General features: G+C 51.9%; 36 protein-coding genes. 25 read left to right on the forward strand and 11 right to left on the reverse strand.

Annotated features, from left to right (window positions below):
• Positions 1-658: pyridoxamine 5'-phosphate oxidase family protein (locus tag ABYT30_RS03210; protein WP_373095213.1), on the forward strand; the 658-nt coding region annotated here is incomplete at its 5' end.
• A gap of 83 nt (positions 659-741) precedes the next feature.
• Here ABYT30_RS03210 and ABYT30_RS03215 read toward each other — a convergent pair.
• The 4 genes from ABYT30_RS03215 to ABYT30_RS03230 all read right to left on the reverse strand — a co-directional run bounded on the left by ABYT30_RS03215 (position 742) and on the right by ABYT30_RS03230 (position 6,883).
• The gene (locus ABYT30_RS03215; RefSeq protein WP_373077637.1) at positions 742-1,686 is read right to left on the reverse strand and encodes an aldo/keto reductase; all 945 of its coding nucleotides are present in this window, start codon (positions 1,684-1,686) and stop codon (positions 742-744) included.
• 78 nt (positions 1,687-1,764) lie between these two features.
• Entirely contained in the window at positions 1,765-2,742 is a 978-nt protein-coding gene (locus ABYT30_RS03220; protein ID WP_373077635.1) for an NAD(P)H-dependent flavin oxidoreductase, read from the reverse strand.
• A gap of 42 nt (positions 2,743-2,784) precedes the next feature.
• Positions 2,785-6,279 carry an indolepyruvate ferredoxin oxidoreductase family protein gene (locus tag ABYT30_RS03225; protein ID WP_373077633.1) on the reverse strand — a complete coding sequence of 1,165 codons (3,495 nt, stop codon included), beginning with the start codon at positions 6,277-6,279 and terminating at the stop codon, positions 2,785-2,787.
• A 127-nt stretch (positions 6,280-6,406) separates the two neighbouring features.
• Positions 6,407-6,883 (reverse strand): VOC family protein, encoded by a 477-nt coding sequence (locus ABYT30_RS03230; RefSeq protein WP_373077631.1) that lies wholly within the window; start codon positions 6,881-6,883, stop codon positions 6,407-6,409.
• Between the two features lie 214 nt (positions 6,884-7,097).
• Between ABYT30_RS03230 and ABYT30_RS03235 the strand changes: the two genes are divergently transcribed.
• The 15 genes from ABYT30_RS03235 (at position 7,098) to ABYT30_RS03305 (ending at position 24,154) form a co-directional block, all read left to right on the forward strand.
• On the forward strand, positions 7,098-8,348 hold the full coding sequence (locus ABYT30_RS03235; RefSeq protein WP_373077630.1) for an amidohydrolase family protein: 1,251 nt from the start codon (positions 7,098-7,100) through the stop codon (positions 8,346-8,348).
• Between the two features lie 36 nt (positions 8,349-8,384).
• A complete protein-coding gene (locus ABYT30_RS03240) occupies positions 8,385-9,773 on the forward strand; it encodes an SRPBCC family protein (RefSeq protein ID WP_373077627.1) in 1,389 nt (462 codons plus the stop codon).
• Positions 9,774-9,939: 166 nt separating this feature from the next.
• The gene (locus tag ABYT30_RS03245) at positions 9,940-10,248 is read left to right on the forward strand and encodes a Rieske (2Fe-2S) protein (protein ID WP_373077625.1); all 309 of its coding nucleotides are present in this window, start codon (positions 9,940-9,942) and stop codon (positions 10,246-10,248) included.
• Complete coding sequence (locus ABYT30_RS03250; protein ID WP_373077623.1) at positions 10,245-11,351, forward strand: phosphotransferase; 1,107 nt, start codon at positions 10,245-10,247, stop codon at positions 11,349-11,351. The genes ABYT30_RS03245 and ABYT30_RS03250 overlap by 4 nt, the downstream gene beginning before the upstream one ends.
• A gap of 36 nt (positions 11,352-11,387) precedes the next feature.
• Entirely contained in the window at positions 11,388-12,590 is a 1,203-nt protein-coding gene (locus tag ABYT30_RS03255) for an acyl-CoA dehydrogenase family protein (protein ID WP_373077621.1), read from the forward strand.
• Entirely contained in the window at positions 12,587-13,630 is a 1,044-nt protein-coding gene (locus tag ABYT30_RS03260) for an acyl-CoA dehydrogenase family protein (protein WP_373077619.1), read from the forward strand. The genes ABYT30_RS03255 and ABYT30_RS03260 overlap by 4 nt, the downstream gene beginning before the upstream one ends.
• A 253-nt stretch (positions 13,631-13,883) precedes the next feature.
• Positions 13,884-14,867, forward strand: coding sequence for an MDR family oxidoreductase (locus ABYT30_RS03265; protein ID WP_373077616.1), 984 nt, complete (start codon positions 13,884-13,886; stop codon positions 14,865-14,867).
• A 31-nt stretch (positions 14,868-14,898) separates the two neighbouring features.
• Positions 14,899-16,089 (forward strand): MaoC family dehydratase N-terminal domain-containing protein, encoded by a 1,191-nt coding sequence (locus ABYT30_RS03270; protein WP_373077613.1) that lies wholly within the window; start codon positions 14,899-14,901, stop codon positions 16,087-16,089.
• Positions 16,090-16,141: 52 nt separating this feature from the next.
• Positions 16,142-17,881 carry a class I adenylate-forming enzyme family protein gene (locus ABYT30_RS03275; protein ID WP_373077612.1) on the forward strand — a complete coding sequence of 580 codons (1,740 nt, stop codon included), beginning with the start codon at positions 16,142-16,144 and terminating at the stop codon, positions 17,879-17,881.
• Positions 17,882-18,091: 210 nt separating this feature from the next.
• Positions 18,092-19,120 carry an NAD-dependent epimerase/dehydratase family protein gene (locus tag ABYT30_RS03280; RefSeq protein ID WP_373077609.1) on the forward strand — a complete coding sequence of 343 codons (1,029 nt, stop codon included), beginning with the start codon at positions 18,092-18,094 and terminating at the stop codon, positions 19,118-19,120.
• A 185-nt stretch (positions 19,121-19,305) separates the two neighbouring features.
• Positions 19,306-20,424, forward strand: a complete 1,119-nt coding sequence (locus tag ABYT30_RS03285) for an LLM class flavin-dependent oxidoreductase (RefSeq protein WP_373077607.1) — start codon at positions 19,306-19,308, stop codon at positions 20,422-20,424.
• A 6-nt stretch (positions 20,425-20,430) separates the two neighbouring features.
• Positions 20,431-21,594, forward strand: a complete 1,164-nt coding sequence (locus tag ABYT30_RS03290; RefSeq protein WP_373077605.1) for a sulfotransferase — start codon at positions 20,431-20,433, stop codon at positions 21,592-21,594.
• Between the two features lie 20 nt (positions 21,595-21,614).
• The gene (locus ABYT30_RS03295) at positions 21,615-22,430 is read left to right on the forward strand and encodes a sugar phosphate isomerase/epimerase family protein (RefSeq protein ID WP_373077603.1); all 816 of its coding nucleotides are present in this window, start codon (positions 21,615-21,617) and stop codon (positions 22,428-22,430) included.
• Positions 22,431-22,465: 35 nt separating this feature from the next.
• Entirely contained in the window at positions 22,466-23,701 is a 1,236-nt protein-coding gene (locus ABYT30_RS03300; protein WP_373077601.1) for a hypothetical protein, read from the forward strand.
• Positions 23,702-23,746: 45 nt separating this feature from the next.
• Positions 23,747-24,154, forward strand: a complete 408-nt coding sequence (locus ABYT30_RS03305) for a nuclear transport factor 2 family protein (protein ID WP_373077599.1) — start codon at positions 23,747-23,749, stop codon at positions 24,152-24,154.
• Between the two features lie 25 nt (positions 24,155-24,179).
• Here ABYT30_RS03305 and ABYT30_RS03310 read toward each other — a convergent pair whose 3' ends face one another.
• Positions 24,180-25,784: an AMP-binding protein gene (locus ABYT30_RS03310; protein ID WP_373077597.1), complete on the reverse strand. Its 1,605-nt coding sequence runs from the start codon at positions 25,782-25,784 to the stop codon at positions 24,180-24,182.
• Positions 25,785-25,938: 154 nt separating this feature from the next.
• On the opposite strand from ABYT30_RS03310, the gene ABYT30_RS03315 reads away from it, so the two are divergent.
• The gene (locus tag ABYT30_RS03315; RefSeq protein WP_373077595.1) at positions 25,939-26,721 is read left to right on the forward strand and encodes an SDR family NAD(P)-dependent oxidoreductase; all 783 of its coding nucleotides are present in this window, start codon (positions 25,939-25,941) and stop codon (positions 26,719-26,721) included.
• Positions 26,722-26,786: 65 nt separating this feature from the next.
• On the forward strand, positions 26,787-27,626 hold the full coding sequence (locus tag ABYT30_RS03320) for an SDR family NAD(P)-dependent oxidoreductase (RefSeq protein WP_373077592.1): 840 nt from the start codon (positions 26,787-26,789) through the stop codon (positions 27,624-27,626).
• 1 nt (position 27,627) lies between these two features.
• On the opposite strand, the gene ABYT30_RS03325 is transcribed toward ABYT30_RS03320, so the two are convergent.
• The 3 genes from ABYT30_RS03325 to ABYT30_RS03335 form a co-directional block, all read right to left on the reverse strand.
• Positions 27,628-28,245 (reverse strand): YqiA/YcfP family alpha/beta fold hydrolase, encoded by a 618-nt coding sequence (locus ABYT30_RS03325; RefSeq protein WP_373077589.1) that lies wholly within the window; start codon positions 28,243-28,245, stop codon positions 27,628-27,630.
• A gap of 532 nt (positions 28,246-28,777) precedes the next feature.
• A complete protein-coding gene (locus tag ABYT30_RS03330; RefSeq protein WP_373077588.1) occupies positions 28,778-29,611 on the reverse strand; it encodes a TauD/TfdA dioxygenase family protein in 834 nt (277 codons plus the stop codon).
• An 81-nt stretch (positions 29,612-29,692) separates the two neighbouring features.
• Entirely contained in the window at positions 29,693-31,078 is a 1,386-nt protein-coding gene (locus ABYT30_RS03335; RefSeq protein ID WP_373077587.1) for an SRPBCC family protein, read from the reverse strand.
• A gap of 458 nt (positions 31,079-31,536) precedes the next feature.
• Between ABYT30_RS03335 and ABYT30_RS03340 the strand changes: the two genes are divergently transcribed.
• The 3 genes from ABYT30_RS03340 to ABYT30_RS03350 all read left to right on the forward strand — a co-directional run bounded on the left by ABYT30_RS03340 (position 31,537) and on the right by ABYT30_RS03350 (position 35,411).
• The gene (locus ABYT30_RS03340) at positions 31,537-33,138 is read left to right on the forward strand and encodes a hypothetical protein (protein ID WP_373077585.1); all 1,602 of its coding nucleotides are present in this window, start codon (positions 31,537-31,539) and stop codon (positions 33,136-33,138) included.
• A gap of 47 nt (positions 33,139-33,185) precedes the next feature.
• On the forward strand, positions 33,186-34,352 hold the full coding sequence (locus ABYT30_RS03345; protein ID WP_373077584.1) for a MaoC family dehydratase N-terminal domain-containing protein: 1,167 nt from the start codon (positions 33,186-33,188) through the stop codon (positions 34,350-34,352).
• Between the two features lie 132 nt (positions 34,353-34,484).
• Positions 34,485-35,411 carry an SDR family NAD(P)-dependent oxidoreductase gene (locus ABYT30_RS03350; RefSeq protein WP_373077581.1) on the forward strand — a complete coding sequence of 309 codons (927 nt, stop codon included), beginning with the start codon at positions 34,485-34,487 and terminating at the stop codon, positions 35,409-35,411.
• A 4-nt stretch (positions 35,412-35,415) separates the two neighbouring features.
• Here ABYT30_RS03350 and ABYT30_RS03355 read toward each other — a convergent pair whose 3' ends face one another.
• The 3 genes from ABYT30_RS03355 to ABYT30_RS03365 form a co-directional block, all read right to left on the reverse strand.
• Entirely contained in the window at positions 35,416-36,666 is a 1,251-nt protein-coding gene (locus ABYT30_RS03355; RefSeq protein WP_373077580.1) for an MFS transporter, read from the reverse strand.
• Between the two features lie 65 nt (positions 36,667-36,731).
• Positions 36,732-37,034: a DUF1330 domain-containing protein gene (locus tag ABYT30_RS03360; RefSeq protein ID WP_373077578.1), complete on the reverse strand. Its 303-nt coding sequence runs from the start codon at positions 37,032-37,034 to the stop codon at positions 36,732-36,734.
• Between the two features lie 49 nt (positions 37,035-37,083).
• Positions 37,084-37,890, reverse strand: a complete 807-nt coding sequence (locus ABYT30_RS03365; protein ID WP_373077577.1) for an IclR family transcriptional regulator — start codon at positions 37,888-37,890, stop codon at positions 37,084-37,086.
• A 563-nt stretch (positions 37,891-38,453) separates the two neighbouring features.
• Here ABYT30_RS03365 and ABYT30_RS03370 point away from each other — a divergent pair.
• The 4 genes from ABYT30_RS03370 (at position 38,454) to ABYT30_RS03385 (ending at position 44,790) form a co-directional block, all read left to right on the forward strand.
• Complete coding sequence (locus ABYT30_RS03370; protein ID WP_373077574.1) at positions 38,454-40,421, forward strand: pyrroloquinoline quinone-dependent dehydrogenase; 1,968 nt, start codon at positions 38,454-38,456, stop codon at positions 40,419-40,421.
• A 270-nt stretch (positions 40,422-40,691) separates the two neighbouring features.
• The gene (locus ABYT30_RS03375; protein WP_373077571.1) at positions 40,692-42,257 is read left to right on the forward strand and encodes an acyl-CoA synthetase; all 1,566 of its coding nucleotides are present in this window, start codon (positions 40,692-40,694) and stop codon (positions 42,255-42,257) included.
• 14 nt (positions 42,258-42,271) lie between these two features.
• Positions 42,272-43,399, forward strand: a complete 1,128-nt coding sequence (locus ABYT30_RS03380) for a MaoC family dehydratase N-terminal domain-containing protein (protein WP_373077568.1) — start codon at positions 42,272-42,274, stop codon at positions 43,397-43,399.
• Positions 43,400-43,575: 176 nt separating this feature from the next.
• Positions 43,576-44,790 carry a CaiB/BaiF CoA transferase family protein gene (locus ABYT30_RS03385; RefSeq protein ID WP_373095216.1) on the forward strand — a complete coding sequence of 405 codons (1,215 nt, stop codon included), beginning with the start codon at positions 43,576-43,578 and terminating at the stop codon, positions 44,788-44,790.
• Positions 44,791-45,026 lie beyond the last annotated feature (236 nt).

Genomic DNA, 45,026 nt, shown 5'->3' on the forward strand with positions numbered 1-45,026 from the left:
CGGGCGGCTAAGCTTAAAAGTTGATGAGTGTTATCTGCATTGTGCCAAGGCGTTCCGCCGCGCGAATTTTTGGTTGCCCTGCTCGCCTGACCAATCTAACGACGACCTATCGAAATATGTACAGCAATCGACATTTTTAGCATTGGCGACCATCAATAGTAACGGAGAAGCGGATATCAGCCCTAAGGGCGATCCGGAAAACTTCCTAATCCAAGAGCACGAAGGCTTTATTTTATTAGCGGATCGACCCGGTAATCGGCGAATTGATAGTTTTCGCAATATTATTGAACAGCCAGAAGTGGCCATTATAGCCATGGTGCCCGGCGCTAAGAGCATACTCACGTTACAAGGCACTGCAGAGCTTTGGGTTGACCAAGATCTCCTGCAACGATTCAGCGTCCAAGGTAAGGAGCCAATGATCGTTACAAAAATCAAACCTAGTACAATGCAAATAAAGTCGAGCATGGCGCTTGCTAAGTCTCCATTGTGGCCGCCAAAGCAAACGCCTAAGGATTTGATTCCTTCCGAAATATTTAAGTCCCATATAAAACTAAGTAAAGAGAGTTCCATACAAGCAAAAATTGCTCGGGCAGCGGTGTCATTGCCCGGCGCAATGGCGAAAGGTTTGGACGCGGACTATAAAAACAACATGTATTGAGGTGCTAGTGTCGCGCAGTCCCAATGCCGCCTATTAACTTGGCCTTGGGCCGATAAAACAAGCTACGCACTAAATTTACCAAATTAATCTTGGCTACAAAGCGCTGCAATCTCCTGCATTTGCTCGCCACTCAATTGCCACTCCCCAGCCTCTGCGTTGGCGTTGAGTTGTTCTATGCTCCGTGCCCCAGCGATAACGCTGCATACCAAGGGCTCGCTTAACAGCCACGATACCGCCATTTCTAAGAGGCTGTGGTCGTGTTGTTGGGCATACTCGGTTAAGCGCTCAGTAAGGGCTAGATTGTTTGAGGTGAGGTAGCGATCTCCGGTATTCCACAAATTGGTCGCGAGGCGGGTGTCAGTGGGTGCCTTGCCAGCATCACTATATTTGCCAGTGAGTAGGCCGTTGGCCAGTGGCGAATAGGGCATTAAGCCCATGCCGTAATGTTGCAGAGCAGGGAATAAATTAGTCTCCGCCTTGCGCTGTACTAGAGAGTACTCATCTTGGCATACGATAAAGTCATGAAGCAGTTCTGATTTAGCAATCCATTGGGCATCGGCTATTTGCCATGCGGGTAAGTTGCAGCAGCCAATATAGCGGGTCTTGCCTGAACGAATGATGTCGTCGAGGGCGCGCAGAGTTTCTTGCATAGGTGTGTTTTTATCTGGCCAGTGCAGCATAAATACGTCGAGGTAATCGGTGCCTAGGCGCCGCAGGCTGTCTTCTAAGCCGCGAATAATGCCCGAACGCGAGGAGTCGCGCTGGCCGGGTGTGGTGGTCATGCCAAACTTGCTGACAATCGTCACGTCTTGGCGGTGTTTGCCAAGGGATGCGCCCAAGATATTTTCTGAGGCGCCGAATTCAGTGCCGTAGACTGGCGCGGTGTCAAACAGCGTGACGCCAAGATCCAGAGCGCGGTGGATAATTTTTTTTGATTCTTGGGCTTCTATGGTGAGACCAAAATTATTACAACCTAAGCCAATGCTCGATACTCGTAGTCCGGATTTGCCAATATGTCTAATGTGCATGCGCGTCCTCGCTGGAGTGATTTTATTTTAGGATCGAATCGGGTGTGGCAGCTCGGGAGAGCTGCCTAGTGCTGTGGCTTAGTCTACGCAAGCTTGTAAGCGACCTTTAATGATATCGACGGCATCTTTAACAATGCGCTGTATCAATACTTCGCAGGTTGGGATGTCGTTAATAATGCCCTGCACCTGTCCTGCCCAGACCAAGCCGGCATCAACATCGCCAGTTTCCAGTGCAACGCGGCCATCGGCACCTTTAACTAAGTGGGCAACGTCTTGGAACAGCGCATCAGGGTTGCGAAGAATATCGACCACTTTGTCGGACACGCTGTTTTTGCTAACGCGGCCAGTATTGCGCAATGAGCGGAAAATCAGATTGGTGTCGCGCTCGGTATTTTTAACCAGCAGCTGTTTGATATTGTCGTGGATGGGCGCTTCGACGGTGGCGCAGAAACGGGTGCCCATATTGATACCTTCGGCGCCCAGCGCCAGCGCCGCAGCAAGGCCGCGGCCATCGCCGAACCCGCCAGAGGCGATCATTGGGATTTTTACTTTGTCGGCGGCAGCGGGAATTAAAACCAAGCCTGGAATATCGTCTTCACCGGGGTGGCCGGCGCATTCAAAACCATCGATAGAAATAGCGTCAACCCCTAGGCGCTCCGCCGACAGTGCGTGACGCACTGCCGTGCATTTGTGAACCACAATAATGCCGTGTTCCTTGAAATGGTCGATGTGCTCTTTGGGGTTGTGGCCAGCAGTTTCAACAATTTTTACGCCGCAATCGATAATCGCCTGACGATATTCAGCGTATGGCGGTGGATTGACCGAGGGCAGAATAGTGAGGTTTACGCCAAAGGGCTTGTCGGTCATTGCGCGGCAGCGCACGATTTCGGCGCGCAGGGCATCCGGCGTTGGCTGGGTAAGGGCGGTGATAATCCCCAAGCCGCCAGCATTGGATACCGCAGCCGCTAGCTCGGCGCGGCCAACCCACATCATGCCACCTTGAACGATGGGGTATTCAATGCCTAGTAATTCGCTAAAACGTGTTTTCAGTTTCATCGCTTTCTCATTCTCCAGTATGCATCGGCTTTTTGCGCCAGTTTACAGTTGTGTGACCTTTAGCTTGACTGCCTCGGTAAATAAGTCCGGGTTGGCAATTTTGGCGAGCAGGGCTGTTTTGCGTTTTTCATATTGTACAACACTGTTGTCTTTAACGGGACCGTAGCCCGCAATTTCAAATGCCGCGCCAGCCAATTCCGTGGCGGTGGCGAGGTTTTCCTGCTTAAGCTGAGGCAGTAGCGACTCGATAAGTTCGCGGTATTCAATAATCAAGCGGCGCTCCATGCGGCGTTCCGGAAAATAGCCAATGGGATCGAAGGGTGTGCCGCGTAGCCCTTTGAGTTTGCAGAGTAGTTTAAAACCGAACAACATCCACGGGCCGAAGTTGCGCTTTTTCGGGCGGCCAGAGGGGTCTTTACCAGGCAGCATCGGAGGTGCCAGATTAAAGCTTATTTTAAAGTTACCGCTGAATTGTTCGCGGAGCCGGGCCATAAACTTGGGGTCGGTATATAGGCGGGCAACCTCGTACTCGTCTTTGTAGGTCATTAAGCGCGCAAGGCTTAAGGCGACCTGCCGGACAAATTCGTCACCGCCGTCGAGTTTTAAGGCGGCGACCCGCAGCTGGATACCGATAATGAATTCCCGATAGCCTTCGGCGTATTTGGCGTTTTGGTAATCGGTGAGGAGCCGCGTGCGGCTGGCAAGTACATCGGCAACGGTGTCTAGGGGCACCACTTCTGGCTGCTCGTCTAACTCTTCGGCCAGCGCCTTGGGGGCATGGGCGGCTAAACGACCCAGTGCGAAGGTGCGCAAATTGCCTTTGACGAAGGTGCCGTTGAGCTTAATGGCTTCTTCGATGGACGCCACCGACAGCGGCAGCAAGCCTTTTTGCACGGCGTAGCCCAGCATCAACATATTGGTGCCAATGCTGTCACCGGTGAGATCTGTGGCAAGCTTGCTGGCGTGGAGATCAAATACCGGGCCATCGCCAATGGCGTCGACAATGGCGCTGCGCAGACGCGCTTCGCCAAGGTCGAGGTGTTTATTGCTTTGAAAATCGCCGGTGGGCGCTACGTCGGTATTCAGGATTGCGGCGGTATGACCGGGGCGAACGGTTTTTAATACCGCTGGGGCGGAGCCAACAATCATGTCGCAAGCCATGAGCATATCGGTCATGCCTTCGCTCAGACGCGAGCTGTAAATGCCTTTTGGATCAGGCCCGATGCGGATATGGCTGGTAACGGCGCCGCCTTTTTGGGCCATTCCGGTTAGGTCGAGGATGGTGCAGCCCTTGTTGTCGAGGTGGGCGGCCATGCCGAGCAGGGCGCCAATGGTCAGTACGCCGGTGCCGCCAATGCCGCCGACCAAAATGTTATAGCCGCGCTCGTCCATGGGCGCTAGCGCAGGCGCCGGTAGCTCGGCGATGAGTTGGTCTAGGCGCTCGGGTTTGCCACTTGAGCGCACGGCTATTTTGGCGCCGGTGACGGTGACAAATGACGGACAAAAGCCATTTACGCAGCTGAAGTCTTTGTTGCAGGTAGACTGGTCGATTTTGCGCTTGCGGCCAAATTCGGTTTCCAGCGGCAGCACACTGATACAGTTCGATTGCACCGAACAGTCGCCACAGCCTTCGCACACGGCGGGGTTGATAAAAGTGCGTTTGTCTGGGTCCACCATTAAGCCGCGTTTGCGACGACGGCGTTTTTCAGTGGCGCAGGTCTGTTCGTAAACAATGCCAGACACGCCTTTCATCTCGCGTAAGCCGCGCTGTAAATTGTCCAGCTCGTCGCGGTGATAGAGGCTGGCGTTGTCGGGGAGCTTGAGGTCTTTGTACTGATCCGGCTCATCAGACACCAAGTAGACTGGCCGAACCCCTTCGGCGAGCAGTTGGTTGACCATGTCGATTGGTGTGATCTGTTGTTCTACCGGTTGGCCGCCGGTCATGGCGACGGCGTCGTTGTATAAGACTTTGTAGGTGATGTTGGACTTGGCGGCAACTGCCGCGCGAATCGCCAAAATACCGGAGTGGGAGTAAGTGCCGTCGCCCATGTTTTGGAATACATGGGGGGTGTCGACAAATTGGCTAACCGAATTCCATGGTGAGCCTTCGTGGCCCATGGGCATAAACTGCATGGTATTGCGATCCATGACCACCGCAACTAAGCCGTGGCAGCCGATGCCGCCGAGGGCCAGTGAACCATCCGGAATCTTGGTGCTGGTGTTGTGGGGGCAGCCAGAGCAGAAGAAGGCGGGGCGGGCAACGTCGCTGCCTACCGTCATGGCTTTGGCTTCGAGTTCGCAATAGGCGGCCGAGCAGCTGTCGATGGCAGGGCTGCGTACATTGAGCTGATCCAGCAAAACTTTAAGGGCTTTGCGAATATGGCCAACGGTGAGTTCGCCCACCTGCGGCAATAGGTTTTCACCATTTAAATCGAGTTTACCGGCCAGCGCTGGGCGCTTGTCTGCGCTTAGGCCGTAAAGGTGACGGGCGATTTGGTCTTCCATCACCGCGCGTTTTTCTTCTACCACAAAGACCGCTTTGCTGCCTTGGGCAAAGGCATTGAGGCCAGTCTTGTCCATTGGCCAAACGAGGCCGGGCTTATAGAGGCGAATGCCCAATTGCTGGCAGGCGTTTTCGTCTAGACCAAGATCGGCAAGCGCTTGGCGAACATCGAGGTAGGCTTTGCCGGCGGTGACAATAGAGAGTGTGCGTTGCTCGCCGTCGATGATGACTTTGTCGATGCCATTGGCGCGGGCGAAGGCGGTGGCGGCGGGTAGGCGGTGATTCACCAAGGAGGCTTCTTCGACTAGTGGCGGCAGGTTCTGGTGCAGGTTTAAGCCTTCCGGCGGAATCACAATATCGCTAGGCGTGATGTATCCGCGGTGCGGGTCCGGCAGCTCGACACAGGCGGTGAGGTCTAAGGTGTCGGTAATGCACTTGAGGCCCACATAGCAGCCGCTATAGCGCGACATCGCCCAACCAAACAGACCGTATTCAATAATTTCGCCGATGGTCGCGGGGTAGAGAATGGGCACCATCGCCGCCATCAGGGTTTGCTCAGACTGGTGGGCGCTGTCGGAGGATTTACCGCCGTGGTCGTCGCCCGCCACAATGAGGAAACCGCCTTTAGCCGCGCTACCTTCAAAATTGCCCAGCTTCATCGACTCGCAGGCGCGGTCTACGCCAATGCCTTTGCCGTACCACAGGCCAAATATGCCCTCAAAGTCGCTGTTGCCAAACCACGCAAGCTGCTGGGTGCCGCGTATGGCGCTAACAGCGAGTTCTTCGTTTAGCCCGGGTTTGAACACAATATTGTGTTCGTCGAGTATGTTTTGAGCGGCCCACAGAGCGGAGTCGTATACGCCGAGTGGCGAGCCGCGATAGCCGGAAATATAACCCGCGGTTTTGAGTCCCTGGGCGCGGTCGCGGCGGGCCTGATCCAGTGGTAAACGCACCAGCGCTTGATTAGACGTGATAAAAACGCGACCTTCGGTCTGGGTGTATTTATCGTCGAGTGTTATTGCAGATTTTGTCATCAAGGTTTCACTGATTTGTTGTGCGGTCGCGTAAAAATACGCTGCGTTCTTTGTCGCAGCCTGCTGTATGTTTTGCTAATGCGAATGCGCGCTTGAGGGCAGCGAGCACTCGCTTTAGGTTGCCTGTTTACTTGGCGACGGGCGGCAGTGCAGACAGCGGAAAGTCACATTCGCTGGCGGTTTGCTGGATTTCAATCAAATTCCCTTCAGGGTCGCGACCGTAAATAGATTTAACATGGCCCATATCGATGGGGCCTGGCTCGGTAAAGGTCATGCCGAGGCCCTTTAGGCGCTCGAATTCATATTCTATTTCGGTGACATCCACGCAGAAATGGGTGTAACCCTTATCGAAGGGGTCGAGGCCCTTGGTGTTGTTTGGCGCGGGGGCGCTGAACTGGAACATTTCCATATAACAAGTGCCAGCGCGGAGCATGGCGCCTTTGGCTGCGGAGTTTTTAACAGCCACGATGCGGTCAACAAACTCATCGTCGGCCCAGCTAAAGGGTTCGCCTACCACTTCAAAGCCGAAGGCTTCTTTGTAAAAACGAATCATGCGGTCCATGTCATGGACGTGTACAGCAACGTGATGTATGCCTCTTATCATTGGGTTATCCTCGGCCGGTGTACTAGTGTTGTTTTGATGAGATCGAACTTGTGTTGGGAAGGAGTTTACTGATTAACACCTTGGCCGATAAGTAGGCTGGCAGGGCTAGGCAAGTCGCTGTGCACCCACGGTCATTTTTACTCTATAGAAGCAGAGGCATAATGGGCGGCAAAGCATCGCCCTGAATGGGGCGGCGACGAGATAAGGATTAATAATGAAAACACTTATACGCCGAGCAAAAATTTGGGACGCCAGTGGCGCAGAGCCCTTTGAGGGCGACCTGCTAGTGGTTGATGAGCGCATTCAAGCTGTATCTCGTACTGTTGGTCAAATTTCCGAAGAAGGCTGTCAAGTCATTGATGCGGCGGGAAAGTTTCTAATGCCGGGGATGACTGAAGGCCACGGCCATTTGTCTTTTGACAATGTCACTACAACTGAGGACTTAATTACACCGCCGCCGGAAGAGCATACCTTGCTTACCGCGCGTGTTGCTAAGCGTCTTTTAGATCAGGGTTTTACCAGTGTGTGGGGCGCCTCCGAGGCCAAATTACGCCTTGGTGTGGCGGTGCGCAATGAAGTCGATGCCGGGAACTTGCCCGGACCACGGATTCGCGCAGGCTCATTGGAAATTACCGTCACCGGCGGCATGGGTGACGAGAGCAAATTACACAACCCCCGCAACGGCCCATCGATTGTGGTGGACGGCCCAGAAGAAATGCGCAAAGCGGTGCGGATGTGCTGCCGCGAAGGTTGCGACAATATCAAGCTAGATGTCTCGGGCGACCCCTTCTACCCAAATACCCCGGCTCATGCGACACCAATGTCTTATGAGGAAGTGCGCATGGCGGTTGAGACAGCGCATAGTTTTGGTCGCAGGGTAAATGCCCATGTGCGTTCAATTGGCGGCATTCAAACCTGCGTGCGGGCTGGCGTGGATGTTTTATTCCACTGCGAATTCACCGATCCAGAAACATTAGACATGCTCGAAGAGGCCAAGGATCGCATTTTCGTCGTGCCAACTGTCAGTCTATTTCATACCTTATTGTTCGAAGCTGAGCAGTATATGCCTGCAGAAGTTGCCAAGGCCATGGGCATTGATGCCTTACTAGAAGCGTCGTCTAAAACCCACACCGAATTGCGCAAGCGCGGTATTCGTCACGCCATTGGCGGTGATTACGGTTTTGCTTGGAGTCATAACGGCACTAACGCGCGGGATATTGGCTTCTTCGTGAAGTACTTTGGTTACAGCACTTCAGAAGCGCTGCGTTGCGCGACCAGTGTTGGTGGCGCAATGATGACCATGGGCAGCGATGAGAAGCTGGGTGAATTGAAAGAAGGTTATTTAGCCGACATGATCTTAGTCGACGGTGACCCGCTGCAAGATCCCGATGTATTGGTAAATGCCGAGAATTTGCATGTAATCATAAAAAATGGCGCTGTGTACAAAAATATCCTAACAGCCTAATTGTGTCGATAAATCAGAAAGTATTGGAGAACACCAATGTCCGTTGAAATGAAATTAGCAAAGGGTGAAGCCCGTTGCCCCAATGCGCCGAGCACCCAGGAAATCATTGCCTCTGACAAGGTCGCGGCGCCGAGCTGGGTGCGATCAGAGTCGTATCAGTTTTTAGGTGATGAAGACATTTCAACCGAACGTTATTACGAAGAAGATTTCGCGCGTAGGGAGTATCAAAACCTGTGGACGCGCACCTGGCAATTTGCCTGTCGAGAAGAGCATGTTCCGGAGGTGGGTGATTACTATGTTTACGATATCGGTCGCAAGTCCTTCATCATAACCCGCGTCGCAGAAAATGAAGTGCGCGCCTATTACAACGCCTGCTTGCATCGCGGCACAAAATTGCGCGCATCAGGTACCGATGGCTGCGCCAGTGAGTTTAAGTGTGTATTCCATGGTTGGACTTGGAATCTCGATGGCAGCTTGCAAAAAGCCCAGTGCGATTGGGATTTTCCCCATGTGAAGGCTGAAGAGTTTTCGCTGCCGCAAGCCAAGGTTCAGGTTTTAGCGGGATTTGTATTTATTAATATGGATCACAATGCGCAGCCACTAGAGTCGTATCTGGGTGACGAATTTATGTCACACCTGAACGCTTGGAAGCTGGAAGATCGCTACGTTCATTGCCATGTTTCCAAAATTATTCCGGCTAACTGGAAGCTTACCATGGAGGCCTTTATGGAGGCTTACCATGTTATTGAAACGCATCCGCAAGTGGCGGTATCTAACGCCGATGCTAACTCCCAATACGACTTTTATGGCGAGCATGTCGATCGCTTTATTTCTCCCCTCGGGGTTATTAGCCCGCATTTGGCGGGTCAGTACACTGAGCAGGAAATTTTCGATCAATTTACCATCGGCGATTCAGGTGGCGTGAATACGTCCCAACAGTTGGGCGAAAATGATACTGCGCGTGCCGCGATGGCTGTCATGTTCCGCAATATGTTTGAGGAGGCTTCAGGCAGTGACTTGAGTCACGTTTCAGATTCTGAATTGCTGGATTGTTTTTCCTACACCGTATTCCCTAATATGTTTGTATTTGCGGGGATCTCGCTGCCGATGGTGTACCGATTCCGCCCCGTCGCTGACGATCATCGCAAAACCTTGTTCGAAGTCTTTTTCCTGCGTCCGCTGCCGAAATCCGGCGAGCGGCCATATCCTGCGGAGCAGCAGCATATGGCGGACGATCAGTCCTTTGTTGATGCGGAAGATATGGACGATGGCTTCGGTGTGATCTTAGACCAAGACACCGAAAACCTAACGCTGCAACAACAGGGCGTCGAGGCGAGTGCGAAAAAAGGCCTAACGCTTGGAAATTATCAAGAAATTCGCATTCGTCACTTTGAGCGCGCCGTTGAAAAGTACGTCGCCGAATAAGTCTTAGGCTTTCGCTCGGGCGACGCTGAAGACCTCAGGTGCCCACCGGAAGTATGTGTATTTCCGGTGGGTTTTTTTATGCCCGCATTTTGGCGGGGCGATTTATGGTACGTTTGTTTTCGAGGCCCAGCGCACGATAATAAACTCAACAAAAAGGTATTGACCATTGTCTGAATTTACACGCTTTTGTCCCGTTGCTGATGTTCCGCCAGAAGGTAAAAAGGCAGCGAAAATTAATGATACCTGGGTGCTGGTCTGCAATAGCAAGGGCCGCCTGTATGCGGTGTCGAATATATGCTCTCATGCGACTAGGCCGCTGCTTATGGGGCGGATGCGCAATTGCGCAATCACCTGCCCAGTACATGGCGCCAAGTTTAATCTGGAAACCGGCGAGGCCTTAAATCTGCCCGCCACCAAGCCGATACCCACGTATGAAATACGGGTGGTGGATGACTGGATCGAGGTCAAGGTATGAGCCTGCTGAGCAAGTTGTTCGGCGGTAAATCTTTAAAACCCAATCGTATTCCCCTGCAATGGGATGATGTCACTGCCGAATGGATGACGGCCGCCATTGCTAGCAAACACCCTGATGCCAAGGTCGGCGAAGTAAAAATTGTCACTCGCGACGACGGCACCAATCGTCGCGCTCGGTTTGCGCTGAGCTACGCCGAGGGTGATGGTCCTAAGTCGGTATTCCTGAAGGCCCACGCTGCTAGTCATCGCATTGTGCATTTGCGAAACGGCAATCTCTTTAACGAGGCGCGTTTGTTTGCCTCTGGAGTGTCGCTCCCTGTTGATCATCCCGTGGTGTACAAGTCTGTTATCGATTACCTGCGGCTCGATTTTCTCCTGGTAATGGAAGACCTGATGGAGCGCGATGCTGATCCCCGGGATGCGCTTCGGCCCTTGACGGTCGAGCAAGTAGCGGATGGCTTGCGGGGACTGGCGAAGCTACACAGCCAGTTTTGGAATTTTTCCAATAAGACTCATCCGACCTTGAAATGGGTGAAAACCTGGAAACCCAGCGCCGGTTGGCAGACTGGGCTTAAAAAATGGGTGCCCCGGGGTTTGGAGCGCGCAAAAGGGCAGATTTCTGTGCCAGTACTGGCGCTCAGCGGTGATGAGGTCGTGCAAATATGGGCCCGCTACGTTGGTACTTTGGCCAAGGGAGCGTCAACTTTGTTGCATGGTGATGCCCATATCGGCAATACTTACGTAATGAACAACAGTGTTGTGGGTTTTTTGGACTGGCAAGTGGCTCGTCGCGGCAATTGGTCGCAGGATGTAGGTTACTTTTTAGTCAGTGCGCTTACTGAAGAAGACCGTCGTGAACATGAGAAATGGCTGATAGAAGAATATTGGCGAGCACTTACTGTTCCCGAGGCTCAGCGACCAACGGCTGAGCAGGTGTGGTTGTGGTATAGGGCGACTCCGGCCTATGGTCTGGCAATTTGGTTGTCGACCTTGGGCACTGACGGTTACCAATCCCAAGAAATTTCGCTGACATTGGCTCAGCGCTTTGCGTCAGCATTTGTTGAGTTAGACACCTTATCGGCACTCGACGAACTCGGTGCTTGATTGGCGCGATTAATAGCAACAAAGGTTATTTGAATAATGTCGACTACAAATCTCGAGGTTTTGCGGGCTGAGGTCAGGGCATGGCTGGCAGCGAATGTCTCTAAAGATTGGCGCACGGCGATGACTGGCAGCAGCCAGGAATCCTTTGTCGCCCTGCAGCGGGATTGGTTTGCCAAAATGGTCGCGGCGGGCTACGCCACACCCCACTGGCCAGAGGGTTGGCCCGGTGGTGGGCGCTCTTTGGCGGAGCAAAAAATCATCTTTGAAGAGGTGGCCCGCGCTGACGCGCCGCGTTTAATTCTTTATTTTGTTGCGCTGTATCATGCGGCCTGTACTTTGTTTGAATGCGGTACGGATGCCCAGCGCGAAAAATATTTGCCCGGTTTACTCAAGGGCGAAATCTGGTGTCAGGGCTTTTCTGAGCCGAATGCCGGCTCTGATCTTGCCTCGCTAAAAACCCGCGCTGAGCGCAAGGGTGACCACTATGTCATCAATGGCCAAAAAACCTGGTCAACCATGGCCCAGTATGCAGATCGCTGTTTATTGCTCGCCCGCACCGATAAATCCGGGCCGCCACAGGCTGGGTTAACTTATCTATTATTGGATATGAAGGCCGAGGGTGTTTCAGTTCGGCCGATATCGCAGATCACTGGTGACGATGAGTTTGCCGAGATTTTCTTCGATGACGTAAAAGTCCCAGTGGAAGATTTGGTTGGCGAAGAAGGCGGTGGCTGGGCGGTGGCGCAGGCAACCTTGGCGTCGGAGCGCGGCCTAACCTTGGTCGAGCTGACTCAGCGCATGCGTTATTCCCTGCCGATGATTGCGCAAACCATAAAAGATAGCGGTCGCAGCGGCGACGCGGCACTGCGTCGGGATTTGGGGCAAGTCGTTGCTAAAGTCGATGCCGCTTGCGCGCTCGCTGACCAATATCTTGAAAAGCGTATTTCGGGCACTGAGCAAGTCGGCGATGCTTCAATTGTTAAACTGTACTTTGCCCGCACCCTGCGGGAATTTACGTCCTTAGGACTGCGTGCTAGCGGTCTACAGGGTCAGTACCACGCTGGCTTTATGCGCGGTGCTACCCAAGAAACGGGCAACTGGACTGTCGATTTTATGAACTCCTACAACTGGTCGATTGCCGGTGGTAGCGACGAGATACAGCGCAATATTATTTCTGAGCGCCTTTTGGGTATGCCGCGAGAGCCGAAGACCTGGAAGCTGGCGGAGGACAAGTCGTGAGTGTTGAATTTTCTGAATTAAAAGAATCGGCCCGCCAAGTTGTCGCCGGCGCTGAGCTGCCACTAGATGAAAAAGCCACTTGGGCACAAATTGTCGAGTTGGGTTGGCTGCTCGTTGGTATTCCTGAAGACATGGGTGGCCTTGGCATGGGCGTACAAGGTACCTGCGTTATTCATACCGAACTAGGTCGCGGCCTATCAGCGGCACCCTATTTGCCAGTAATGTTGGCTATTGGCGCCTTGTGTGAGGCCGAGTTTGGCGACCGAGATACTTGGCTAGAGCGCATTCTTGGTGGGGAGTTAGTGACTGCCTCGCTGGCAGCCTCCCATGTGGAATTGCAGACTAATGCATCAGGCGATGAAGTACTTAACGGTCTGCTTAGTGCGGTGCAATCCGCCGACGATGCAAGCCATGTTTTGGTATGGACCGCCAAGAGTGATGCGCTGGCGCTGGTCGCCTTGGATCAGGCCGGTGTGGAGTTGGTGTCACGGCCGACTTGGGATGTGACACGGCGTTTGTTCGATATTCATCTCAGTGGTGTGGCGCTCGCCAATCAGACTATTCTTGCTAAAGGCAGTGCTGCGCAAAATATTGTTAATAGTTTGCTCAGTCAGCGCGATTTCGCGCTCGGCGCAGACGCGGTTGGTGGTGCGGCTGCGCTGTTGGCAACGACGGTTGAGCACCTGCAAACCCGTCGCCAATTCGGTCGGCCGCTGGCGCTGTTTCAGGCGCTGAAACACCGTTGCGCAGACATTAAGGCTATTAGTGCTGGTGCTGAGGCGATGTTATTTGATGCCTTGGCGCGTATTGCGGACGATAGTGCAAGTGCGGAAGCCGAGCATCGCGGTAAAGCCGCAAAGTATTTGGCGACCTCGACATTTGCGCGCGTCGGCGAGGAAGCGCTGCAATTGCACGGCGGTATTGGTATGGCTGAAGAGCATCCCTGTCATCTGTATTTGAAGCGTGCTTTGCTAAGCGATAATTTAGGTCGCGATGCCGCCAGTTATGACTATGATATAGCGGCAAGTTTACTTGACTAAGACGGCGTCGTTATCGGCTGGTGCGCTGTAAGGCGCTAATCTGCTGGCTTTAAGAGAATTACTGCTAAAAAACATGCGCGGAATGTATATGTCGTCGCATATGGTGTGGAGATGCTAAAAGGGGTGCCCGTTAGCATACCAACCATATAAAGAAGTGCGCGATGTTGCGGTGTTATTAGGCGGTATAAATAAAAAACTGACTGGCTACGCTAGTTGTTTCAACACGCATTAACCAACATCGAGAGAGGGTATTATGTTTTCAGGAATTTTGATTAACAAAGGCGACGACGGCCAGAGCGTTGAAGTAGCGCAAATTGATGAGTCGCAGCTGCCCGAGGGTAACGTCACTATTGACGTTGAATACTCGACCATGAACTTTAAAGACGGTTTGGCGATCACTGGTAGCTCACCGGTTGTGCGTAAATTTCCGATGGTGCCCGGTATTGATCTCGCTGGCGTGGTTTCAGAAAGCAGCCATGCAGATTATAAAGCTGGCGACAAAGTCGTCTTGAATGGCTGGGGTGTTGGTGAAGCACACTGGGGCGGCTTGGCGCAAAAAGCTCGCTTGAATGGCGATTGGTTGGTGGCATTGCCATCGGCATTTACGACTCGTCAGGCCATGGCTATTGGTACTGCCGGTTATACCGCAAGCCTGTGTGTAGAGGCCTTGATCAAGCACGGCGTTAAGCCAGAGCAGGGCGAAGTGTTGGTTACGGCTGCAACTGGCGGCGTGGGTAGCGTGGCGATTGCCTTGCTTGCAAAAGCGGGTTTTAACGTTGTTGCGGCAACCGGTAAAGAGAGCGAAGCCGATTACCTGAAAAAATTGGGCGCTACTTCCGTAATTCCGCGCAGCGACTTAAGTGAGCGCGGCAAGCCATTGCAAAAAGAACGTTGGGCGGGTGTGGTAGATGCCGCTGGTAGCCAAACGCTGGTTAATGCCTGCGCGCAAACGCGCTACGGTGGTGCTGTTGCCGCTTGTGGTCTCGCCCAGGGTGCAGATCTCCCCGGTACAGTAATGCCCTTTATTTTACGTGGTGTTTCGCTGTTGGGTATCGACAGTGTTATGGCGCCTAAAGCGACCCGTATGGTGGCTTGGGAGCGCTTGGCTCGGGATTTAGATGTAGAAGTATTGGAGTTGATCGTTAAAGATATCAGTTTGTCAGATGCTGTTGGTGTTGCAACACAAATGATGGAAGGTACTTTACGCGGTCGCGTAGTAGTAGACGTTAATAAATAACGTCGCATAACGAATAGTGAGGAATTGAGTAATGTCTGCAGACCAAGATAATAAGACTGTCGAGCTCGACCTGAGTGATTTAGATCGTCTGGTTGGCAAGGAGGTCGTGTTTGCAGAGTTGTGGGACCCCTGTAACGCAACTGATATCCGTCGCTGGGCAATGGCGATGGATAACCCAAACCCCATTCACTGGGATGAGGAATTTGCCAATTCTTCACAATTCGGTGGCATTGTTGCGCCACAGTCCTTCGCCGTCGCGATGGACTATGGCCACGGTTGCCACCCTGCGGGCGTGGGTAATATTCCCGGCTCGCACCTAATTTTTGGCGGCGAAGAATGGTGGTTCTTCGGCGCCCGTGTTCGTCCTGGCGATAAGCTGTTTCAAAAGCGCCGCTTTGATGGCTACGATGTGAAGGAAACCAGTTTTGCTGGTCCTACCGTTTTTCAGCGTGGCGATACCGAACATCGCAATCAGGATGATGTGCTGGTTGCGAGAGAGCGCGCGACCTCGATTCGCTATCTGCGTGAAGAGGCAAATAAACGTGCCGTGCATGGCGCTGAACGAGCTGCACCTCATCGTTGGACAAAAGACGAAATCAAAGAAATTCACAAGGTTCGTCACGAGTGGTTAATGTCTAACCGCGAAGGACACTCCCCGGCTTACGGCGATGTGAACGTTGGCGACAAATTGCCACGTCGGGTCGTTGGCCCGCATTCGGTGGTGACCTTTGTTACCGAATACCGCGCCTTCCGTCAAAATGTTTGGGGCACCTGGCGCTGGAATGTACCCGAAGGTAAGTACGACCCCGCGACGGAAAACGCCGGCTTTGCCGACGATATGTCTTACGATTATGACGCCCGTAAAATTGACCCGCGCATGGGTGATGGTCTTTATTTTGGCCCCTCAAGTGGCCATGTCGATTTAGAAAAAGCCACCAATATTGGTATGGGCGGTATGTATGGCTATGGCGCTTCTATGAACGCCTGGCATCTTGACTATATTGCGTATTGGGCTGGCCACAATGGTTTTATCTGGCACTCCAATACTCAGTTCCGCAATCCGGCTTTTGAGGGTGATGTGACCTATATGGATGGAACCATCCTCGAGAAAATCGACAAGTCTCCCTTCGGCTGCCCGGTCGTTAAGGTGCAAGTTGTGATGACAACCCAGACCGGCGAGATCATTCTCAAAGGAACGGCAGAAGTTGAGCTTCCTTACTAATCTCTTATTGGTATAGGGGTTTGTAAACACTGATCTGCACTGGGTCTATTTCATGGGCGATATAAAAGCACAAACCGCGGCGATGTCACTCTACGCCGCGCCTCCATTAGCAGAAGAACCTGGTATTGGCGCATTGTCGATTCCGGGTTATTTACGCGAAGTTTCCGAGCGCTATCGCGACAGCGAAGCGGTTGTCATGCACGGCGTTGACGGTGTGCAACGCTGGACCTACCAAGATTTGTGGGCGCGCTCAGTTGAGGTCGCCAAGGCCTTGATCGCCAGTGGTGTCAGCAAGGGTAGCCGAGTTGGTATTTTGATGACCAATCGTCCTGAATACCTCAGTGCCTTGTTTGGCACGGCGATGGCGGGTGGCGAGTTTGTTGTCTTAAGTACTTTTTCTACGCCCTCTGAAATGGAGCATATGCTGTCAGTGTCTGGCATATCGGTGCTGCTGCTCGAAGATCAGGTGCTGAAAAAAGATTTTGTCGACGTCATTAATGGTTTAGAACCCAAAGTTTTAAGTGCTGCAGCGGGCGAAATTTATTCCGAAAAATTTCCGTTTTTGAAATCGCTGGTGTGGCTGCGCGGCGTGACGGCCGAAGGTGCAACTGAACGTGATCCGGCGAGTATCCCTGCATATGAAAGCTGGCAAAGCTTTTTAGCCAAGGCGCAGGGCATTAGTGATGGCGTTGTTGAGGCGCGTGCGCAAACAGTGCACCCGGCTGACGCTGGCGGTGTGTTTTTCTCCTCTGGGACGACCAGTTTGCCCAAGGCAATTCGCCAGTCTCAGCGCGCGTTCACGCTACAGTTTTGGCGCTGGCCGCGGCTGTGGAATTTGCAGGAACCGGCGCGCTGCTGGACCGGCAATGGTTTTTTCTGGGCAGGGCCTATGACCATCGTTGTCGGCAATGCGCTGTCCACCGGCGGCGCGCTAATTATGCAGCCGCTATTTGACGCCGATTCAGCCCTGAAAATGATTAGCGCCGAAAAAGTCACCTTAATGAATGGTCGTCCTCATCAGTGGGCGCGGATGAAAGCCTCGCCGAATTGGGATGCCGCTGATTTTAGCAGTCTGCGCTATATCACCAAGGGTGAAATTATTTTGACTCACCCAACGGCGAACACCGACTGGGAGCTGCCCAATGCCTTCGGCACCACCGAGACCATGAGTATTCTTAGCTCCTTTGTGTCTGGTGATCCCGCCAACGCCGATACTGCGAATTTTGGCCCGATCTTGCCCGGTAATATTATTAAAGTTATCGACCCCCTTAGCGGCGAGATCGTGCCCATGGGCGAGCGCGGTGAAGTGTGCATCAAAGGTCCAACTTTGATGATGGGCTATATCGGTAAAGCCCCTGACGAGATATTCGATGCCGAGGGGTTTCATCGCACGGGCGACGGCGGTTATATCGATGACAAAGGTCACTTATTTTGGGAGGGGCGCTTAAACGACATTATTAAAACCGGTGGCGCCAATGTCTCACCCCAAGAAGTGGATACCGCAATTGCCGCCTACCCAGGTATTAAGCGCACCCAAACTATTGGTGTTGCCCATGAAACCCTGAGCGAAATGGTGGTGTCGTGTATCGTCGCCGTCGATGGCGTGAGTATCGAACCCCAAGAGTTGGTCGCCTTTTTGAAAGCGCGCTTAGCCAGCTTCAAAGTACCACGAGAGGTGCTGGTGTTTAGTGAAGCAGAGTACCCCTTGACCGGTAATGAGAAAGTGAAGGCGGGAGATTTGAAGGCCCTTGCCAATAAACGTTTAGGTATTAGCGAACCCGCTAGCGCTTGAGTATGTATTCAGCCCTCAGTGATGGGGGCTTTAGTTTCCCCACAGATTTATTTTCCTTATAGCCCCCGCCCTAGTTTGCTAATCCATTGCCTCCCGCTGTGTATTCATTGGCGGCGCGCAGGCAATAAAAAGTGATATGGACAACGTTGTTGAGTAATATGTAGGCTGCAAATTTCGATATGGCCAGTATCACATAGAGGGCGCCCGCTGATGACAGATACAGAAAATAACTTCATGGATAAACCGGTTTTAGTTGCCGGCGCCAGTGGCTTTGTTGGTAGTCACACTGCACGCTTACTTGTCGCCAAGGGCCGCAAGGTGCGGGTGTTACTGCGCAAAACTAGCAGCACCGCCGCTATCGATGATCTCGATGTCGAAATTTTCTACGGCGATGTACTTGACCCTGCCTCTTTGAATAATGCCATGGCCGGCTGTGGCAGCGTGTTTTATAGCGTCGTTGATCCCCGCTTTTGGTTGAGTGATCCCACGCCAATTTACCGCAATAATGTTGATGGCTTAGTTAATGCCATGGACGCGGCGCTGGCCAATGGCATTGAACGTTTTATTTTCACCAGTACCATGGGTACCCTTGGCCTTAACCCCAACGGCTTAGTGACTGAAGAGACTGAATTCAATTGGGGTAAGAACGCCTCGCCTTATATTTTGGCTCGCCATAAAGCCGAGCAAGAGTTTTTGCGCTACTGCCGGGAAAAAGGTTTGCCGGGGGTGGCGCTGTGTATTGCCAATACCTATGGCCCCCAAGATTACCAGCCTACCCCCCACGGCAATATGTTGTGGGAAGTGGCTTGCGGCAAACTGCCGGTTGCAGTGAAGGCGAGTGCGCCCACCGTGGATATTCGCGATGCGGCAGAAGCAAAATTACTGGCTGAGCAATACGGCCGTTTTGGTGAACGCTATATCATTGCCAATGAATATATTAGTCAGGAGCGGTTTTGCGCACTGGCGGCGGCCGAGGGTGGCAGCAAGCCACCGCGTTTTATTTCGATGCGCTTTGCTTACTGCGTTGCTTGGCTGGCAGAGAGTATTTTCAAATTGCTGCGTAAAAAGGACTATATGTTGAGTACCACTGCAGTGTATTTGTCTGACGCTTTCAAGGAGCTGGACAGCAGTAAGGCCCGTCGCGAACTTCACTGGCGGCCTCGGCCAATGGCAGAAACCATTAAGGATGCCGTGGCGTGGTATAGCCAGCACAATGCTGAAAAGTCCACCGACAAATAAATTGGCAGAATTATAATACGACCACTTACTTGCCGTTAGAAGGTTAGGGCTAGGGTAAGTGAGTGACGTCCCTCACTCATTGTTGACTCAACACTGTTGTCTATTTAGTATCGACCTAGCGAAATAATAAAATTTCCACGGTATGTACGCTGTTTTACCGTGCCCGACAGAGTGAGTTGTACCCTATGAAAGTCCAACCAGCGGCATTTTTGCGCACCACACTGCCCTTAGATTTTAGTCAATTAGAGGCCCTTGATAGTGGTCGTTACCATTCGGTGTGGCTGCCCGATCACATGGTAAGCTTCTGGCCGGATTCGATTTGGACGCCGGAATTTACTGACCTTGCCACCGTGTCGCCGTCGCCGCACCGCCATCTCGACGGTTTGGCGGTAGCAGCCGCTGCGGCCGCGTTGACCAAAAATGTGCCCTTGGCAACTAGCGTTGTCGACACAGTGCGGCGTCACCCTTCGTCGTTAGCGCAAACAGCCTTGACCATCGACCATCTTTCTAAAGGTCGGTTTATTCTCGGTCTTGGCAGTGGTGAAACCGAGAATACCGTGCCCTACGGTTTTGATTTTGCTAAACCGGTTAGCCGCTTTGAAGAGTCCCTAAAAGTTATACGCCTACTGTGGGAGAGTGAAGGTCCGGTGGATTTTGAGGGCGAGTTTTTTAAGCTCCATCATGCCCGCATGGATACCGAACCTTATGAGGGTAAATTCCCGAAAATATGGATCGGCGCCGGTGGCCCGCGAATGCTCAAGATTACAGGCCGCTACGCCGACGGTTGGTGGCCTGCCGGGGCGTGGTCGCCTGAAGAATACGCTGACAAATTAAAAATCATTCGTGACTCAGCAGAACAGGCAGGGCGAGACCCTATGGCGATTGTGCCCGCGTTTATCATGACCTGCCTGATTGGTGACGACGACGAGCTAGCCGAGATTCTTCAAGCGCCACTGGTGAAGGCGTGGATATTACAAATTTCTGCACCCGCGCTGAAAGCTCACGGCTACGATCATCCTATGGGCGAGAACTGGGGCGGCTATCAAGATATTGATCCGGGCGTGCTCACCCGCGAGCGCATTCTCGACATGCTGGACAAAGTTGATCCTGAATCTATTCTGGCTGTTATTCCCCACGGCACGCCCAAGCAAGTCGCCAAGCAAGTGAAGGGTTTTGTTGATGCCGGCCTGCGAGTGCCTAAAATTCTTGATTACGGCGGTATGGCGGGACTTAAGTATGGCGCGCTTTCTGCAGCCAAAGTGCGGGAAACCGAGGACGAATTGCTGCGGTTGTGTGGGGAGTAGCGAGTGATGACAATGGATATTTTGGATGCACCGCAACTACTCCGAAAAGCCGAAATTGCCACCAAGTTAAGTGATTATGGTGACGACAGTTTTGCCGAACGCTTTGCCATTGGCGTTGAACAGTTACGCAAATTGAATATGGACGCGGCGGGCCAGGCTGCGGCTGCGGAGGTCTGTCACGGTTTACTTACTTCCCGCCTGCAATTCTTTAATGACCATAAGACTTATCCGGGCCTGGCCGAGGAGGTCATTGAGCGGCCATTGTTCGCCACCGGTGAACCCCGTTCGGGCACGACCTTACTACATGCGCTATTGTCGGTTGACCCAGACTCCCGCTCGCTGCGGTTTTGGGAGGTGATGTATCCCTCGCCACCACCGGGCTTGGCAAAAGCGGATGATCCCCGTCGCGCGCTAGCGGATGCCGATTGGCAGGAGATTAATACCAAGGCGCCGGAGTGGCTTAAAATTCACCCCTACAACGATATGTTAGGTGATGGTCTGCCGGAGTGTGAGCGTACTTGGGCGATGGACTTCAGGGTAATGACACCTACGGCATGGTGGCGGGCGCCGATTGGCATGTTTGTTGGCGGCATGCCGACCAACCCCGATGACCAATATAAAATTCACAAAATGATGTTGCAGCACTGCCAGTTTGGGCAGCCAAAAAAACGTTGGGCGCTAAAGGGTTTTCACGGTCCGCGCTTAAAATCTTTTTTCGATGCCTATCCAGATGCCCGTTTAATTTGGACTCACCGCGACCCTGTGCAAGTTACTGCGTCGCGTATCGGTATGGCCGCAGTATTGACTAAAGCCTTTGCCGGTGAGGTGGATGTTAAGCAGCAAGCCGCGATCCATTTGGCGGCGACCCGTGCCGGTATACAAGACACCATGAGCAATCCCATGGTCGATGACCCGCGAATTTTCCATGTGCGTTATACCGATTTTGTTGCTGATCCCGTCGGCACCATCGCCAAGTTTTATACTTTCGCAGGGCTTACCATGAGCGCTGGGGCCGAGAGCGCTATGCGCGATTACTTGGTTAATAATAAGGGTGGTCGCTATGGGAAATTTGAATATTCCAGTGACGATATCGGCGTTGATATTAACGCTCTAAATGAAGAGTTTGCCCCTTATCGGAAGCGTTTCGGGCTTGATGTAGAGACCCGCTGAGTCATCTAGGATACCTGCCTATGCACGAGCGAATTGCTGTCACTGGCATTTGTTTTTTAAGTAATAGTCTAAAAGAGCAGGCGGGGTATTGGCGTCATTTGGATGCCAAGCGCGTCAGTCTTGTTGGCCCAGTGCTAGACGCTGAAGGCGTGGCTGCCGCGCAAGCCGCTCTAGCGACTGGAAATTACCAGTTAGAAACCATCATGCATCCGTTTTTACCGGGGCAGGCACTCAGTGCCAATTCGGCAGACTGGGTGCAGCCGCGGCAGCGTTTGTCAGCACAGATCAAGGTGGCAGCGACGCTGGGCGCAAAGTCTATTTATATGCTGACTGGCGGTCACGGTAATATGCTGTGGGAGCAGGCGGCTGAGGTATTTATCAAGGCAGTGGCACCCTGTGTTGGGCAAGCGCGGGATGCTGGTATTGCACTGATGATTGAAAATGCGCCCCCACAATATGCCGATATTCATATCGCTCACACTCTGCGGGATACCATTAGCTTGGCCGAAATGGCGGACATTGGGGTGTGTATCGACCTGTTTAGTTGCTGGACCGAGCCTGATTTAAAAGCACTTATTGAACGCGCTGTACCTCGCTGCGATCTAGTGCAAGTCTCAGATTATGTTTTAGGTGACCGGGCGCTACCTGCGCGCGCAGTGATTGGTGATGGTGCTATGCCCATCCCGCTGATGCTGAACTACTTATTGGCAGCGGGTTATCAGGGCGCTTTTGATATGGAGTTATTGGGCCCGCGTATCGACGAGGAGGGCGCGCTGGCGGCAACCGCGCGCGCTGGTGCTGTACTGGGCAATATGCTGCAAGGGCTCGGCGCGTGAATTGATAGCCGGTTGAATAATAAGAGGGACTAACAATGGCATTAGGTGATCACCCGGGAGACGAAGCCCTGCACACTGCTTGGCAACAATTTTGCCGACAATTAGAGGCGGCCGGAGAACGGGTATTTAAGGACTATAATCCGGCAACGCCAGATCACCGCGCCGATGCCTTTCGCTTTCTTACCCAGAACCTCGGGCAGGCCTTCGATTTAGCGCTGGAAACAAAGGATACACGCTACCCAGCACTCCACCCGTTCTGTACGCCGACTCGCAAACTGGGTAGCGACGCCGCTGATTTTCTGTACTTGCAGGCTTGGATCGACGGCGACTCGGTATACCGTATTGCCGGCAATCGCGGCACGGCCAGATTTTTAAACTTTACCGTACAAGGGCAGCGACCGGAGTTTCAGCCGGGTACGCAGATACCCAGCTTGCATGATCCTTTTGGCGATATTCCGGAGGCTAATTTATTTGCGCACCAACTGGAATGCGATGCCGATGGGAATTTTGAATTGTTTATTGGTGGCCCGAAACGGGGGCCTAATTGGCTGCCCTCTACCCCAAACACCCGCAAACTATTTTTGCGCCAAGGTTTTGACCGCTGGGATGAGTTGCCAGCAGACATGAGCATTGAACGTGTGGATATGGATTCGCCACGGCCGTTGCCGAGCGCGGATGACATGATTGCAGCAATGGCCTGGGCCGGAAAATTTGTATTGGCAGTCATGGATGACTGGCCGGACCACCCCTATCAATACAGTCCCTTTGTTGACCCGATTAATGTTAACGCTTTTCCACCGGACCCGGCCGGTGGTGTTGGTCAAGATGATCAAAAGCGGGGGCGCGCTGTTGCCAGCCTGTGTTGGCAGCTAGCCGACGATGAGGCTCTTATTATCGAGTTTGATGCCCACGACGGCTTTTGGATGGTGTCGAATATGGGGGTGTTTTTCAATAGCCTCGACTATCAATATCGTCCGGTCAGCTATACCCCAGCGCGGACCAAAATCGACAGCGACGGTAAGGTGAGGTTGATATTGAGCCACCAAGATCTTGGCTATCATAATTGGTTGGATACCCAAGGTTTCGAGCGCGGTAATGTTTGCTACCGCAATTTACTTAGCACCAATTCAACTGAATTTAATACGCGGCTAGTTAAGGTGAGTGAGCTGGCGAGTGCGCTTCCGGCGGATAGTGTTAAGGTCTCTGCACAGCAGCGAGCGATGTTGTTAAAACAGCGCTTTAACAGCATTCGGCGGCGTTACCGAATATAAATTATCTCGTTTTAATGTAGTGGATTTACTAGGGGGTTAAGAATAGTGCTCGAGAATAACAAGAAAATAGTCCGCGAGTTTTTTGAGGTTTTGCCTAGTGGTAATGTGCCTACGAGCCTTTTCACCGAGGATATGCGTTTTTGGTCGATATCTGGTGGTACTGCGGACATGGCGCGATTTCTAGGCGGCGCAAAATTACTGGCCGCCATTTTTGATGGCGGTTTAAACTACCAAATTACGTCGCTTACTGCCGAGGAGGACCGCGTCGTTGCCGAAATAAAATCAAGCGGCACCCTGATTACTGGCGAAGCATTTAATAATAGCCACGTATTCTCATTTCGAATTAAGAATGGCCGTATTGCCGCCGCATCGGAATTTATGGATATGGTTGCCGTACGAGAAAAATTACTGCCATTGATGCAGCAGGCCGCCGCGGCGGCAAGTAAGTCATAGTCTGTGGTATAGGTTTAGGCTGCCACTAACCCAGTAACTCGGCGCGTATTTTGTGTTTAAGTACTTTGCCGGCATCGTTCTTGGGCAGTGTTTGCCATAGCGCTATCTGTTCTGGAAATTTAAAGCGCGCCACACCTAAGTTGTTTAGAAAGTCTTTGAGGCTGGCTACATCTGGGCGGGCGCCGCCTTTGGGGACAATCACCGCACAGGCGCGCTCACCGGTTTTAGGGTCGGGTAAGCCGACAATGGCTATCTCGGCAATGTCGGGATGATTCACCAGTAAATCTTCAACTTCTTTCGGGGCAATATTTTCGCCGTTGCGGATAATAATATCTTTAATGCGCCCGGCAATGACAAGGTATTCGTCATCAACCCAGCGCCCGATATCGCCGCTGCAATAGTAGCCTTGGTCGTCAAAGACACTGGCCTCGGCGTCGGAGTGCAAGTAACCCACGAGCATTTGTGGCCCGCGCGCGGCTACCTCACCGCTATCCGTCAGCTTTAGATGGGCGATGCCAGCTTTGCCGTCGGTGTCGGCGGCGTGGTCAACGTCATTTTTATCGTTTACGCCAACGGTCATTACGGGTACTTCGGTTGAGCCGTATACACGGGTTACGACGGCTTTTTCGAAATACGCAGCGGCTTCGCGAATGAGTGACGGTGGTACTGAGGCGCCGCCACACACAAATAGCTTTAAGTCCGGGAGGCGGGTATTGGCGCGCTGCGCGGCGGCTAAGGTCTGTACTAAAAAGGGAGTGGCTCCGGCGAAATGGGTGCAACGCTCCTTGGTCAGATACGCGACGCCTTCATCGGCGTTCCATTGTTCCATTAATACCGACGTGACCTCTAAGAGTAGTGGACACTCAAAGGCGTAAATGGAGCCGCCGATATGACTGATTGGTGAGGCGACTAAAAACTTGTCGCCCTTGTCAATCAGCCAGTGCTCGCCGAGCTGCTTAATTAGGGCGTGAATAGAGTTGTGGCTGTGCATCACGCCTTTGGGGCTGCCCGTGGTGCCAGAGGTATACATAATCATGCGCACGGCATCAGGATCGAGCTTGGGCAGCACTTGTGTCGACTGATTGTTAAACAGCGAATCATAGGCGGTATGCTCCCCGCTATTACCCCGTACTACCACGACCTGAGGCGGCGTTTTTAGTTGGGTAACCACGTCGCTGAGCATGTTTGCGCAATGGTGGCCGCGGAAAGTTTCGGGAATAAAAATCATTTTGCTGTCGATATCATCGAGCATAAAGCGTAGATCGTGTTCCCGCAGAGACGGCAGAACGGGGTGGGCGACCATACCGGCGAGGGTGGAGGCCAGATAAATAACGGCGGCCTCATGCCAGTTGGGCAGCATAAAGGAAATGACGCTCCCAACTGGGAAGCGGGCGGCCATGCTTTGTGCCAGGGCAGTGGCCTTGTGGTGCAGGTCGCGGGCGCTAAGGCGGATATCACCATCGACAAGGAGGATACGGTCCGGTGTTTGCTTGGCGGCGTTGGCAAGGGCGTCGGCCAGGGTTTCTTCAACCCAGTAGCCGTCTTGATAGGCTTGATCGGCGCGCTCTGTATTCCAGCGGATTGAGCGTCCGTCTATTATCCGGCGTCCGTTATGTGTTCCCGTAACCATAGTCAATTTATTCCTGTTCACATATTGGCTTAAGTCGCAATTGTGTAGCTGCAGCCCAACTAATCAACACAGATGATTATAATACACTTCACTTCGCTTTGCTCCCACGCTAAAGTGGTCAGCATAAAATGTATAAAGCATAGGAAGTATAAAGATGAAAGTTGCGATCATTACAGGCGCTGGCGGCGGTATTGGCTTGGCTACAACCAAACAACTCTATGATATGGGTATGGCGGTGGTTGGCGTAGGCCGAGATCTTGAAAAATTAGCGGCACTGGAAGCGGAGATCGGCGATTCGAAACGCGTGGCTACGATATCTGTTGATATCGCCGCCGATGATGCGCCTGAAAAAATTATTAAGCTGGCCTTGGATCGCTTCGGCCGTATCGATTTTTTAATAAATAATGCCGGTATTGGTAGTCCTAAGCCTCTACATGAGACCGATGACGCCACCTTGGATCATTTCCTTGGCATTATGCTGCGCGCGCCCTTTCGTTTGGCGCGGGACGTCATTCCACACATGAAGCCCGGTTCGGCTATTATCAATGTCACGTCAACCTATGCAGTTGTGGGAGGCCGACGCGGTGGCGCCTATTCGGCGGCCAAGGGTGGCTTAACCGCACTGACTCTGCATATTGCCTGTGACTACGGCCCGTTGGGCATTCGTGCAAACTGCGTGGCGCCGGGGGTAACCCTCACCGATATGGTTAAGGAGCGTTTAAACGACAAGATGTTTAAACGTATGAACGTTGAGATGACGCCTTATCCGCGTTTGGGTGAAGCAGGTGATATCGCTAGCACCATTGCCTTTTTATGCTCACCCGGTGGCGAGTATATTAACGGCCAAACCATTGTTGTGGATGGCGGTTGGTCGTCAACCAAATACCTTTCTCCTGAGGCCTTGAGTGCTGAGTGGGTTGGTGATTCAGATAAATAATACCGCGAGGCAACGCAGCATTTTTACTGCGGTACCGGGGTTTATAAAAATAGTGAGGTCGGTTTATGCAAAACCTTTTGCAACTTGATGGTCGTATCGTGGTGGTAACTGGCGCCGGTGGTGGTGGCTTGGGTACGGCAGTTAGCCGCATGGTGGCGAGCGCAGGCGCAACCGTGATTGGCGTCAGTCGCGATCAGGCTAACCTCGACACGCATCTCGGGCCCTTAGTCGCAGAAGGCCTGTCGGTGGTGTCAGTCGCGGCGGACTTAGAAACCGATGAAGGCGTGGCCAAAGTTATGGCTTGTGTTAAGGAAACGAAAGGGGATCTGCACGGCTTGGTTGCGGTGGTGGGTGGTGGGCCACCGCCAACGTGGGGGCCATCGACGCGCCTTAAGCGTGCGGATTGGAACGCGCTATTTTCCGTTAACCTCGACTCCATGTTCTTTATTAGTCAGGCGGTGGCCGCCGAGTTAAAAGCACAGGGTCGCACAGGCTCTATTGTCGCCATCTCTTCGATCACAGCATTGGGTGCTCAACCCTTTAATGTTGGCTATGGCGCTGCCAAAGCGGCGGTGCTATCTGTGGTGCGGACAATGGCTTTGGAGTTGGTCGACGCCAATATTCGTGTCAACGCCTTAGCGCCAGGCGCGATGGTCAGCCCCTCGTCGTTGTTGCCCCCGGATCCGGTGCTTGAGCGCCGGGCAATCCCGATGGGGCGCAAGGGCAACCTTGAGGAGTTTGCCGCGACTGTGCTGTTTTTATTGTCGGATATGTCAACGTATATGACGGGGCAATGTTTGACGGTCGATGGCGGTATCAGTTTGAAGGGCCCACATTTAGCCGAGGATAATACGCCGGTGCTGGTGACTAATGAGGCCTTTCTAAGTGCCATGAAGGGCGAGTAATTTAGCGAAAGCGCTCTAGAGTGATTTCTTCTGCGTGTTCGCTGAATAAAAAATTTACCATTGATTTTGTGTGATTTGATAATCCCACAAAATCATGGTTTCCGCCTTGCTCCATTATGGTTGTACATCCTTGGTAATATGCTAACGCGTCTTTCGGGTCTAGTATTTCATCACCCATCTGCAACATTAAAAGGAAGCGACCTTTATCCGCTATGGTTTCAATATTGATGCTTAGCAAATACTCAATATCTTGCTCGTTAATTTCAAAAACTTCATTGGTATGCGGGTTGTGGCACTCACCGAAGAATTCACACATGATTTCGTAACCACGTACAACGGGGTTGACCAGCACTGCCTTGATATTATTATTGGATGCAATATAGGTTGAAAAATAGCCCCCTAAGGAATGCCCAACGAGCCCGATGGCGTCATAATCATTTCTTTTTTCGGTGATTATTTTTTGAATTAATTCAACGGCCAGTTCGGGCGTGTTAGGTAGTTTGGGAGAGATAAAGTCAATGCTCTTAAAGTTATCAATGATGCACTGCCGTAAATCATTAATTTTTTCTGATTCATGCGATGATAGAAAACCGTGAACATTAATCAGCAGGTTTTTCACCACTGCGCCTCGGCATCGTTCTTGGGCGCAGGTATTCGTGTTTTGATTTGGTCTACAGAACAAAACTCATTATAAGTCTGATAGTCCAATGTAAACCCTTCTTGCTGGGCTAGCTCCCAAGGGCGTTCACATTGTGACGTGCGTTCGCACCAGGAATATCCCGCAGAGCCAATGCAGCCGTGTATATCGCGATCATTGCCGACTATGGCTGGCGGAGTCTCGGTTCTCCGTTGAGTTGGCTCTGGTGGCGCTGTACAGGCGTTTACGGAAATCAGTAATGCAAAAATTAGCGCTTTCTGCTTCAATTTCGCGCTCCTTTTCGGCGCAATGATTACACAGACATCACATTAGCTTGTTATGGATAGCTCCGCCAGAGTCTTAGCACCGGCCCTTGGTCTATATTTATAAATTTTGAGTAGCTTTGGCGCACGACTAAGGGGGGGGATTCCATGTCTATTGTAGAATGCAAAAAGCCGCGAAGCGTTCCCCCTTCGCGGCTTTTTGCATTGTCGGTCTTAATTTATGGAAAGTATTACTCGAAAGACTCTTCGCCCTGCAATTTGGTGCGGTGTAGCATGCGGCCAGAGGCTGGATCGTACGGAGTGGCGCGGTGCATAGTACCGGTGTTGTCCCACATGACTAGATCGCCGACTGTCCATTTGTGGCTGTAGGTGAACTCGGGGCGGGTAGCCCAGTCACGTAGGCGCACTAGGATCTCAGTGCTTTTTCTGGAGCCGAGGCCAAGAATGTGGTGGGCGGTAGCGCCGATAACCAGTGATTTGCGACCTGATTTATGATGCCAAACTAACGGTAGTTCCTTTTCGCCTATCGCCATCATTTGCTGGGCAATTTGCAGAGAGGGTTCTGGATTGTAGTAAAACAGTGTCGCCCAGGCTGAGTGTTCGACACGCATATCTTCAAATTCTTTTTTGTCTTCATCGCTGAGGTCGTCATACGCTGCGTAGGTATTGCTGAATTCAGTATTACCGCCGGTGGGTGATAGCACTTTACTAGAGAGGATCGATGCGAGAATTGGCACGTCATTCATGGTGCCATCAATATGCCAATATAGTGAGCCTTTTAAATAGTCGGCAAGGGCATTTTCCTTGGTGTCCAAGGTAACTTTGTACATGGTTTCGCCGGCCATTTCTGGCGCTAGGGTACCTAGCGTGCGAGTGAATTCGACCTGTTCGTCATCGGTGAAATTAATTTTTGGAAACACTAAAACGCCGCGCTGCTCTAGAAGTTCGCGAATGTCGCTAGCGAATTCCCCGCTGAGCAGGTCTTTTTTGCCTAGTTTGATTTCGCTGGCAATTCGCGGTTTCAGATCGGTGGCTTTCAATTTTTCGTGAATGGCTGAGGTCATGGTATTTGTCCTTCAATAATATTCCCGGTGTCGGGCTTGTGTTTAACGTTAATATTTGGGGTTCACTAGGTGTTGGAGGATTTACTCCTCCGTTAAATAGCGATCCATTTCTTGGTGCATATTTAATATGAGTTTCTCGTAGTATTCGGCTAGCCAAATTTGCTTGCAGCCCTGGGTGTGTAGGCCCTTTTGCATCCGCGGCAGATTGGCAAAGTCCTGACGGGGAATTTGCAAAAACTGCTCGGGATCGTGGGCATCGGTCATTGGTTGTACCACGGCGCGACTTTGTTTTTGCGCCGCGGGGTAGGTTTTGGTTGAGAAAATTTCAAAAATGCAGGAGTCGGGATCAGCGCCATTGGGGCGGACCCGGTAAATCATGGTATTGCCGGCCTGGGGTAAGATCATTAGGTTTGGGAACACAAAAATTTCACCGCCCCACTGATCTAATACTTCAGGTAAAAGTTTAGGCATGGGCCGGTTTTGCGCGGCGGCTGTTGAATACAGCGATTTTACGTATTCGGCGCCCAGTGACGAACCTTCAGGTATGGGTTTCCCTTTTAGCGCGCGGACAAGATCGACATCCTCCTTGAGCACCATCGCGTCCATGCCTTCCACCAATAAATTTAGGCGGTTGGCCATGATGTCAACAGGGTCGCCCTGGACTTTGGTGTGCCCTGCCATAGGCGTTTTTTTACCGCCCAGAAACCTGCCGTGGCCATTCGGGAAAATTTCATATTGATGGTCGACATGGCTGTATTCCGGCGGCGGTCCTGAAACATCGTCGCCGAATATAAACTCCGCGCCGGCAACCTCAAGCTGCGGGTGAGTCGCTGGTACATGGTAGCCTTCAAGGAAGGCTTCAACAGCGACCTTCCAGTTGCACGGCGCGACCACTGACTTCCACCAATAGTGATGCATATCGCCAACGGCGAGGTCTTCTATCAATTGACCAACAGGTGCGATGAATTCGGCGAAGGGTTGGGGATTGGCGTCAAAATTAATAAATACAAAGCCAGCAAAAATTTCCAATTTCACTTCGCGCAGTGCGACATCCGAAGCGATGAGTTGGCCATTGCGAAATTGTTGCTGTTCTAGAATATATTGGTTATTGCCCGCGAGATCCCAGCGCCAGCCGTGAAAGGGGCAAATAATGCGATTATTTTCAAACGTACCGCTGCAATCGGCTTCCGCCAACGCAGTGCCGCGATGGGGACAAAAATTATGGTAAGCCTTGATAGTATCGGCATCGACCCGCACGATCATGACGGATTGGTGGCCTATTTCGTAAACGGTGTAATCACCCTGCTCGGGAATTTCGTCTAGGCGGGCAGCCATTTGCCATGCTTTGGTCCACAGTTTTTGCTGCTCTAGTTGAGCAAATTCTGAGTCGGTATAGCGTCCAGTGCGAATGCCGTGTTCAAGAGTTTGCCAGCTGTCGGGCCAGCTTGCGTTTGTCGTTTTGGCCATCTGAAATTCCTCAGCTAAATCAGCGTTTTGTTCTTACATCCAGCTATTGGACGGTTAGGTACTCGAGTCGTAGCAGGGCTGAATTCTCTTTCAGTTTGCGCATTCCGGCGGCGCAGTAACCGAGTTGAGTATTGCTCAAACCGAGCTTGCCTAGCCTTGTAAGCATAGCGCTGGGCGCGGTATAGTTCAACAGCAGCGTTGAGTAGTTGTACGTACAAATAATGCTTTTATCGATAATTAGCTCATAAAATAGGGGATCGATAGCTTTTTGTCCTTAGCTATACATCTGGACATATTAAATTCATTGATCAACAGGGGTGATTATTATTAAGATTGCAGGCCTATTGTCTATTGCGATGAGATCAGGCGTCAACTGTCTCCTGCTATGATCATAGTCGATTGACCTAACAGTATTTTAGGTGGCGGGTATTTTGGCGTAAGTGGTGGGGAAGATAATAATGAAAGAAAATAATAGCCGGTATGCCGGTCCGAGTAGCGCGACGTTAGCGGAAGGCTGGAAACTAGAACGCCTTACTCAGCCCAGTCGTTTGTTTGGCGCCAACGGCATTCGCACTGGTGCAGATGGCCGAATCTATGTGGCGCAGGTGTCAGGCAGCCAAATTAGTGCGGTTAATGTTGATACCGGTCTTGTGGAAACGATTAGCCCCATGGGAGGCGATATCGTTGCGCCCGATGACTTGGTGTTCGACGCTAAGGGCAATCTCTACGCCACCGAAATTACCGAAGGTCGGGTTAGTGTTCGCGAGCCTAATGGCCGGACTCGGGTAATAAACGGCGATATGCCCTGCGCTAACCCAATCACCATGTACCAAGATCGTTTGTTCGCTGGTGAGTGCCGCCCTGATGGCCGCATCATGGAATTGGATCTCAATGGCGGAGCGCCGCGGGTTATTCTCGAGGGCGTGCCCATGCCCAACGCGATGGAAGTTGGTCCAGACGGCATGCTCTATTTCCCGGTAATGGGTGCCAATGAAATTTGGCGAGTGAACCCAGCGGGTGGTGCGCCTGAAGTGGTGGCTCGTGATTTAGGGGTGCCTGACGCCGTTAAATTTGATGCCCAAGGTTTTATCGTCTCTACCCAAGTCGCTAGCGGCCAAGTCTTGCGCATAAACCCTGCTAATGGCGAGCGTACAGTCTTGGCTGATATTGCGCCCGGTTTGGATAATTTAACCTTCGTTGGCGAGCGCCTATTTGTCTCTAGTATTTCCGGCCAAATAAACGAAGTGCTGGCTTCAGGTAAGGTTAAATCTCTGGTGCCAGACGGACTGAATTGGCCCTTGGGCTTGGCCATGGGGGATGACGGTAAGCTCTTTGTGGCCGATGGTGGCTTTACCTACACCCTAATACCCGGTGGCGGCTTGCAGATTATAAGCATGTTGTTTTCACCTGGATTCCCCGGCTACACCCGCGGGGTTGCCGCGGCAGGGCATGGTGAATATGTCGTGACCACGGCCAACGGGCAAGTGGCGCGTTGGCGGCCCGCTAAGCAAGAGAGTGAAGTACTTGCAGAAGGATTTGAGCGCTTATACGGCGTCGCGATTACGTCTGGTGGTGCTGTGCTGTTTGCCGATGCTGGCAGCGGCCGTGTTCTATCCCTTAAGTCGGGTAATGTCGACGTCTTAGCCTCCGGTTTGCAAGAGCCGATGGGAATAGCGATTGATTCCGATGGCCGTTGTTTAGTGAGTGAAGAAGGTGCCGGCCGCGTAGTGAAATTAATTGCTGGGCGCAGTGAAACGATCGTTGACGGTTTACAACAGCCTCAGGGTATTTTGGTGCGGGGTGAAAAGCTCTATATCGTCGACGTTGGTGCCAAGGCCTTAGTCGAGTTTGATATGGCCAGTGGCCGTCGCCGTATTCTGGCTTCTGGATTACCCGTTGGTGCACCAGCGGGCGTAACACCGAAATTTCTGCAGGCAATTCCGCCGCTGTCTGGGCCCATGGGGCCGTTTGCTGGTATTACCGCGGGCGCGGATGGCACGCTTTATCTTTCCGCAGACGCTGAGGGTAGCGTGCTGGCGCTGCATCCAAGCCACGTGTAGCCGAGACTAAGCTGCGGCTCGAATAAAATATATAACTGGAGTGAGACATGACTGATAAGACACTAGATTGTTCAGCGTTAGAAGATTTAATGGGCAAACCGATCGCGCCTGCGCGGATGAAGGAGCCATTGCACAATAATGATTTTCGGCGCTGGGTGCAGGCCATGCATTACTCGAACTTATTGCACTATGATCACGACTACGCAAAAGCCGGTCGCTACGGTCGTTTGGTCGCCCCTCAGTCTTTTGCCGTTGCTACCGATGATGGTCACGGCGCGGGCCCAGCCTGTGTCGGTTGTATTCCCGACTCCCATTTGATTTTCGGTGGCGATGAGTGGTGGTTCTACGGTCCGCGTATTTTTGGCGGTGATATGATCACCAATGAAAAAGTGCCTTACGACTTTTCGGTTAAGGACACCAAGTTTGCTGGCCCTACCTGTTTCCAGCGTGGCGACAATAACTATTACAACCAAGATGGCGACTTTATCGCCAAGCAGCGTTCAACGGCGATTCGCTACCGCGCTGATCTCGCACTAGAAATGGGGTCTATTGAAGGTTCCCCCGACGATCCAGAGTGGTCGGATGAGCAGCTCGCAGAGCTTGAGGACAAGAAGTACGAATTTATTAAGATGATGCATGACCTAGGTCACAGCAAGCGCTACTGGGATGACATAACGGTCGGTGACGACCTGCCTGTGCGCATTATTGGTCCCCATTCCATTGCCAGCTTTACGACCGAGTGGCGTGCGTATTTGTTTACTATTTGGGGCGGTACTCATCGTCCGGGTATGGACATGGAAGCGCTGGGCTTTACCAAAGAGATGGCTGGTCATGAAAATGATCCAGTGATGGAAAAAGACAATCCCGAGTGGACTGATGGCGCCTATTTTGGTCCTTCACGTGGCCACTTATTCCCGCGTTTTGCCCGTAAAATCGGTATGCCGCGTGGCTATGGTTATGGCGCGTCAATGGGTGCGTGGATTCTTGACTACTTGGCTGGTTGGGCTGGTGAGTGGGGCCAGGTCGTGCACTGTAACTCAGCGTATCGTGGGCCAGCCTTTACCGGTGACGCTACCTATATGACGGCTACTGTTGTCGATAAATTGGTCGATGAAGACGGTCGTAATATCGTGCAGGTTGATTGCAAAATGAAGAATCAGCTGGGCGCAACAATGGCTACCGCAAAAGCAGAAATTGAATTGCCTAAAAAGTAATTTTCGGTAATTTGCTTACCAGCAATGCTAGGTGTTCATTGCTTAGCATTAAGGCCCTCTGTGTAGCTTGCTAAATTAGCAAGTATTGCCTGAGGGCTTTTTTGTTTTACCAAGATGCTCTGGAGAATGACAATGACAGAAATGAGATTCGATAATCGTGTTGCCGTTATTACCGGTGCCGGCCGCGGCCTAGGTCGCGCCTATGCGCTGCTGTTGGGGGCGAAGGGTGCCAAGGTTGTTGTTAATGATCCGGGCGGCAGCATGACCGGCGACGGGGTGGATGTTGGCCCTGCGCAAAGTGTGGTGAACGAAATTATTGCGGCCGGCGGCCAAGCAGTTGCTTGTACCGAGTCGGTAGCGACCGCCGAGGGTGGCAAGGCGATAATTGATGCAGCGATATGCAATTACGGTCGTGTAGATATTTTGATACACAATGCCGGTAATGTTCGTCCCGGTTCTTTAAAAGATATGTCTTATGAAGATTTTGATGCGGTGATCGACGTGCATCTGCGCGGTGCGTTCCATGTGGTGCGTCCCGCCTTTCCAATAATGTGCGCAGCGGGTTATGGGCGAATTATTCTAACCTCATCAATTGGTGGCTTGTACGGCAACAATAATGTGGTGAATTACGGTATGTCTAAGGCCGGTATGATCGGCTTAAATAATGTCGCTGCGCTAGAGGGCGAAGCCGAAGGGGTGAAATGCAATATTATCGTTCCCGGGGCGGTAACACGCATGGCAGAAGGTATCGACATTTCCGCCTACCCGCCGATGGGTTCGGATTTGGTTGCACCAGTGGTTGGCTGGTTAGCACACGAAGACTGCAGTATTACCGGCGAGATGTTGGTGTCTATTGCTGGGCGGGTGGCCAAGGCCTACGTAGCTGAAACCCAAGGTGTTTACCAAGGGGAGTGGACTATAGCGGATGTCGCCAAGCAAATGGCGGCTATTCGCAATTCTGATGAGCCGCTGGTTTTTCCTGTTGTGCCCTCGGGTCATGTTGATCATATTCGCTATAGTTTTGAGATGGCGAATAAAGCGATGGTAGCTAAGCCCTGATTTATCAGGGCGTATGGACAATGGTTTTAGCCTTGCGCCCAAAGGGTTCAAGGCTGAGGATGCTAATCGAGCTCACCGCCATAATAATCGCGGTGAACACCAAGAATGGTGCGTAGCTATCATACTGGTCGAATACTGCGCCGGCACTCACTGGCCCGAATGATGTGCCTATCGCGAGGGACATGATTAGCGCGCCATAAAGTGATGCAAAGTTTTTAAGACCAAAATGCCGCGCAGCTAAGTAGGCGATGACATCAACCTCTGAGCCCAAAGTTAAACCAAAAATAGCTGCAGCAAGTATTTGATTGACGGCGCTGGCACCATCAATGATGAGCAGCGCGCTGGCGGCAATAGGCATTAAGCACACGCAGGCACCAACAATGTGGGCGGGGGCGCGGTCGAGTAAAAAGCCGGTGCCGAGGCGACCAAATATTGAAAATACCCCAATGAGAGAGGCAATACCCGCAGCCGCCAACGGTTCGGCGCCGCGATCAGTGAGTATTGGCACAAAATGCACAATGGTGCCCACGGCGGTGAAGGCAAACAGGGCGCTTGCGAGTACAAGTTTGTAGAGGGCGGGGGAGCGCAAGCCCTCGGCTAAGCTTAGACCGGTGAGTACGATTTCGGGTTTTACTTCTCCGTTTGTCGTGACTATTTTTACATCCTGCGCACCGCGAAAAGAAAAAAGCAGAATGGGAAATACCAGTGCTGCCCAAATACCGCCTAAGCCAGTAAAGGCATTTCGCCAGCCGTAGTTTTCGATTAGCCATGTGGCGAGGAGCGGAAATAAAGTTGCCGCAAAAGAGGCACCCGACAGCGTAACGGCTAATGCCATACCGCGGGATGCTTCAAAGCGGCTGTTCACTGCGGTGGTCCAAACGGTGGCTTGTACGCAAAGCGTGCCAAAGGCGACCACCGCCCACATCAAGACCCAGTTGCCCTGTTCGCCGGTAGCCGTGCTGAGCAAGGCGACGGTTCCGCTCATGGCGAGTACGCCAAATAAACCGACGCGCCGGGGTCCGATTCGGTCAATTAGCATGCCGACCGGAATGCAAAAAATGGCGCTGAGAAAAGCCGCTATGGAAATGCCAGAAGATACCTGCGCCCGCGACCAATCAAACTCGGCCTGAATGGGCCCGATAAAGGGGCCAAAGGAATAGACATGCAATACCGATGTCGCGTAACCGAGAGCGGCGACAAGGGGTAAAAACCAAAACCCGCGCCATTCGCTGACACCATTTTTAGAGAGACTCATTTATTATCCTTATGGAAGTCCTTGAATAAGCATGGTTGCTTAATCGCGATGTTTTTGGGGTGCGCTTACAGACCTTCAACGATAATCGCACGGTAGTTGGCGCCTTTTAGGCGATATTGCAGCGCGTCTTGGTAGGCTGGACTGTTGTACCAGGCTTTGGCCAGTTCCTTACTGGGGAATTGCAAAACGACCACGCCGTCTGGAGCCTCGCCCTCTAAGGTTTCTAGCGCGCCGTAGACAACCAGCGGTTTAAACTGAAAGTCGCTGACGAAACTCGCGGCGTGCTGTTGATTGCGGCGACTGTATTCGTCCATCGCGGCTTGGTCGTGAATGGCGCCTTCGCGGGTAAAAATCATATAAGCTGGCATACTTGGATCCTCTGCAAAAATATCAATGTTGGGTAATGAACTTAATTACTTAGCCGCATAGTTTGTTGGTTAGATCTTGCGACGCCGCGAGTAGTGCATCTTGTAATTCGGGTAGGCCATTGCGTTTCAGGGCGCTGCCAATGCCGATTGCAACCAGTGCGTGGCTGAGTTTGTCGCGGCTTTTCCATACGGGGGCGGCGAGTACGGTCACGCCAGAAATGTAATTACTCGAATCGATCGCAAAACCTTGTTGTCGGGTTTGTTCAACTTGCGCCTTCCACTCATCCAGGGTTGGCGGCTCGTCCCAGCGCAGGGTTTTGAATCTGGCTTCAATCTCGGCCTCGTCGTAGTCCCCAAAGGCGGCAATGCAGCGGCCAGTAGCGCTGATCAGTGCGGGGAAGCGGCTGCCAATCTGGGCGCTAATTTGAAAATTATTGCCAGACTGAGAGGTCGCAACAACGATGATGTGATCCAGTCCAACAATATGTACGCCCAACATGGTGACATCAAACTGTTGGCTGACGCTATTTAGGGCCGGTTGGGCGTAGTCGGTAAATTGATTGCGTCTAAGCCAGTGTCTGGCGAGTGTGAGGACGCCCGCTTCTAAGGCGTAGCGCTTGGTGTCGGGATCAAAGGAAACAAATTCTTCAGCAACCAAGGCGCGTAGAACATAGAGGCAAGTGCTGGGAACAAGCTCCAGTGTGCGGGCAATGGTTTGCAAGCCCAGTGGTACATCACTTTTACCTAGCAACCGTAATACTGCGGCAGCGCGGGAAATAGCAGGCGCCTTGCTCTCCTTAATGGTTTTGGCGAGGTCGCCTTTCATTGGTGAGGCTGCTTTCATTTCATTGGTCATTAGCGTACTCGTTATTATCTAGCGCGACGTGGCCTATCTATGTGTGGTGACGAGCGACGGTTGAAAAACTTGTGGGCAAGTGACCGGCTATCGCGCTGTTATCATATTCGTAAACCGACATTATGAAACAGAAGGCGAGTTTAAGTCACTGCCTAACTGAGCGTAACTGCTTACAGTAAAAATCCCGTTGGGTCATCATTATCTTATTTAGCGCTTCTTTTTTAATCTGTCAGCACCTGTGTTACAGCAAAATTTGGCCTAATTCTATGATGGAAATTAAGGTCGAACCGCCACAGGGTTTTCTTTGTTGGGCCGGTCTTTTGGGGTGAGGTGTGCTGCTAATGCGCTGGGTGCAGTCTTGCAATAAGCTAATACTTATGAAACTATGTGGTTCATATAATTGAATGCACAGGATGTCGATGTTATGGCGGTGTGATGTCGAGACGCGCTGTATCGTAGGTGTTTAAGTGTGATGCTAGCGGTTTTGGTGCTGGGTGTTTAGTCGTTAATGCCTAGGTGCTTTCTGAAGTAATAAAATAATTTTGACGATAAGAAAGGTTAATATGAATACAAAAAATAGCGTTTCTATTTTCCCGTTTGGGAAAATGCTGCAGTGCGGCCTTGTGTTGGCAGCTGTTGCAGCAGCACCGCTGGTGTTGGCTGGAGATTCAACAAAAGAACAATACCATCGTTCATCAAAGCATTCGCCTTTGACGCAGATTAATCGCGAAACTGTGGCCAAATTAGACAAGGCATGGGAATACCATACCGGTGATTTGCCGCCAGCAGACATGACGGGAAAACTAATAGCCTTCGAAGATCAGCCAAGCATGATTGAAGGCAATTTAGTGGTGTGCAGTATTAAGCGCCGAATCATTGCTCTAGATCCGGCTACCGGCAAGCAGCGTTGGACCTTTGATCCCAAAGATCCGCTGGATGAAAATAATATTGGTATGCGCAAGTGTCGCGGTGTCGGCCACTGGGTTGATAAAACTGCGGACGAGAATACCAGCTGTAAATCGCGAATTTTATTGGGTACTGCAGATTATCGCCTGCTAGCTATCGACGCTAAAACCGGCAAGCCCTGCGCGAATTTTGGCGAGAATGGCGTGGTGAAAATTCCGCCGAGCAAGCCTGAGTTGTTTCCTGGTGAGGTTATGGCGACCTCAGATCCTGCCGTGATTAATGATGTCGTGGTGGTGGGTTCTGCGGTAGCTGATAATCAGCGCGTCGGTGCGCCCAGTGGTCGTGTTATGGCTTACCATGCTCGCACGGGCCAGTTTATGTGGGAGTTTGACCCAGTGCCGCGCAGTGAATCAGATCCCGCAATGAAAAGCTGGGCTAAGGGCACTGATAACTTCGGGCAGGGCAATGTGTGGTCATCTATGTCTTACGACAATGACCTCGATTTGGTGTATTTGCCAACGACGAGTTCCTCTAGCGATTTCTACGGTGGCGACCGAGTTGGTGACAACAACTACACAACATCGACCGTGGCCTTGCGCGGGAGTACCGGCGAAGTGGTGTGGCATTTCCAGTCAGTGCATCACAATGTGTTCGATTACGATGTGCCTTCGGCGCCGCTGCTAATCGATTATCCCTTCGAGGGTAAGATGGTGCCCGCGCTGGTACAAAACACGAAGATGGGTATTATTTTTGTGTTAGATCGCGCAACTGGGAATCCCTTGGTACCGATTGAAGAGCGCCCAGTGCCGCAGGACGGCAAAGTAGCTGGCGAGGTTCTGTCGCCAACTCAGCCGTTTACAGTTGGCATGCCCACAGCGGTTAAGCACGGATTTTCGCCCGACGATGCGTGGGGCTTTACCCCCGTTGATAAATGGCTATGTAAGCGCAAAATTGAGGCATTGAACTACGGCGATATTTACACGCCGGCCAGTGAGAAGGGCACGATTTTTTCACCCTCGATGGGTGGTGGTCCAAACTGGGGCGGCGGAGCTTACGATCCGGTGAGTCACATTATGGTGGTGCCGTCGAATCGCGTACCAACAGTAATGAAATTAATTCCTAGAGAGAAAGCCGTGCTTAAAAAAGGCCCTCAGAAAGTTGAGGGCTTGGCGATGACCTTTGATGTTGAAGGCTCCCCCTATGTTCCCCAGATTGAACCGTTGCTATCGCCATTGGGTGCGCCGTGTTCTTCGCCACCATGGGCCGGCTTGATCGCCATTGATATTGTGAAAAAGGAAATCGTTTGGGATGTACCGCTGGGTAGTATCGAGAAGTTGATGCCAGTGCCAATTCCAATGGAGTTAGGTACGCCAGGTGCCGGTGGTCCTCTGGTTACTGCAGGTGGTTTAGTCTTTATTGGTTATACTCTCGACGACATGATTCGCGCCTTTGACCTGAAAACCGGTGAAGTGGTCTGGTCCGCTGATTTACCGGCTGGCGGTAATTCAGTACCCGTTACCTATGAAGTGGGTGGCGAGCAATATATTGTTATTACGGCCGGTGGTCACAGTATGTATGGTGCGACCATGGGTGATTCAGTTGTTGCCTATAAACTGAAAAAGTAATTCCATCGCCTACAGTCGAGGGTGATTCTGTCCCTCGGCTGTCCTCTCCTTTTTTGATTCTACTCTCGATTAAGCGCTGCGGCTGCTCTCAGTCTGCGGGATTTGCGTGTGTCCTTAATGTGGCGCGTGGGCCAATTTTATAACGCCGTTTGTTCTATATATAAAATACTATTCTGTATTTACAATGAATTTTAGCTGTGGCATTGTACTGGCTCAGCTTTGGCGACGCTTTTTCGCCTCTGAGGAAATGTTGAAGGCAGCGGTGAAATAATGGCAAAACTCACAGACTACACCTCCTACGCAGATGCGCTGGCGCATGCGAACTCTGATGCCCTGTGGGATCTCTTCGATGGCGATCGCGAATATTTTAATATCGCCCATGAATGTATGGTTCGCCATGCGGATGGTTCTGGTCGTACCGCTGTGCGTATCGCTCACGCCGACGGCAGTGATGAAATTCTGAGTTTTGACGAAATTGCTGCGGCCTCTGCGCAATTTGCCCATTGGTTGCTTGAAAACGGCATTAAGCCGGGCGACCGCATCGCCTTTATGCTGGAGCCATCGCTGCCTTTTTATGTAAGTTTGTTCGGCGCGATGATGATGGGTGCCATCAGTGTGCCAATGTTTACTTTATTTGGCCTAGATGGTCTGCGGCTGCGGGTTGATGATTGCAAACCGAGTTTGTTAATTACCAATAAAGAAAAGCAAGAGGTGGCCAATCAGGTCGACGGTTTACGTGTTGTCGTGGCCGATGCAGGTTTGCTCGACGATATTAGCCACTTCCCCAAGACGTTCGATGCCAAGACCAAGGCCAATGACTTGGCGGTGTTTCAGTACACCTCTGGTACCACCCGAGAATTGCCTGCGGCTGTTAAGCATACCCACAAGTCTTTGGTTACCCTGATGTATGCCGCCTTATATGGCACGGGCATTCGCCCCGGCGACGAGTTTTTCTGCCCGTCGTCGCCGGCGTGGGGTCACGGTTTATGGCATGGGACTTTGGCGCCCCTCGGAATGGGTGTGACCACCGGTACTTTTGCTGGCCGTTTTGATGCCGTGCGATTAATGAAGGCCATGCAAGATTATAAGATTACCAATATGTCGGCAGCTGCAACGCACTATCGAATGATGCGTAATTCCGCGCAAGGCAGTGGCTTTAAATTTGCCATCAAGAAGTTATCTTTTACCGGCGAGCCATGTGACACAGCAACTCTCGATTTTATCGGTGAAACATTTGGCGTTCCGGCTTGCAGCATGTACGGCACCACGGAGATTGGGGTTGTATTAGTTAACTTCCCCGGTGCCGAAGATTATGAAGTGCGGCCAGGCTCGCTGGGTAAACCCATTCCGGGCTTAAAACTGGAAGTGCATCGCGCTGATGGCACACAGACAAGTGCGGACGAAGTGGGCGAACTGATGTTGTGGAAACGCGACCACTGGGAAACCACCAAAGATTTAGCGCGGGTTGACCAAGACGGCTACCTATATCACTGCGGCCGAGCAGATGACGTCATTATCTCTGCAGGTTGGACAATGAGCGCGGTAGAAATTGAAAATACCATGCTCAAACATGACGATGTACAAGAAGTCGCCATCATCGGTGTCCCTGATGAAACACGTGGTCAAGTTGTAAAAGCATTTGTCGTTACCGACCGCAAAGGTAGTGACGAATATATTAAAGAGTTACAAAATTTTACGCGGGAGCGTCTTGCTCAGCATGAGTTTCCGCGTCTTGTCGAATTTGTGAGTGAGCTTCCTAAGACGCCGGCTGGCAAGGTTCACCGCAAGGTCCTGCGTGACCGTGAAGCTGCGAAAGCGGCTGCGGCCGGCAATTAACTGAGGAGAAATATATGTCAGAGAACCGTTTTCCTAAAATCACCGAGAAAGGTCTTGAAGACCTGCGTAAGCGTATCGGTGTAAAAATCACAGACACCATTGAGCCGTGGAACTACGAAGCGACTCGCGATGCGATTCGTCACTATGCCCACGGTATCGGCGATGATAACCCACTGTGGAATGATCCTGCCTACGCAGAAAAAACTAAGTACGGTAGCCTTGTTGCACTACCAAGCTTCTTGTTCACCAATAGCCGTATTATCTCTGGTTACTGTGGTGGTTTGTCTGGTGTTCACGCTATGTGGGCCGGTGCAGATTGGACTTGGCACAAACCAGTACTGCGTAATGACACCATTACTACTGAAGCCTATTTAAAAGATTTGGTAGAGCATCAAACTAAGTTTGCCGGTCGTTCAATCCAGCAAATCTACCACGTTGATTTCTTTAACCAGCATGGCGATAAAGTTGCTGAAGCTGATAGCTGGGTATTCCGTACTGACCGTGACGAAGCTCGTGAGCGCGGCACCAAGTACACCGAAGCGCGCGGCCGTGTTGAGCCGTATACTGAAGAGCAATTGGCTGAGTTCTCTAAGATCTATGCCGCTGAAAAAATTCGTGGCGCAACTCCCCGTTTCTGGGAAGATGTAGAAGAAGGCGAAGCACTGCCGCGCATGATGAAAGGGCCAATGACGGTTACTGGCTTCATTTGCTACGCACAGGGTTGGGGTGGTCTTTATATCCGCGCTAACAAGCTTGCGTGGAAAATGCAGCAAGCGCACCCAGGGCTGGGTATTAAAAACCGCTTCAATGTGCCCGATTGCCCAGAGCGTGTGCATTGGGACGAAGATTTCGCATTGGAAGTTGGCGCACCTGGTGCCTACGATTACGGCCCAGAGCGCTGCTCATGGCTAACTCACCAGCTAACTAACTGGATGGGTGACGATGGCTTCCTGCGTCAGAGCAAGTGCCAGATCCGCCGCCATAACCCAGAGGGTGATGCAATCTTCATCGACGGTACAGTTACTCGCAAGTACGTTGAAGACGGTAAGTACTTGGTTGAGATTAGCCAAAAAGCAATGACCTCGCGTGATGAGTTGTCAGCTGCTGGTACGGCCATTGTAGAGCTGCCCAGCCGCGGTTAAGTCGCCTGAGCAATAGCTGGCCGCTCGCTGTAAAGTGCGACGGCCAGCGACACAAAATTCAGGATGGCTCCAGCATTGGTGCCATCCTTTTTGCATTATAAGACCGTGACGATAATGAATAAGATCACGTTTTGATAAACAGCGTTTAGCGCTATTTTTCGTAGGTCGATTTTTCTATGCAAGAAACTGACGCAGCAAACTGGGCGGGCCCCTTGGCGGGGGTTCGGGTACTTGATTTTACGCGGGTCTTAGCAGGACCGTCCGCTGCGTTGGCACTTGCCGATCTCGGCGCAGAAGTATTTAAAATTGAACCGCCGGAAACAGGTGACGAAACTCGCTCATTTCCGCCGTTTCGCGATGGTGAAAGCCACTATTATCTCAGCGTGAACCGCGGTAAAAAAAGCATTGTCGTCGATTTAAAAACTGAGGCTGGGGTGAGCTTGGTGCGCGACCTCGCCAGTAAATGTGACGTTCTCATTGAGAATTATCGGCCCGGCGTGATGGACAAATTTGGTCTCGGTTACGACGCTTTGTCTGCGCTTAATCCGCGCCTAATATATTGCGCTATCTCCGGCTTTGGCATGACCGGACCGCTGAAGGATTTACCGTCCTTTGATATTGTACTGCAAGCCTTGTCCGGCGCTATGAGCGTTAATGGCGAACCCGGTGGCATGCCCACCAAATTGGGAATTCCACTCGGTGATTTGGTCGGTGGCATCAATGGCCCAATAGGCATTTTGGCAGCGCTCCACGAGCGGAGTGTGACGGGTCGTGGTCGCTTGATTGATGTCAGCTTGCTTGATGGCATGATGGGCATGCTCGGCTACCTCGCCCAGCTCGCCTTTTTTACCGGAGAAGACCCCAAGGCCCAAGGCTCCCAGCATCCAAATTTAGTGCCCTATGGCAGTTTTCCTGCAAAAGACGGTTCAATTATAGTCGCCTGTTTAACCAATAGTTTTTGGACGCGAATTTGTCAGGCGCTGGGCATGCCCGAGCGCATTGATGACGTACTCTTCAATACCATTGAAAAACGCCGCGACAAACGGGCGCTTGTTAATGAGTTAATATCCGAATTTACTCGGCAAAAAACCGTGGCGGAACTTGTTGCGCTATTTACAGAGTTCCAGGTTCCCCATGCACCTATCCTTGGTATCACTGAGGCATTGGCGCAGCCGCAGGCGGTTGAACGTGAGATGGTGGTGGAAACAGAACACCAAACCCTTGGTAAGATTCCAATCGTAAATCGTCCGATTAAATTTCCCGGTGCCAAACAGCCGGTGCCGACTGCGCCACCGGTAATGGGCCAGCATACTGATGATATATTGGTGGACGTGTTAGGTTTAAGCGGTGATCAAATAGCGGCGTTGCGCAGGGCCAAAGTCATCGCATGACTGCTGGGCAGGCTTAGTGGCCGTGCTAAAGTTTTGAGTTAAAAATGAGAATAGTGCAAAAGGAGAGTCCCATGGCAGAACTTAGATTCGACGATCGCGTCGCGGTAATCACCGGTGCGGGTCGCGGCTTGGGGCGCAGTTATGCCTTATTGCTTGCGTCGCGGGGCGCAAAAATAATTGTTAACGATCCCGGCGTGGGTATGAAGGGTGACGGTACTGACGCCGGCCCAGCGCAA

This window comes from Zhongshania sp. (genome assembly GCF_041623545.1).
Lineage (GTDB): Bacteria > Pseudomonadota > Gammaproteobacteria > Pseudomonadales > Spongiibacteraceae > Spongiibacter.

What these genes read in the sequence shown, in the direction of transcription:
- ABYT30_RS03215 (WP_373077637.1), bottom strand. Translation starts at nt 1,686, where the DNA reads ATGCACATTAGACATATTGGCAAATCCGGACTACGAGTATCGAGCATT.
- ABYT30_RS03220 (WP_373077635.1), bottom strand. Translation starts at nt 2,742, where the DNA reads ATGAAACTGAAAACACGTTTTAGCGAATTACTAGGCATTGAATACCCC.
- ABYT30_RS03225 (WP_373077633.1), bottom strand. Translation starts at nt 6,279, where the DNA reads ATGACAAAATCTGCAATAACACTCGACGATAAATACACCCAGACCGAA.
- ABYT30_RS03230 (WP_373077631.1), bottom strand. Translation starts at nt 6,883, where the DNA reads ATGATAAGAGGCATACATCACGTTGCTGTACACGTCCATGACATGGAC.
- ABYT30_RS03235 (WP_373077630.1), top strand. Translation starts at nt 7,098, where the DNA reads ATGAAAACACTTATACGCCGAGCAAAAATTTGGGACGCCAGTGGCGCA.
- ABYT30_RS03240 (WP_373077627.1), top strand. Translation starts at nt 8,385, where the DNA reads ATGTCCGTTGAAATGAAATTAGCAAAGGGTGAAGCCCGTTGCCCCAAT.
- ABYT30_RS03250 (WP_373077623.1), top strand. Translation starts at nt 10,245, where the DNA reads ATGAGCCTGCTGAGCAAGTTGTTCGGCGGTAAATCTTTAAAACCCAAT.
- ABYT30_RS03255 (WP_373077621.1), top strand. Translation starts at nt 11,388, where the DNA reads ATGTCGACTACAAATCTCGAGGTTTTGCGGGCTGAGGTCAGGGCATGG.
- ABYT30_RS03265 (WP_373077616.1), top strand. Translation starts at nt 13,884, where the DNA reads ATGTTTTCAGGAATTTTGATTAACAAAGGCGACGACGGCCAGAGCGTT.
- ABYT30_RS03270 (WP_373077613.1), top strand. Translation starts at nt 14,899, where the DNA reads ATGTCTGCAGACCAAGATAATAAGACTGTCGAGCTCGACCTGAGTGAT.
- ABYT30_RS03275 (WP_373077612.1), top strand. Translation starts at nt 16,142, where the DNA reads ATGGGCGATATAAAAGCACAAACCGCGGCGATGTCACTCTACGCCGCG.
- ABYT30_RS03280 (WP_373077609.1), top strand. Translation starts at nt 18,092, where the DNA reads ATGACAGATACAGAAAATAACTTCATGGATAAACCGGTTTTAGTTGCC.
- ABYT30_RS03285 (WP_373077607.1), top strand. Translation starts at nt 19,306, where the DNA reads ATGAAAGTCCAACCAGCGGCATTTTTGCGCACCACACTGCCCTTAGAT.
- ABYT30_RS03290 (WP_373077605.1), top strand. Translation starts at nt 20,431, where the DNA reads ATGACAATGGATATTTTGGATGCACCGCAACTACTCCGAAAAGCCGAA.
- ABYT30_RS03295 (WP_373077603.1), top strand. Translation starts at nt 21,615, where the DNA reads ATGCACGAGCGAATTGCTGTCACTGGCATTTGTTTTTTAAGTAATAGT.
- ABYT30_RS03300 (WP_373077601.1), top strand. Translation starts at nt 22,466, where the DNA reads ATGGCATTAGGTGATCACCCGGGAGACGAAGCCCTGCACACTGCTTGG.
- ABYT30_RS03310 (WP_373077597.1), bottom strand. Translation starts at nt 25,784, where the DNA reads ATGGTTACGGGAACACATAACGGACGCCGGATAATAGACGGACGCTCA.
- ABYT30_RS03315 (WP_373077595.1), top strand. Translation starts at nt 25,939, where the DNA reads ATGAAAGTTGCGATCATTACAGGCGCTGGCGGCGGTATTGGCTTGGCT.
- ABYT30_RS03320 (WP_373077592.1), top strand. Translation starts at nt 26,787, where the DNA reads ATGCAAAACCTTTTGCAACTTGATGGTCGTATCGTGGTGGTAACTGGC.
- ABYT30_RS03330 (WP_373077588.1), bottom strand. Translation starts at nt 29,611, where the DNA reads ATGACCTCAGCCATTCACGAAAAATTGAAAGCCACCGATCTGAAACCG.
- ABYT30_RS03335 (WP_373077587.1), bottom strand. Translation starts at nt 31,078, where the DNA reads ATGGCCAAAACGACAAACGCAAGCTGGCCCGACAGCTGGCAAACTCTT.
- ABYT30_RS03340 (WP_373077585.1), top strand. Translation starts at nt 31,537, where the DNA reads ATGAAAGAAAATAATAGCCGGTATGCCGGTCCGAGTAGCGCGACGTTA.
- ABYT30_RS03345 (WP_373077584.1), top strand. Translation starts at nt 33,186, where the DNA reads ATGACTGATAAGACACTAGATTGTTCAGCGTTAGAAGATTTAATGGGC.
- ABYT30_RS03350 (WP_373077581.1), top strand. Translation starts at nt 34,485, where the DNA reads ATGACAGAAATGAGATTCGATAATCGTGTTGCCGTTATTACCGGTGCC.
- ABYT30_RS03355 (WP_373077580.1), bottom strand. Translation starts at nt 36,666, where the DNA reads ATGAGTCTCTCTAAAAATGGTGTCAGCGAATGGCGCGGGTTTTGGTTT.
- ABYT30_RS03360 (WP_373077578.1), bottom strand. Translation starts at nt 37,034, where the DNA reads ATGCCAGCTTATATGATTTTTACCCGCGAAGGCGCCATTCACGACCAA.
- ABYT30_RS03365 (WP_373077577.1), bottom strand. Translation starts at nt 37,890, where the DNA reads ATGACCAATGAAATGAAAGCAGCCTCACCAATGAAAGGCGACCTCGCC.
- ABYT30_RS03370 (WP_373077574.1), top strand. Translation starts at nt 38,454, where the DNA reads ATGAATACAAAAAATAGCGTTTCTATTTTCCCGTTTGGGAAAATGCTG.
- ABYT30_RS03375 (WP_373077571.1), top strand. Translation starts at nt 40,692, where the DNA reads ATGGCAAAACTCACAGACTACACCTCCTACGCAGATGCGCTGGCGCAT.
- ABYT30_RS03380 (WP_373077568.1), top strand. Translation starts at nt 42,272, where the DNA reads ATGTCAGAGAACCGTTTTCCTAAAATCACCGAGAAAGGTCTTGAAGAC.
- ABYT30_RS03385 (WP_373095216.1), top strand. Translation starts at nt 43,576, where the DNA reads ATGCAAGAAACTGACGCAGCAAACTGGGCGGGCCCCTTGGCGGGGGTT.